The sequence below is a fragment of the Zobellia nedashkovskayae genome, assembly GCF_015330125.1.
GTDB lineage: Bacteria > Bacteroidota > Bacteroidia > Flavobacteriales > Flavobacteriaceae > Zobellia > Zobellia nedashkovskayae.
The window spans coordinates 3229607-3287277 of the sequence record NZ_JADDXR010000002.1 but is presented as its reverse complement, the minus strand read 5'-3'; the positions used below and the strand labels follow the sequence as shown (position 1 = coordinate 3287277).

The window sequence follows — 57671 nt, the reverse complement described above, 5'->3', positions numbered from 1 at the left end:
TATACCAAAAACAAATACCGAATGAGCATTCTGTTTTATACTATCATTGCCATTCTCGTGCTACAATTTATCCTCGAGACCGTTCTAGATTACCTAAACGCCAGACGCTATAACGACCCTATACCACAGGAACTCAATGATGTTTTTGATGAGGAGGAGTATAAAAAATCACAAGCATACAAAAAGACCAATTATAGTTTTGGATTATTAACATCTACCTTTTCCTTTCTCTTAACCTTGTGTTTTTTGGTTTTTGGTGGATTTGAATGGATAGACCAACTAGTACGTAGCACAACCAGTCAACCTATACCAATGGCTTTAATGTTCTTTGGTATTATTATGATCGGAAGCGATATCCTTACCCTTCCTTTATCCTACTATTCTACCTTTGTAATAGAAGAGAAATTCGGTTTCAACAAGACTACCAAAGGCACTTTCTTTTTAGATAAAATAAAGGGCTGGTTAATGACCGCAGCAGTAGGTGGACTCCTTTTAGCTGTAATCATTTGGTTCTTCCAATGGGCAGGCACTAATTTTTGGTTGTATGCTTGGGCTCTTGTATCTATTTTTACGGTGTTCATGAACTTATTTTACAGTAAACTCATTGTGCCTCTTTTCAATAAGCAAACACCTCTAGAAGATGGAAGCTTAAAAACCAAAATAGAAACCTTTGCCAAGAACGTTGGTTTTGAGCTCAATAATATATTTGTAATAGACGGTTCAAAACGCTCCACAAAAGCCAATGCCTATTTCTCTGGCTTTGGCAAAGAAAAAAGGGTTACCCTATATGACACCTTAATAAACGACCTAGATGAAGAAGAGATTGTTGCTGTTTTAGCCCATGAAGTAGGACACTACAAGAAAAAACACATTATTTTCAACCTCATAGCATCTTTATTATTAACAGGTATCACACTATTTGTATTGTCATTGTTTGTCAACAACCCTGCAGTATCTATGGCTATTGGCGTATCTCAGCCTAGTTTTCATGCAGCCCTAATAGGTTTTGGTATTCTTTACAGTCCTATCTCAGAAATAACGGGATTGATTATGAATCATTTCTCTAGGAAATTTGAATATCAAGCAGATGATTATGCCAAAAAAACTTATGCTGCACAACCGTTGATTACCTCATTAAAAAAATTATCTAAAAACAGTTTAAGCAACCTTACTCCTCATCCTGCCTTCGTTTTTATGCACTATTCTCACCCTACTCTTCTGGACCGGATTCAGAATTTAAAAAAGTAGCACAACCATCAATATTCAAAATTAAAGACACTTTGACATAGCCAAAAAAGAGGGTCAATTTTTGTTGTACGACTGCTAAGATTGTTCTATTTTTATTTGAATATGACCGAGGAAGCTATAGAGAAGGAAAACAAGGAGATTGCCAAGCAATATAAAGAATTGCTGCGCATTAGTTATCAACATCTCTCAGACGATGATAAGGTACTCATACGCTCTGCATTTGAGATTGCAGTAGACGCACATAAAACGCAACGTAGAAAATCTGGAGAAGCTTATATTTTTCATCCTATTGCAGTGGCGAAAATAGTGGCTTCAGAGATTGGTCTAGATGCTACTTCTATTGCTTCCGCCCTACTTCACGACGTTGTAGAAGACTCCGAATATACGTTAGATGATATTGAACGAATGTTTGGTGAAACCATTGCGCGTATCGTTGATGGCCTTACCAAAATAGCACATCTTAAAAAAGACACCAGCACCTCGCAACAGGCCGAAAATTTCCGGAAGATGCTACTCACTCTACATGATGATGTGAGAGTTATCATAATTAAGATTGCAGACCGTTACCACAATATGCTTACCATGGATGCCATGCCCGAGCATAAACAGGTACAAATGGCTTCCGAGACCTTATACATCTATGCTCCGTTAGCACACCGTATAGGGCTTTATAACATAAAAACAGAATTAGAAGACCTTAGTTTAAAATATACTGAACCTAGTGTATACAAAAGCATAAAAGATAAAATTGAAGAATCAAAAGAAGATCAACAAGCTTATATTGATGCTTTTTCGGGTGTAATAGATAAATCCTTAAAAGAAGAAGGCCTAAACTATTATATAAAAGGGCGAATGAAGTCCATTTTCTCTATTCGTAAAAAGATGAAGGTACAGCATGTAGCTTTTGATGAAATTTATGACAAGTTTGCCATTCGTATTATTTATAAGTCAGATCGGCAGAATGAAAAATTCCTGGCTTGGAAAATTTATTCCATCGTAACCGATCACTTTACTCCAAACCCCGTACGCCTCCGCGATTGGATATCATCACCAAAATCTACAGGATACGAAGCGCTGCACATTACTGTTATGGGACCCAAAGGAAGATGGGTAGAAGTACAGATTCGTAGCGAACGCATGCACGAAATTGCAGAAAAAGGTTATGCAGCTCATTTTAAGTACAAACATGGAGATCAAAAAGAAAAAGGTATTGACGTATGGCTCAATCGTTTACAGGAAGCACTTGAAAACGCCAATACAAATGCAGTAGATTTTGTTGAAGAATTTAAACTAAATCTCTACGCTAAAGAAATATTTGTCTTTACCCCAAAAGGTGAACTTAGATCCTTACCAAAAGGAGCCACCCCGTTAGACTTTGCTTTTAATATACATACAGAAGTTGGTATGCGCACTAGAGGTTCTAAGGTTAATGGAAAATTAGTTCCTTTGAACACTACTCTTAGCAGTGGAGATCAGGTAGAAATTATAACTTCTGCCCAGGCAAAACCAAATCAGAACTGGTTGGATTACGCCACAACGGCAAGAGCTAGAGCAAAAATAAAATCTTCTTTAAGAGAAGAGAAAAAATCCGTTGCGGAAGATGGTAAAGAAATTCTACGCAGAAAGTTAAAATCCCAGAAAGTTGCCCTTAATGAAGATTCCATTAATAAAATGGTAAGCTTCTTTAAACTAAAGACCAGCCTAGATCTTTTTTATAGAGTAGGCATTGGATCTATAGACAACCAAATGTTAAAAGACTTTTCTTCGTCTTATTCTAATGCGTTCATAAGTTTCTTCAAAAATAAAATGCGAAGAAACCCTAATCCGCTAGAAATCCAAAAGGAGGAGATTACCGCCAAATATGATGTGTTGGTTTTTGGTAAGGAAGAGGAAAAATTAGAATACAAACTCTCTCCATGCTGCAACCCCATTCCTGGCGACGAGGTTTTTGGTTTTGTTAGCATAAACGAAGGAATCAAAGTTCATAAGAAAAACTGTCCCAACGCCATACAACTTCAATCTAATTATGCGTATCGTATTATTAGTGCCAAATGGATAGATTCCAGTCAAGAAGAATTTCTATCCGAAATACGGTTAACGGGAATAGACAATCTTGGCTTAGTAAGTGAGATTACCGAAATTATATCCGATGACATGCACGTGAACATCCGTAATCTTAATTTTAGTACCGATGGCGGAACTTTCAAAGGTACTATTACGGTAGTAGTTAAAAACAACGGCATTCTGAAAAAAGTGATGGCAAATCTGAAGAAAATAAACGGAATAGATAAAGTCACAAGAATTTAGAATTCTAATTAAAATATAACCGTACCTTTGCGGATTGACGAATGTAACCCTAGTTATGGCAGCCAACAAAAATCAGGAAATCGTAAAAAACGTTTTTACCACTTTTTTAGGAGAGAACGGGCATAGAAAAACACCCGAACGCTATGCTATACTTCAAGAAATTTATGACAGCGAAGAGCATTTCGATATCGAATCGCTGTACATAAATATGAAGAATAAAAACTACAGGGTAAGTCGTGCTACACTCTACAATACTATTGAACTTTTATTAGAGTGTAAACTGGTTAGAAAGCATCAATTTGGCAAAAACCAGGCACAATACGAGAAATCATATTTTGATCGCCAACATGATCATGTTATCTTGACCGATACCGGTGAAGTTATGGAGTTTTGCGACCCTCGTATTCAATCTATAAAGAAAACCATTGAGGAAGTTTTTGATATTACAATCAATACACACTCCCTCTATTTCTATGGTACTCGAAATAAAAAAGAAAACACGAACAGCTAACCAAAATTTTAAATGGCAGTAGATTTATTGTTAGGATTACAGTGGGGAGACGAAGGAAAAGGTAAAATTGTTGATGTACTTACAACAGATTACGACATCATCGCAAGATTTCAAGGAGGTCCAAATGCAGGACATACGTTGGAGTTTGATGGAATTAAACACGTTTTACATACCATACCTTCAGGAATTTTTCACAAAAGCGCTTTAAACATTGTTGGTAATGGAGTAGTTATAGATCCAGTAATCTTCAAAAAAGAATTAGACGCTTTAAAAAAGTTCAATTTAGATATTAAAGCTAAATTGTTCATTTCAAGAAAAGCACATCTTATATTGCCTACCCACCGTTTATTGGATGCGGCTTCAGAAGCATCAAAAGGGAAAGCTAAAATTGGTTCTACCCTAAAGGGAATAGGCCCGACATATATGGACAAAACAGGCCGTAACGGTATGCGTATCGGTGATCTTGAGATGTCTGATTGGAAAGAAAAATATCGTAGCTTAGCTAACAAGCATGAAGCTATGATTGCTTTTCACGATGTAGACATTCAGTATGATTTGGCAGAATTGGAGAAAGACTTTTTTGATTCTATTAACGAATTAAAAGAACTGACTTTTATTGACAGTGAAGAATATCTTTACCAAGCTCAAAAAAGCGGTAAGAAAATATTGGCTGAAGGCGCACAAGGTTCATTATTAGATATTGATTTTGGAACATATCCTTTTGTAACATCTAGTAATACTACAGCTGCAGGTGCCTGTACAGGTCTTGGAGTTGCTCCAAACCAAATAGGTGATGTAAAAGGTATTTTTAAAGCATATACTACAAGAGTTGGTAGTGGTCCTTTTCCAACAGAACTTTTTGATGAAGATGGTGAGACTATGGCTCGTGTAGGTAACGAGTTTGGTGCAACTACTGGCCGTCCTAGAAGATGTGGTTGGTTAGATCTTGTTGCTTTAAAATATGCTGTAATCATTAACGGCGTTACCGAATTGATGATGATGAAAGCTGATGTTTTAAGCGGATTTGATACTTTAAAAATCTGTACTGCTTATAACTATAAAGGCAAAAAAATAGAACACCTTCCGTTTAATATTGAAGCAGAAAATGTAACGCCCATTTATTCAGAAATGAAAGGCTGGAAAGAAGATCTTACTAAAATGAGCAGTGCTGATCAGTTACCAGCGACCTTAATGGCCTACATAGAGTTCTTAGAAAAAGAACTAGAAGTGCCTATTAAAATAGTTTCTGTAGGGCCCGACCGTACACAGACTATACACAGGTAAGCAAAGGTTATAAAAGAACATCGAAATATACATTTCGATATGTAGTTTAGGATAGTTTGGATACTTATAGATTTTATCTTAATCTGTAATCCTCCTAAATCTATCCTAAACTATATTGCTTCCTTTAAAAAAAACCTACTTTTAGGCAAAATTTAGATAGCATTGAATCTACTTCGCATTTTATTGTTTTTACTTGGCACGTCTATAATTGGCTACGCTCAAGAAGAAAAGACTTCCACTCAAGACACCACACAAAGCAAACAGATTAATATTGTTTATGGTGCCAACTTCACCAAAAACGAATCTCAATTTCCTGGAGCTTCAATTTTTAGTAAAGATGATAAGCAGGTGCAGTTTGAACACCAAGGCGCTGACCTTTGGTGTGACATTGCCATATTTTATCAGAAGGAAAACCGCTTACGGGCAGTAGGTAACGTACGCTTACAGCAAGGTGACTCCATTGAAATGACCAGTGGAAAAATTAATTACGATGGCGAGACAAAACTAGCCAAAGCCTTTGAGAGTGTTCTTTTGGAAACCGATCAGCAGAGTGGTAAAATGACCCTAAGAACGGATACGCTCTATTTTGATCGTGAAAATCAAGAGTCGTATTACAATAGTTCGGGTACCATAATAGATTCTTCGAATACTTTGACCAGTGAAATAGGTCGCTATTTTATGGAGTTGGACAAATACCAGTTTTTAGATAGCGTTCATATAGACAACCCGCAGTACATTCTAGATTCCGAGCAACTAGATTACTACACAACCTCCAAGAATGCATATATGTATGGCCCCTCTACTATAACCGGAGAAGCCTATAAAATATATTGCGAACGTGGTTTTTATGACACAAAAATAGAAAGCGGCTATGGGATAAAAAATACTCGTATTGATTATAACAACCGTATTATTGAAGGAGATAGCGTGTATTTTGATAAAGCTTCGGAGTTTGCATCCGCTACCAATAACATTACGGTTACCGATACCGTAAACAATGGTATTATACGCGCTCATTATGCAGAAGTATTTAAAGCAAAAGATTCTGTGTTTGCTACTAAGCGCGCTGTTTCTATAAGTCTAGTAGAACAAGATTCGCTTTATATGCATGGTGATACGTTAATGATCACAGGAAAGCCTGAAAACAGAATACTACGTGCTTTTAGAAATGCTAAATTTTACAAAACCGACTTAAGTGGTAAGTGTGATTCTGTGCATTCATCCGAAAAAACAGGAATCACTCAATTGATTCGTAATCCCGTGATATGGAATGGTGATAATCAAATGACGGGTGATAGCATACATCTCATTTCCAACCTTGAAACGGAAAAACTAGATTCGCTCAAAGTATTAGAAAACGCTTTTATTATCTCTTTGGATAGTATTAGTATGACTGGTTACAACCAAGCTAAGGGTAAGGACCTTTTCGGAAAATTTGTAGAAAACGAACTGAAATACATAGACTTAGTCAAAAATACCGAGGTTATATATTATATGTATAATGACGATGAAGAGCTTATAGGAATTGACAAAACCATTTGCAGTAAAATTAATATTGTAATGGCCAATAATGATGTTGAAGACCTTTCTTTCTTTATTGATCCCGACGGCGATATTTTTCCTGAAACAGAACTTCCCGTTGAAAGTCGGAAACTAAAAGGTTTTATCTGGCGTGGCGATGAGCGAATAGTTACCAAAGATGATATTTTTGATGAAGATGATAATAATATAGAACTCCCTATCATAAGAGGTATAGAAAACCCTATTGATATTGATGCAGAGGAAGCAGAACGTTCCGGAAACTCCAGTGACCCGGTCAACAAAATTCCTCCTCCAAATAATAAGGCCCCTACGCCTATCTTAAGACCTAAGCTCAAAAAAGTGACTTCTAGTCCTTTAAAATGAAACAAGATTTTCTAAAATATCAAGCGCAAACTTCGCCACATCCTTTGGCCCTAGAGGTTTCGCATGCCAAAGGTAGTTATATTTATGACACCAATGGTAATGCACATTTAGATTTTGTTGCAGGTGTTTCTGCCTGTAGTCTGGGTCATTGTCATCCTAAAGTTATAGCTGCTGTTCAAAAACAAACAGAAACCTATATGCATGTCATGGTGTATGGGGAGTATGTTCAAGAACCAGCCGTGGCATACACCAAATTGCTTGCTTCGCTCCTACCCACTTCTTTAGAAACCACTTACATGGTCAATAGCGGAACCGAAGCTGTTGAAGGCGCGCTTAAATTAGCGCGAAGAGCTACTGGCAGAAGTCAATTGATAGCCGCACGCCATGCTTATCACGGCAATACCATGGGTAGTTTAAGCGTAATGGGTTATGAAGAACGAAAAAGCGCTTTTAGACCACTTATACCAGATGTTAGTTTTATTGAGTTTAACAACGAAGAAGATTTAAAGAAAATAACAGAAAAGACTGCCGGTGTCATTTTAGAGACCATACAAGGTGGTGCAGGTTTTATAGAACCAAAAAACGGATATCTAAAGAAAGTACGTGAGCGTTGTAACGAAACGGGAACTTTATTGATTTTAGATGAAATTCAGCCTGGTTTTGGCCGTACCGGTAAACTATTCGCTTTTGAGCATTATGACTGTGTGCCAGACATTTTAGTAACCGGAAAAGGAATGGCCTCAGGCCTACCTGTTGGGGCATTCACAGCGTCTAATCAACTTATGTCCACATTGCAGGACAGTCCAAAATTAGGTCATATTACTACTTTTGGTGGTAATCCCGTCATTGCGGCCGCCTGCTTGGCCACGTTGAAAGAAATTACCGAAACTCAATTTATTTCTGACACCCTTATAAAAGAAACTCTTGTTAGAAAACTACTCGAGCACCGACTAATAAAGGAAATTAGAGGAAAAGGCCTAATGTTGGCCTTAATTCTAGAAAATGCCGAAATAGCCAATTACTTAGTGCTAACCTGTGCCAAGAAAGGTTTAATCTTATTTTGGTTACTTTTTGAACCCACTGCAGTACGAATTTCACCGCCATTAACCATTTCTAAAGATGAAATTGAAACCGGTTGTGGCATAATCCTTGAAGTTTTAGAAGATTACAAGCAATAACTTGTTAACTAATTTGTTAATAATATAGGTGAATCAGGTTCGAAAGAGCACTTCAAAAGGCTACTTTTAATAACAGAGTTTAACCAAAACGTTCCTATGGCGTTAGAATCCAACGAAAGGCCGAACAGGCCAATTGCCAAGTTTGAATCGATGCTCAAAACCGATGACGTCTATTTTTTTGACTCAGAGGATTTTGAGGACATCATACATCATTATTTAAACAACGGCAAAATAGCGCTAGCGAAGAAAGCAATTAAAATTGGTCTTCAACAACATCCAGATGCGATTGAACTGAAGTTGTTGAATATTGAGGTATTAGTTTTTGAAAACCAATTGGATATTGCCGAGCAGTATCTAGACGAGCTTCAGATACTAGACCCTACCAATGAAGAAATCTTTATACAGCGGGCGAACATCTATTCAAAAAAAGACAACCATGAAGCAGCGGTAGCCCTGTTGAATAAGGCTCTTGACTTAGCGGAAAACAGCTTTGATATTCATTCTTTATTAGGGATGGAGTACCTTTTTATGGACGATTTTAAATCGGCTAAAGAGAGTTTTATGCGTTGCGTTTCCTTTGACGAGCAAGATTATTCGTCATTATACAATGTCATATACTGTTTTGAGTTTTTAGAAGATCACGATGGTGCTATTGTCTACTTGAACGATTATTTAGAGCGAAATCCCTACTGTGAAGTAGCATGGCATCAGTTGGGTAAGCAGTATACATATAAGAAAATGCATACTGAAGCCCTAGCCGCATTCGATTTTGCCATTATTTCAGATGATACTTTTATTGGAGCTTACTTCGAGAAAGGTAAAGTCCTTGAAAAATTGGGCAAATACAATGAAGCGATAGAAAATTATGAGACTACCATTAAAATGGAAGACCCAACTTCTCACGCTTATTTAAGGATAGGAAAGTGTCATGAGCAATTACAAAATGACGATATGGCCAAGTACTATTACTACCATACCGTTCACGAAGACCCTTTGTTAGACAAGGGATGGTTAGCCATTACCGATTTCTATTTCAGAAGAAAAAACTACGACAAAGCCCTTCACTACGTAAACAAAGCTTTGAACATAGATGGAGAAAACCCATCGTATTGGAAAAAGTGTGCCTATATAAATGCTGCATTAAAGAAGTATGATCAAGCAGATTTTGCGTTTAAACAGGCTGTAGATTTAGGCAACTATGAATTAAAGACCTGGCTTAATTGGGCAGATGTTCTCTTAAGTAATGAAGATACAGCAAGTGCGTTACAAATTTTGGCACAAGGCCAACAATTCTATCCTGAAAGCGCAGAACTTAAATACAAAACTGCAGGATTTCATTTAGCCAATAGAGATATGATAAATGGCCGTATCAGTTTTATGGATGCATTAAAGCTAGATCTTCAAAAACTTTCGCTTTTCTTTGAAGAGTTCCCACAATACACCAAATCTGACTGGGTATTGGAAGCTGTAGAAAAGGCCGAAAAAGCTTCAAAATAAAGAACTAATTACCAAGCTCTTATATTTTTAATCTATAAAAATTATAAGGGCTTGTTCCATTTTTTCCTACGTTCAAATTTTAAAAGCTATTTTTGCTTTTCAACGAACAAACCACATGGAAAACAGAAATTTTTTAGACTATACTTTCATTACTTTAAAAGGTATGGCCATGGGCGCTGCCGATGTTGTACCAGGAGTATCTGGCGGAACAATCGCTTTTATTTCCGGCATTTATGAAGAACTTATTTCTTCTATCAACAACGTAGATATTTCTCTTTTTAAAGAATTCAAAGAAAATGGACTAAAAGCAGCCTGGACCAAACTAAACGGTAATTTTCTTTTAGCTCTTTTTGTAGGTATTGGTATTAGTGTACTCTCTTTGGCCAAACTAGTAAGCTGGTTGTTAGAAAACAAACCTATTCTTATATGGTCTTTCTTTTTTGGTCTAGTTATAGCAAGTATTCTGTTAGTAGGTAAAGAAGTTCAAAAATGGGAAGCTAAAACCTTGATAGCACTAGTTCTAGGGGCTGCCATTGCATATTACATTACAACTCTGCCTCCATCAGAAAGTGCAGATAGTTTACCTTATTTGTTTTTATCTGGCGCGCTTGCCATTTGTGCCATGATTCTACCTGGCATTTCAGGTGCATTTATCCTTGTTCTATTGGGTTCCTATAAAACCATAATTGATGCGGTGCATAATCTTGACTTTAAAATTATAGGAGTTGTAGGTGTTGGTGCAATTTTTGGTTTATTGAGTTTCGCTAAATTATTGAAGTGGATGTTCAACCACCAAAAGAACCTTACCCTTGCCCTATTAACCGGTTTCATTGTTGGTTCTTTAAATAAAATATGGCCTTGGAAAAGAATTTTAGATACGAAGATGATTGGCGAAAAAATCATTACGATAGATGAAAACGTGAGTCCGTTTAATTTTGATGGAGATAATAAAATTATGATAGCCATTATTGCTGCATTGGTCGGTTTCTTGGTTATTTTCGTTCTTGAAAGAACAGCTTCAAAAAAATAAGTCCCCATTCATGTACAACACCAGAACATTTATTGACAAATTCTTTTTGGTCATAAAGGGTCTGTGCATGGGTGCCGCTAACAAAGTCCCTGGTGTATCAGGTGGTATAGTTGCGTTTGTTGCCGGGTTTTACGAGGAATTCATTTACTCACTTCAAAAAGTAAACGGTAAAGCATTCAAACTTCTTTTAAGTGGAAGATTCAGGAGTTTCTACCGGTATATTAACGGTACGTTTCTTTCCTTACTTATTTTTGGAATGTTGATTAGCTATTTCAGCATATCCAGATTATTGGATTATTTCTTGGCGCAAAAAGAACTTTTTGTCTGGTCTGCTTTTTTTGGTATGATTTTAGGCTCTATCTATTACATTTCAAAAGACTTTGAACACTGGAGCAAAAGAACCATAACAGCCGGTTTGATTGGGCTTATTGTGGGTATATCCATAAGTTTTCTTAATCCTGCAAAAGAGAATGACAATCTTTTTTTCATTTTTATCTGTGGTATTATTAGTGTTTCCGGTATGACATTACCAGGGCTTTCCGGATCTTTCATTCTTATATTATTAGGCAATTACGTGTTGTTATTAGTAGACTCCGTAAACGCTCTCTATGACACTTTTGCAGAAATAATAATTGGTGATTATAGCTTTACAAGTAATCCTGAACGTTTAAGAACTTTGACCATTTTAGCTGTGTTTACAGCAGGTTCTGCCACAGGGTTAGTTAGTCTTTCTCATCTACTGACCTATGTTTTAAAACATTTTAAACATATTACCACAGCGGTTATCATTGGTTTTATAACCGGTTCCTTGGGTGTGGTTTGGCCTTGGAAACGTACTATTTTTAAAACAGATACTTTTGGGGAGTTGATCCTGGACAGCAACGGAAAAGAAATTATCCTTAATTATGAACGGTTCTTTCCAGATTTGGGAAGTTCCGAAACTTGGTGGGCCATATTTTTTGTGATCGTCGGAATTGCCATTCTACTATTATTAGATTGGTACGGAAAGGTTCGAAAAGAAAATGAGCTCTCAATGTAACGAGTTTCAGCTTTATCAAAAAAAATAAAACATGAAAAGAATTAGGTTTGGATTAGTAGGAAAAGATATCTCGTACTCATTTTCACGAGGGTATTTCACCAAAAAATTCTCTGATTTAGGTCTAGATACCTATTCGTATGAAAATTTTGACTTTCAAGCTATTGAAGAAATTACCGATGTTCTTAAAAACAATACTGATATTAAAGGTATGAACGTTACCATACCCTATAAACAAGAAGTAATGCCTTTTTTATCTGAATTAGACCCAGAGGCTGAAAAGATTGGTGCTGTCAATACTATTCAATTTACAGAAAACGGACTAAAAGGCTTCAATACAGATGCATATGGTTTTAAGAATGCTATGGCTCCTTTTCTAAAACCTCACCATAAAAAAGCGTTAATCCTAGGAACTGGGGGTGCGTCAAAAGCCGTGGCTTATGTGTTGGGCGAAATGGGTATTTCATATATTTTTGTTTCAAGAAGCCCCGGAGATAACAAAATAAGTTATGATCAGGTTACTGAGAATGTTCTAAAAGAACATACCATTTTGGTAAACTGTACTCCCTTAGGTACACATCCTAATATTGAGGAGCGTCCTACCCTACCTTACGAATTTCTTAATGACAAACATTTTCTTTTCGACCTTATTTATAACCCCGAAAAATCGGCTTTTTTGACTGCCGGTGAGGCCAAAGGTGCCCAAATTTCTAATGGTCTAAGGATGTTGGAACTTCAGGCAGACCGTTCATGGCAAATTTGGCAAGAAAGCTAATTCACAATAAACGTCATTTTAAAATACTAACTCCCTAAGCCAAAGCGTCTTTAGCCTTGTCTGCCATTTACAGGGGCTTCAGTAATACTTCGGTTTTAATCAAAAGCTAAAATACTCCTATACCCTTTGTCATTAGAGCGGTTGTTAGTATCTTACCCTAGCAATTTGCAAAATCAATATCTTATATACGATGGAAGATAAGGAACGGGAACTACAACATAACGTAGGGGAAGAGAATACAGAAAAAATCACTGAAAATACTGAGGCTACGCCAAGTACGGAAGCTTCGGAAACGGTGGAAATTCCTGAAAAAGAACCATCCGGAACACTAGAGGAAAAGGACGCTCAAAATGAGGTCGAAACAAAAGAGACTACCGAACCTGAAGAAAGTATTCCGTCTAAATCGGAAGAAGAGAAAGAGCCTGTAGCTAACGATTCTAAAAAAGAAGAGACCACGGCAAATGAAGAAGATGCTGTTCTTGAAGAAATAGATGAAAGTAACGCCGAGGATGCCGAGGACACTGGTAACAACGAGCGTCATACCATTCCTGTTTTAGACTATCACTCCATGTCTATGGAAAATTTAGTTGGAGAATTACAGAAATTAGTTCGTAACGAGAAAGTGCAGGCCATAAAGAAACAAGTAGATGGCATTAAATCTGAATTTGACCTGAAATTTCAAGAATTTTTAGAAGGTAAAAAAGAGGATTTTATAAATGGAGGCGGTAACGAAATTGACTTTAGATACAATTCTGTAACTAAAAGACAATTCAATGAAGTATATGATGATTACCGTGAAAAACGAAATACATACTATAAGTCTCTTGAAAAAAATCTAAAAGAAAATCTAAGCAGACGTCTTGAAATCATTGAAGAACTAAAAAGTTTGGTGAATGTTGATGAAGACATGAACACAACTTATAAGGCGTTCAAAGAACTTCAGGAAAACTGGCGTAATGCTGGCCCTATACCAAGAACGGATTACAATAACGTGTGGCGCACATATCAGCACCATATTGAGATTTTCTATGATTTTCTACATCTAAACCGTGAGTTACGCGATTTAGATTTCAAACATAACTTAGAGGAAAAAGAAAAGTTGGTTGTACAGGCGGAAATCTTGACCAAAGAACCCGACTTAACCATAGCATTTAGAGATTTACAGACATTACATAAAATCTGGAAAGAAGATATTGGCCCTGTTGGCCAAGAACACCGTGAGGAAATCTGGGAACGTTTTAGTAATGCCACAAAGGTTCTTCATCAAAGAAGGCAAGATCACTACAAAGAACTTGATGCCGAGTATGAAAAGAACCTTGTTGCAAAGAATGAGATTATAGCCGCAATTGAAGCTATGTCCGGAAACGTTGCTACCAGTCACAAAGCGTTGCAACAACAGATTAAAAAGTTAGAGGAACTCAGAAATGCCTTTTTTGGAGCTGGCAAAGTACCCAGAAACCAAAATGAAAAAACCTGGGATGCCTTTAAGAGTGCCGTACGTAACTTTAACAAAAGTAAAAATGCGTATTATAAGAACCTTAAAAAAGAGCAACAAGATAACCTCGATAAAAAACGTGCTTTACTAGACCGTGCAGTTTCTTTAAAAGAAAGTGAAGAATGGGATCGAGCTACTCCTGAAATGAAACGCATCCAAAATGATTGGAAGCAAATAGGGCATGTTCCCAGAAAATACTCGGATAAGATATGGAAGGAGTTTAAAACTGCCTGTAACCATTATTTTGACCGAATGCATGCAGTAAAAAATGAAGGTCTTAAGGAAGAGCAGGAAAATTTTGAAAAGAAAAGCGCATGTTTAGATAAATTGTCGGCCTTTGAACTATCTGGTAAAAGAGAAGACGACCTTACAGCTATAAAAGCATTTATTGCTGAATGGAAAACTTATGGTAGAGTTCCATTTAAGAAGAAGAATATAGACCAGAAGTTCAATAAAATTCTTGACGGGATTTTTAAGAAATTAGATATTGACCGTCAGGAGTCTGAATTACTTAAATACGGTAATAAAATTCAGGAATTGGCTAATGCCGATAACGAACGTGCTATACAAAACGAACGTAGTTTTATTCGTAAGAAAATAGAGGAAAGCAAAGGAGAGATTCGCCAGTTGGAAACCAATCTTGAATTTTTCTCAAATGCTTCTGAGGACAATCCGTTAGTACGTGATGTTATTAAACGAGTTGAAAGTCACAAGGAAACTCTTGAAACCTGGAAAGCTAAGTTGAAAAAACTTAACATTCTAAAGAATGATATTATTAGAGCGCACGACGCCGAGGAAGAAGCTGCCAATGGAGAAACTGAAGCAGGAGAAGAAGAATAAGCGCTATTTAAGAAAGAATCACTTACCACCAAATCAAAACAAATGAAAGTTATAGGTATCGGAAAAAATTATGTCAACGATAAATCCGAAATAAGCGGATTAAAAAATGACACTCAATTAATATTTACCAAACCAGATTCATCTTTAGTTACAGATAATAAAAATGTTGTATTCCCTTTAATAACGAACCAATTAGCTTATGAAGTAGAATTGGTAGTGAAAATTGGCAAAAAAGGGAAAGATATTGCTCTAGATGATGCAAACTCATATATCTCTGAAATAGGAATAGGTATTGACTACACGGCAAAAGATGTTCTTAGCGCAAGTAGAGAGAAAAAACAACCTTGGGCATTAGCAAAAGGTTTTGATGGCGCTTCGCCAATTTCTAGTTTTAAACCTGTATCAGAATTTCCTGATTTAGACAATATTAATTTTGATTTGGTTATAAACGGTGAGCAAAAGCAAGTAGGAAACACCGATTTTATTATTTATACTTTTGCAGAAATCATAAGTTTTGTATCCACTTTTATGACTTTAAATCCTGGAGATTTAATATTTACCGGCACACCAGCATCTGGGACCGGACAAACCTTTAAAGGTGATCACTTACAAGCTTCAATAGAAGGAGAATTGTTACTGGATTTTAAGATGATTTAATAAAAGGTATTCTCAAAATATGGATTTGTAGTATCTGGCAAAAACCTGTGGTAAAAAACAAGTGAAATTGACTTAATCGTACTGAAAAGTAGGTTTCCGCAATTTTAGACTTAGTGAGAGCGTTATCTAAATTATGGTAACTAAACATAATTTAAGTGCGTTAATTGTCTGTATTTCCTTGAATTTAATCTCTTGCTCATCAGAGAGTGACTCTTTGGAAGATAACGAGACAAATTTAGTTGAAGAAAATTCTACTGACAGCACCTCTGACAGAGAGCCTGAATCAGAAACAACAAATCCTGAAAATGTTTTAAGTTGCCTAAAAACATTTGGGACAAACTATGTCGTTTTTGATGCGGAAGCAACAGAATCACCTTTAGACCAATGGAAATTAATTACCAAAGGTGACTCTGATTATTTAGACAAAGAAAATCTTGGCCCCATAAATGAAACACATTTAGAGTTTACAGGTAATAATCAAGCTAGTGGTACTGCAACTTCTCCTTTAGATTACGTATTTAAGGCCCCATCTACTGGAGAATATAAATTACTAATGCGTTTATACCAGCGTTTAGAAGGGGCCGAAGAAGATAAATCTAATGATGTTTACATAAAAATGGCTGGCAACTTCACTTCTGCTACCGATAAATATACCACCGAAGATCTACAAACTGATTTGAAATTTTTTGGAAGAGGTGTTGATCAATGGGGAGCTGTTTATTCTGGAGATGGTGGAGAAGCACATAACAAAGCAGCTATTTTGTATAATTTAATAGAAGGCGAAGAATATACTTTCACCATGTCTGGTCGTTCTCAAAGAGCCAATATAGATTATATCTTACTTTATGACACCAAAGACATATCAATCACAACTGGAGCTAATAAAGATCTTGCTGAATTAAACGATGCTGAATATAGACCTGATTGGGATTGTAATCAATAGGCATACTCCTATATAAAAACCCAAAATTTTTCTTTAAAACTTACTTCTTTATTTAAAGACAAGCTATACTTTTTTAGTATCCTGAAAAAGACAGCTAAATTCAATTACAGTTTTTCAAGATTACAATAGTAATCTTATTTGAGATACTAAAACAAACCTTCAGATTCTCTAAACGATTTATCTGCATACAAATTTGTTGTTCGATAAACTTTCCTGCTCCCCTTTCGAATGTTAATTCTCAATATAACTTTAGTACAGAAGAAACCCTGAGTACTCATATCTTCAATTCTATTTCCATTTTAGTAATATCCTGTTTCCTTCATTCTAAAAGGGACTAAATTCATTACTTGCAATTTTTTTAAACAAAAATTATACATAAAAATGCTATCTTTAGATTGTGCTGTATTGTTTTATTTCGCAAATTACAGGCATCAAACTTCCCTCTACACTTAGTATTCATAAAAATTTTCATATGAGAAAAATGTATATTTCAGGTATTCTGTTTATAATACTTGGTTTCAATCTTAATGCTCAAATATTTGAGGTTAGCTACGGTTCAGGTTTAGTGGATAAAGACTTTTCAGGCAATGTTATACTCTATCTTTCGAAGGAAAAAAAATCACCCAAAGATATATTTGTTGGCCTTGAATTAACTCCTGTTTATAGAGTGATTGTTAAAAAATTAAAAGCTAATGAAAATGTAGTTTTTAATGATGATGCTATATCATACCCTGTAGAATTATCAAATATTGAGAGAGGAGAATACTATGTGCAAGCGGTCTTTGATATGAATCTTGGGGATGCTAATATTGGTTCAAGTTCTGGTAATTTTTATTCTGAATCAACAAAAATTAACCTAACAAAAGATTTTGACAAGGTTTTTAAGATTGAAGCAAATAACATTATCGAACCTATAAAATTCAATGAAACTGAATTTCTGAAAGAATTGAGAGTAAAATCAGACCTCCTAAGCAATTTTCATAAAAAGGATATTTTTGTAAATGCTGCGGTGAGTTTACCAGAAGAATACTACGATCAACCTGATAAAAACTATCCAGTGGTATTTTCTATTTTCGGTTTTGGAGCCAATTACAAATTACATTCTGGACATAATAAATTTCTGAGACAACTGGGTGAGCAACCCACTATTGTAATTTATTTAGATGGCAATTGTCCCGAAGGTCATTCTACTTACGCGAATAGCGATGTTAATGGACCTTGGGGAGATGCACTTGTAAAAGAATTTATTCCTGCCCTAAATCAAAAATATAGAACTAATGGTGCCTTTTTATTACATGGGCATAGTAGCGGAGGGTGGACTACTCTTTGGTTACAAGTAAACTATCCAACAACATTTGCTGGAGCCTGGTCAAGTTCACCCGATCAAGTAGATTTCAGAAATTATCAAAACATCAATATTTATGAAACAGACAATATCTTTTACAACAAAAAAGGTACTCCGTTACCTCTATTTACCATTGCTGGACGAATTCCTGTAATTAGTGCAAAAGACTTCTATAGAACTGAGCATGTTCTTTACAGAGGTTCACAGATTCATTCTTTTGACGCTGTTTTTGGAGGATACGATGAAACTGGCAATAGAATTAGACTAGTTAGTTCACCTACTGGTGAAATAAATAAAAATGCGCTCCCGCTCTGGAAAAGATACGACCTCTCCGTTATACTAAGAGATAATTGGGGGAATCTTAAGGAAGATGTGGATGGTAAGATTAGAATATCAGTAGGCACCAGTGATAATATCTTTTTGAATCGCTCTGTTGAACTATTAGAGAAAGAAATGAATGCTCTGAATGCCAATATTGAATTTGACTATTTTCCCGGAGACCATTTTACTTTATTTACAGAAAAATATAAAAAAGATGGAATTGATTTTTTGGAAAAAAATTATAAAAACTGGTTAAACAAACAAAAATAGCGCATGCCGATCAGTGTCAATCTATTTAAAATATCAATTATGAAAAATTATTTAATGCTTTTGTTAGTTGTCTTAGTTTTAAGTTGCAAGAGCAACAACAAAACTAGCGAAGAGCTGGCTGCAGTTGACCAAACCACTATTGCCAAACATATTGAGCATCTAGCATCAGATGAATTTCTTGGAAGAAAACCTTTTACGGAAGGTGAGGTAAAAACGGTAAACTATTTAAAAGATGAGTTCGAGAAATTAGGCGCTCTTCCAGGTAATGAAGATAGCTTTTTCCAAGAGGTTCCTATGGTAGAAATTACAGGAACGCCTTCAGAAAAGATGGTTATTTCCGGAAAAGACGGAAGTTTTAATTTAGATGTTTTAAAAGATTTTGTTGCCACAACAAGTAAAGTAAAAACAGATGTAAGTCTGGACAACTCAGAACTTGTTTTTGCAGGTTATGGCATTGTTGCTCCAGAATATAACTGGAACGACTATGAAGGTATCGATTGGAAGGGTAAAACTGCTGTTGTTCTAATAAATGACCCTGGCTTTCAATCTGGAGATTCCACCTTGTTTAAAGGTAATGAAATGACTTACTATGGTCGTTGGACCTACAAATATGAAGAAGCCGCTAGGCAAGGTGCTGAGGGTTTAATAATAATTCATGATACCGAGCCTACTTCTTATGGTTGGAACGTAATAGAGTCCGGATGGAGCGGAGCTAAATTAATTATTGAAAGCAATCTGCCCCATCTATCGGTTGAGTCTTGGATAAGTAATGAAAGCGCCCAAAAAATGTTTGATGCCTCTATTATGAAAGGTGAGGATTACAAAACCCTTGCAAGAATTAAAGGATTTAAACCTACCTCATTAGATTTAAACGTTTCCGTTGCCATTCAGAACAAAATCAAAAAAGACGTTTCTAAAAATGTGGTTGCGCTGATCCCGGGAACAGAAAGGAAGGATGAAGTAATTATCTATTCCGCTCATTGGGATCACTTTGGTATTGGTAAAGCTATAGATGGGGACTCTATATACAATGGCGCTATTGATAATGCATCTGGTACTGCAGGTCTGTTGGCCATTGCCGAAGCGTTCAAGAAAAGTACGCCCACAAAACGTTCCATTGCTTTTATAGCGGTTACCGGAGAGGAGCAAGGTTTGCTGGGTTCTGCCTTTTATGCTGAGAACCCCATTTTTGACCCTAAAAAAACAGTTGCAAATATCAATATTGATGCCCTAGGTAGTCCCGGAAAAATGAAAGACCTGACCATTACCGGTTACGGCCAATCTGAAATGGATGAATACGCCGAAGCAGCTGCACTAAAACAAGACCGTTATATTATTCCAGACCCTGACGCCGAAAAAGGATATTTCTTTAGATCTGATCATTTTAATTTTGCGAAAATTGGGATTCCCGCTCTCTATGCAAGTGGTTCTTATGAAGGATTTAACACTAGTATTGAGGAGATAAAGAAATACAAAGAAAACTACCTTATGCACAAATATCATCAACCTTCTGATGAATACCATGCTGAAACAAGTGAGTTAAGTGGTGTACAGCTTGATTTACAACTCTTTTTTAATGTAGGTTTAAAACTGGCCAATGAAGATACTTTTCCAAAATATTACGCTAGTAGTGAGTTTAGAGCGGCAAGAGAATAAAGGCAATTATGATCTGCCCTAAGCAAAGACTTCAATATTTATAGTTACAAAGACTTCAACAACGCCATGTTTCATACATAATTTACATCATGAGATATGGTTATAGATAAATCTAAGTGGCCTAAGTTCGGATAAAGAAGTCTGCTACTGGGTTTACAAGCATATCTATTTCTTGTTATTTCAATTTTATTGAATGCCAAAGTTTGCTTAGTATATAATTACCTAACCGCCTTATAACTAGATTATTTAACCAAAAAAGGAGATGCAAACCGAAACGAAGGAGTTTCAATTTATTGAATATATAAAAGCTAACATCAATTTAAATAAAGCTCATTTACCAAGGAGGGTAAATGGAATATTAGAGTCTTTTATATTTGATCTCTTAATAACATTTGAAATAACCACTAGAATTGAGTTCAAGAGCTCTGAAACCAATTTGGTCCACTTTGTAATTCCCTTAAATTGGAAATTTTTACTACACTTTACCTCGTCTCAATAAAAAATACGCATTCCTGTGTATAGCTTAAAAAAAATGTGACCTTTGTATTATGCAATAAGGTAAATGAAGAGTGAATGTTCAGACATCAAGGTAAAAGCAGAACATTAAAACATAATCTGCAGATTGCTATAGTCTTGTCTTTTGTAGCAGGAATCGTTAATGTAACAGGGTTTTTATCAATTGAACAATTGACCACCAATGTCACAGGCCATTTTGCGCTGTTCATTTATGATGTAGCAAATTTTAAGTTCTGGAAAGGAACCATATATTTTCTTTATATTTTCTCATTTCTTTTTGGTTCCTTTTTATCTAGTTTCCTAATAGAAAAGTTTAGAGCGAATAAAAGATTAAACGTTTTTGTGCTACCCACAATAATTGAATGTCTAATTTTAGTTTCTATAGCCCTATTGAGCAATATTATGGAAATTCAATATAAGGACGCTATTGCCTGTATGTTACTTTTTGCCATGGGCCTTCAGAACTCTTATGTAACAAAAATTTCTAATGCCGTAGTTAGAACTACCCACCTAACAGGCCTTTTTACCGATTTAGGCATAGAAATTTCCCAGTTGTTCTTTCCAAAATTACACCCAAACAGAAAAAAACTAAAGTCGACTATTCAGTTACGCATCTCTATTATTCTTTTCTTTTTTGGAGGAGGATTAGTGGGCGGATTCCTCTATTCTAGAGCTAATTTAAAGCTGAACACTCTTATAATAGCTGCTATTATTCTTATTATTAGTTTGTTTTATGATGATATTAGATATCGTCTCATAAAAATCAAAAGAAAGTTTAATCAAAAAAAAAGTGATAAACACAATCGTGCGTTTCGGAGGTGATTTAACAGGCTAAAATAATACACTGTTTTTTTATAATCACTTTAATAGGTTAGATTTTAATAAAACTGATCCGTAACTAGGTCAATCTTATTTGCCCATGTGTTCGCCATAGCTCTTTTGTATGCATGTTCTGCTGCCTTTTTTCTAAAATCTGGGTTTGAATACATATGTTCAATAGCACCGGCTATATCTTCAGCTGTGCCATCTGTAGTAGTAGGTGTTATTTTTATACCACAATCTTCGGTCACAATAGTTCTCATTCCACTTATATTCATTGTTATAATGGGTAAGCCAAAACCCATTGCCTCCGTAGCTTGAAGACCCGCCGTATCCCTCAAAGGACAAAAAAGCATTATATCTGCATTTTCATATTCTTCATGAACTTGGGAATAAGGAATCCAACCCATGTGTTGTATTTTAGAAGCGTCTAATTCGTACTTATTAATCCAACTAGGGATTTTACCTGCCTGATCTCCATCCCCAACAATAATAAGTTTGTACTTCACATATTCTGGTAAAAATGAGAGGGCTTTTAAGGATAATTCCAAACCTCTCCGTGGAATTAATCTACCTACCCACAATATTCTAAACTCTTCGGTAGATTCCTTGGCCTTAAATTGATTCTTCTCAAATTGTTTTGGTAATGCTGAATCACTGACACTAAAGTCGTGTCCTGCTTTATAATATTTTGAAGTTTTTAGTAACGTTTCTGTTTCTTCATTGACCGTTAAAACAACATCTGCTCTTTTTAAAGTTTCGCTCAAAGAAGTATTGTACTTCATAAGAAATTCAGACATATATTTTCTCATTATCTCGGTTCCCCATGAAGACCCAAAATAAGGTTTAAAAATGGGTAATGACATCTGTCCTCCACCCACCGGGCCAAATATAATTTTGCAATTATTTAGTTTATATAAGCTGCTACCTTGTTGAAAACTACCATAACTTACGTGATGGGCAATATCAAAATTATATTTTTCATGTAAAGCTACAGCTACATTTGAAGCCTTCTTTTTCCACAAATAGTAATGCGCGTAAATTACTTTTCTTGAATTATTAAGCCAGTATTTATCTGCTACAACAGGAAGTTTTACTGGTATAAAATGAAGGTTATCCAACTTTAGTTCTTGCTTCTCTTTTTCACAATCTTTATAATCTTCAGTATTGGTCATACACCATACTTCAAAACCTTTTTTAGAAAGGCCTACAGCCCATGACCAGCCAACACAATATTCTGAGCCTTTATATGGCGAGCAGGCATATGCACTTAATAACACTCTTCTCATTTGAGTTAATTAGAAAATAGATCTTCGTCTAGTTTTGTAATTCCAAACATAACTTTCAACGTTGTCTCCTAACTGGTAAAGAAAGGTATACACATCATTATAATTGGACTATAGCTGAATCTCTACTCCTACTTTACTAAAATAGTTTATTGAACAACTATGACTAAAGACTATTAATGGTTTGGTATTAAACGATTTTGTAATGCTACAATGTACTACGATTATCCTACAAAAATAAGGTTTTACAAAACAATAAAACCATTACCTCAAAGACACTTTAAACCGCATGATTTCGAAAAATTAAAATTACTTATACTAATAAACGTGGTTTACACCTCCGTATTATAGTTTAAAAACTATCACAGTACATTATTCGGTCGATAAAATTAGATTTTAGTCGATAATTTTAAAATGAGCCTTTAATTTTTTACCAAAGGCTTTATCTTCGCCACAAATCTCAAGAGATCGCAACTCATTAAAAAAATGCATTATAATTTAAAGTGAAAAGGATTTGCTTTAAATGATTAAAAAGTCATTTTGCATGAATACCAAAACGGTGCACGTTAAAAATTGTTTATTAGGATATGGTTATGCTTCTTTAATTGCCTATCACAAATTACTTAAAACAAACAATCACGAAGATATTCTGATACTGAGGAATGAGAATTCTAGACCAATCTTTTCAATAGAACACGAAGGCACCCGTTTTAGCCCCCTACCCATTTTTCCTGTTGAAGAATCTGAGCTTTACAATTCAGATTTATTCGATGATGTACCAAAGCAAAAGCCTATTTCGGTTAGTTTCTCTGAACTGACTAATTTTAATTATAAAGACCATACTATAGAACAGGGCTCACTAGCATCTTTCATGCTCTCTAATCAAGGTATTGACCAGAGATTATGCCTTGGACTGAAACAATGGGGCGATTCTATGCTTTCGAAACCTTTCAGTCAAGTTCAAGATAAAATTAAAAGACACTACATATCCAAAAGCGGTAATACCAGAATAGGATATGTAAACGGAAAATCAATTTTTAAATATGCTATTAACAAGTTAAATCCTGAAGTATTGAATTTTGCTAATCTTCAGAAAATAGATATTGAAAAAAAAGAGGTGCATACCAATGACAGTATTATTAAATATGAAAAATTGGTTTCTACTATACCATTTCATTATTTGCTAGACCTTTGTGGATTAAAGCATAACCACAATACTGACTACGCTAGCGCATACTTTTATTTTTTTAAGTATAAAGACGGTTTTGACGAAAACCAAGTAGTCTACGATTGCGATTTCAATTCTGATATTCTTCGTATTTTCTCTATTAAAGATGACTTTTTACTTGCCCAATTAAGAAGCGATAAACAGGGTCAAATACCCATTGAAAAAATAAGGAAAAGAGTGCAAGAATTGGTCCCTAGCATAAAGGAATTAGAATTTGCTCAAGAACTTTTTGTACCCATGAGTTATCCTTTAGAACTTGTAACAGAACCTAGCACCCTTGAAAGTATTGATACACTTAAAGAAAATGGAGTTGTTCCCTTTGGACGATTTGGTGAGTGGGGTTATTCCGATTTACACGAGCTTGATTGGTCAACCATATTTTAGACAGGAGTAGATTTATTTCCTTAAAGAAAGAATGCTTACTAAAATTAAGTAGCTTTACATTTCACTTATCCTGTTAAAAATGGCTATCAAAAGCCATATCGTTCCGCCACTTTCATCTCCAATCCGACTTCAAGAGTATGGTGTTGGAATTTTTATGTCCGTTCCCACCAAATCGGCATTAAAGAAAGTTATCAAAAAAAAATATGTAGAAGTAGACGATGTAATTGCTACGACAGCTACCTATATACGCGGCGGTGAAACCATTACATTAGCTATTCCGAATGAAATAAGTTCCAGTAAAAAGTTAGTTTTTCCATTGCAGGTTCTGTATGAGGACGAACATCTTGCTATACTCCACAAACCTGCCGGGATCCTAGTAAGTGGTAATGGTTTTAAAACCATAGCTCATGCTTTACCTCAAAACTTACAACCAAGTGCTTTAACCGACGTAACCAAACCACAACCTGTACACAGGTTGGACTATACCACAACAGGAGTATTGTTAACGGGAAAAACAGGGAGTGCCATTCGTAAACTCAATCAACTTTTTCAGGACAAAAAAGTTCAAAAGGTATACTATGCGGTAACTATTGGAGAAATGCCCCCGCACGGAAAAATCGATACTCTAATTGATGGGAAACCTTCAGAAAGTCCTTTTGAAGTTATTCAATCAGTGCCTTCGGAAAAGTATGGTTTTTTAAACTTGGTAAAACTTGACCCAAAAACGGGACGGCGTCATCAGTTAAGAAAACATTTGGCTTCTATTGGCAACCCTATTCTAGGAGACCAGATGTATGGTAAAGAAGGTCTTATCTTAACGGGAAAAGGACTCTACTTACACGCCTATTCACTGGATTTTACACACCCTTTTACAGAAGAGCAGATATACATAATGGATAATTTACCGGAACGATTTACCAAAATATTTGGTACTCTTTAAGTCGATAGTACTCAAAATCAAGCAAAAATTTCCCAATCTTTAAAAACAGGTTCATACCCTTGTTTCTTTATCATTTCTTTAATTTCCGCTGTAGAGCGTTCATCAGAAATCTCAAACTGTTCTAAAGATTCTGGTTCCGCTGTATAACCACCCGGATTGGTTTTAGATTCCGCACTGATAGATGTAATTCCCAGTTTTATAATATTGTTCCGGAACGTTTCACTCTCCCTCGTAGACATGGAGAGTTCTACATCTTCATCTAAAAGTCGATATGCACAAATCAACTGAACTAAATCAGAATCTGTCATTTCTACTTTGGGCTGTACATCACCTTGATGCGGTCTCAATCGCGGAAATGAAATACTGTATTTCGTTTTCCAGTAGGTCTTCTCCATATATTTTAAGTGCAAGGCCGTATAAAAACTATCAACCCGCCAGTCCTCCAAACCGAACAAAGCACCTAATCCTATTTTATGAATTCCAGCTTTTCCTAATCGGTCTGGGGTATCTAGTCGGTAATGAAAATTCGACTTTTTACCTTTGGGATGGTGAACTTTGTAAGTAGCTTCATGATACGTTTCTTGATATACCAAAACAGCATACAGCCCAGCCTCCATCAACTCTTCATATTCTTCTTGGTCCATGGGCTGCACCTCCATACTGATATTAGAAAAATGCGTTTTTATCAACTCAATAGCATGCTTAATATAAGCTACACCTACTTTTCTATTAGCTTCACCTGTAACCAATAAAATATGGTCATAACCCAATTCCTTTATATGCGCTACCTCTTTTAAAATCTCCGTATCGCTCAAGGTTTTCCGAGGAATTTTGTTGGTCATACTAAACCCACAATAGGTGCAAATATTCTGGCATTCGTTGGACAAATACATGGGCAGATACATCTGCATGGTGTTCCCAAAACGCTTCTTGGTCAACTCATGACTCCGTTGCGCCATTTCTTCCAAAAATGGTTTGGCAGCGGGAGAAATCAGTGTTTTAAAATCATCTAGCGAAATTTTATCTTTCTTTAGAACTGCTGCCACTTCTGCCTCGGTAACCGCATAAATTTCTTGTTCAAGGGTATTCCAATCATGCGCATCAAACGTATCTCTAAAGGACATAAGGTCTATTTTAATTCAAAAATGAGGTAAGTGGACTACTGGCTTCAGCAATTTCTTTCATCGGAGCCAATTTTGCTCGGTATGCCATTCGGCCAGCTTCGACCGCCATTTTAAAAGCAATTGCCATTTCAACTGGACTTTGGGAGACTGCTATGGCCGTATTCACCAAAACAGCATCTGCACCAAGCTCCATGGCATAAGCCGCATGAGACGGCGCACCAATACCGGCATCTACAATAACTGGCACATTACTTTGTTCAATAATTATCTTAAGAAAATCATCTGTTTTTAAACCTTTATTACTCCCTATAGGCGCACCCAAAGGCATTACACATTGTACACCCACATCTTCCAAACGTTTGCACAATACCGGGTCTGCATGAATATAAGGCATCACTACAAAACCTAGTTTCACCAATTCTTCGGCCGCTTTTAAAGTTTCTATAGGGTCTGGTAAAAGATACCTTGGATCTGGGTGAATCTCCAATTTCATCCAATTGGTTTCCAAAGCCTCACGTGCCAATTGTGCCGCAAAAACGGCTTCTTTGGCCGTCCTTACCCCAGAAGTATTTGGTAATAGGTTAATATGTTCTGCATTGAGGCTCTTGAGCATATCATCAGACTTATTATCTACCTCTACCCTTTTAAGCGCAACGGTAACCAATTCACTTTCCGAAGCCAGAATAGCTTCTCTCATTTTTTGGGAACTCGAAAACTTCCCCGTACCTGTAAATAACCTTGAGGTAAAGGTTTTATCTTCTATTTGAAGTGCATCTGTCATATCTAAAAATTTGTTTCCCTGTCCCAAGGTTGTTCGTTGGTAGAAGACGCTTTCAAAAGTTTATGAAAAGCATTTATTTTATTAAAATCCTTAGTTATTTCACCTGATGCGGCAACTCCGTAAACACCTGTTTTTAAAATTTCCGGCACATCATCTATGGTAATTCCGCCAATGGCGATAATGGGCATATCTGATTTTAACTCCTCCACAATGCCTTGGTAGCCTATAAGTGGAATAATTGGACTCAAATTTTCTTTTGTAGTAGTAAACCGAAAAGGGCCTAAACCAATATAGTTTACTCCTTTTTTGACTAAAGCCAAGGAATCGTCCAAAGTATTTGCGGTACCTCCAATGATATAATAATCGCCCAAAAATTTGCGGGCAACTGCTGGGTCGGCATCAGTTTTACCCAAGTGCACACCATCTGCCTTTACTTCTTTAGCAATTTGATAGTGGTCATTAATAATTAATCGTGTTTGAAAATGAGCCGTTATTTCACGTGCTTTTTCTGCAGTTTTAAGTACCACACTTTTCTTTACGTTTTTTAAGCGCAATTGTACCAATTCAGCTCCCGATGTACAGGCTTTCTGAATGTTTTCTAAATGCTCTTCCGGTGTCTTTCCTTGAGAAATGTAATGTAGTTTCGGTATATTCATCTTCTCTTATTTCTATAAAATTCTTGCATCGCCTTAAAATCTTCAATAGGCGTCTTACTGTTCCAGATTCCTCCTAAAACTCCTACACCTTGAAATCCTAATTTTTCAATTTCAGACAAGTTGTTTTTGGTTACACCACCCATACCAATAATTCTTTTATCAATATGGTTTACATTAAATCCCCTACCCTCATATCCTTTCTTTGAAATAGATGAAAACACCGGACTCAATAAATGATAATCGAATTCAAAACCGCAAGCTTCTAACTCTTCTGGTTCATGAAAAGAAGAGCTAATGGTTTTTCCATACATACTAAGGTTTAAAAAATATTGACCTGGATTATCAATATTATCGCGCCTTTTCTGTTCCTGAAAATGAATACCTTTTAAATTAAAGGTATTTACCAGCTCATGATAATAATGAACTACTATCTTATTATGGTATTTCTCTTCTATTAAATGCAAATAGTCACAATGTTGTTGATAATCTTTGTTTGGTTTTCTTAAATGATAATATTCCAACCCTTCCTCAAACAAGCGATTAAGTATGTCTATTTCATTTGATATATCTTCTTCTGGTGCAATCAATATAATCATACTATAAAACTATGAACTACAAATATACTTCTGATCCTTTATCCTTGAATTCTTGCGATTTTTCATCCATCCCTTTTTGAATGACTTCGTTATCTACAATATCATTAGCAGCGGCAAAATCTCGAACTTCCTGAGATATTTTCATAGAACAGAATTTAGGTCCGCACATAGAACAGAAGTGGGCTATTTTAGCTCCATCCGCTGGCAAGGTCTCATCATGATACTCAAGAGCTAACTCTGGATCTAAACCAAGATTAAATTGGTCTTCCCAACGGAATTCAAAACGGGCTTTGCTCAAAGCATTATCACGATGCTGCGCTCCTGGATGTCCTTTTGCCAAATCCGCGGCATGGGCAGCTAATTTATAGGTAACCACACCTGTACGCACATCATCCTTATTTGGCAAACCTAAATGCTCTTTTGGAGTTACATAACACAACATGGCACAACCGAACCAACCGATCATAGCCGCTCCGATACCTGAAGTAATGTGATCATAACCTGGTGCAATATCGGTAGTTAAAGGGCCTAAAGTGTAAAATGGAGCTTCGTCACAAACCTCAATTTGTCTTTCCATATTCTCTTTAATCATGTGCATGGGCACGTGACCTGGACCTTCTATAAAACATTGTACTTCATGCTTCCTAGCAATCTTTGTCAATTCACCTAGAGTTTCCAATTCAGCAAACTGAGCTTCGTCATTGGCATCTGCAACCGACCCTGGTCGTAGACCATCTCCTAATGAAAAAGCAACATCGTACTGCTTTAGAATCTCGCAAATATCTTCAAAATGAGTATACAAAAAGCTTTCCTTATGATGGGCCAAACACCACTTTGCCATGATAGACCCGCCGCGGGAAACAATACCCGTAACGCGTTTTGCCGTCATGGGCACGTAACGTAACAAAACGCCTGCATGAATTGTAAAATAATCAACTCCCTGCTCGGCTTGTTCAATTAAGGTATCCCTGAAAATTTCCCACGTAAGGTCTTCGGCAACTCCGTTTACTTTTTCTAAAGCCTGATAAATTGGCACCGTTCCTACTGGAACCGGAGAATTACGAATAATCCATTCTCGTGTTTCGTGAATATTTTGACCAGTTGAAAGGTCCATTATATTATCTGCTCCCCAACGACAAGCCCAAACTGCCTTTTCTACTTCCTCCTCTATTGAGGACGTAGTAGCCGAGTTGCCAATATTGGCATTAATTTTTACTAAGAAATTACGACCCAAAATCATGGGTTCCGCTTCTGGATGATTTATGTTAGATGGAATTACTGCACGTCCACGAGCCACTTCTTCCCTCACAAATTCCGGTGTAATTTTATCTGGAATTGCTGCACCAAAATGCTCGCCTTTATGCTGCTTGGTAATCTCCGTCATTTCATCTATTCGCTGATTTTCACGAATGGCAATGTATTCCATTTCAGGGGTAATTATACCCTGTTTGGCATAATGTAGTTGTGTTACATTCTTCCCCTTCTTAGCACGCAACGGCTTTTTTAAGAGTGAAAAACGCATATGATCTAGACTGTTATCGTTTAAACGCTCGTTACAATACTCCGAAGAAAAACTGTCTAGCTGCTCAACATCTCCTCGCCCTATAATCCACTGCTCCTTTATTCTTTCGATTCCGCTATGTACGTCAATCTTCTTTTCTGGATCGGTATATGGTCCTGAAGTATCGTAAACCGTGACAGATTGGTTTGGTTTCAACTTTCCTGTTAAAGAATCCTTGGTATCGCTCAATGCTATTTCTCGCATAGCGACATTAATCTCCGGATAAATCTTACCGCTTACATAGATTTTTTTTGAATTCGGAAAGGGCTGTCTGGTAATGTGGTTTTGTTTTGGGGCAGTGTCTTTACTTTTCATTTTTTTGTGGCTAGGAGCTTCAAGCTAATTGCTTTGACTCGTTTATATATAGTTTTCTAAATTCAATTGATTTTTCGCTTTGCGCTAAAACTGTATTCCAATTACCCGCCTTGGACGGCCTGGATGACCAATACCTGATCTTGATCTTCCAGTTTTTGGGTTTGCCAATTATTTTTGGAGACAATTTGTTCGTTTATAGCTACCGCAACACCATTTACAGAAGAATCAATTTGTTGTAAAAATTGATAAATGGTGGTATTAGAATTGACTTCTAACCGCTTTTGGTTCATGTGAATAGTTATCATACAGTATAGATTTTATGCTGTAAGAATAGAAGTCTAGAAAAGGTCTTTGAAAAGAAAACACTCCTATAGAAAAAATAGAGTATTCTAATGAAAAGGCTGTAAACACCCATTTCGAGGTGTTATTCAACTTTTCCCTTCGGCGGTACTAACCGCATCAGGTTCAAAGGGTATGTCTCAGTTCCTAATTTATTGGAACACCCCTAAAGCTTACTTTGCAAATGTATAGAACGAAACTGTTATAGAGCTAAAAAAACTCAAGAAGTTTGTTTTTTGGTAAACACCAGTACCTTCTGGATACTGATACGGGCATCCTCCCAAATAAAGTACTTGTAAAAATAAATAGATTCATTGTTCAGATAATTAGCGAGGTCTATGCCGATAGGGGAGCATTTGTGCCTTTTAGCCTATGAGACCATGTTCATTTCGGCCAGCCACAGAAAATATATCTTATTTTTTATGTCTTGACTGCTTGTCTATTAAAAGAATCTTGGGGTGATTACGCGTTTGTACCTGTTTAGGAACTCGTACCTGAGGAAAATCTCGAAAGACCCGTCGTTGAACCTCGTCGCTCCCAGGTCCGTGGTCTCCCTATCGTAGGCAAGGCCTACCATGAACTGGTCCGTTATCTGGAAACCGAACAGTGCGCTCACCGCGGCGTCCCATCTGTAGGCCGCTCCCAAGGAGAACTTGTCGTTCAAAAGGAAGTTCGCGCTCAGGTCTATCTGCAAAGGTGCTCCCTTGACCACCTTTACAAGCCCAGCAGGCTTGAACTTCAAACGGTCGTTCACATCGAAGACATATCCTGTGATGAAGTAGAAGTTCATGCGCTCCTCGGCAAGGAACGAACTCGCGTTCGTGTTCGAATCGTCAAAATGCTCCGTCTGGAGGAAGTTGGGTACCGATAGCCCCGCATAGAAATGGTCCGTGTGGTAGTACACCCCCGCCCCGATATTGGGCGAGAACTTGTTGTCTATGTTCGGCAAATTGCTCTCCGCACCGTAGTTCCTCAACTTAGAGAAATCAACGTTGAGCAAATGGCCGCCCGCTTTTAGCCCGAAGGAAAGCTTGCCTTCGTCCGACGTCTTTACCGTATACGAAAAGGCAGCGTCCACGTACGTATCCTGGTTCGTACCGTTCCCGATCTCATCGTTCACTACGGACAGGCCAAGACCGATACGCTTGGAGACCGGCGTATGGAAATTGAGCGTCTGCGTCGTAGGGGCGCCGTCTAGGCCCACCCACTGCGAACGGTGCAGCGCCGCTATACTGAACACCCCACGGGAACCTGCATAAGCAGGGTTCACCGATATCGTGTTGTACATGTACTGCGTGTACTGCGCGTCCTGCTGGGCAAGCAAAGAAGTACTACCAGCAAAGACGAACAAGAATAGTGCAAAAAGGTTTTTCATGGTTATTTGTTTTGGACAAATATTTTATCTATTGATATATAGGTAGCCTGCCTTGCTTAGGTTTATCCCGTTGTTCTCATACTTGATCACGTAGAAGTATACACCTACCGGTAGTTTGGAATCCGTATTAATGGTTGTTCTACCACTAGAAGTACCGGTGAATACATTTGTACTATTATCGTAACCCGACATTTCATAAACAATCACTCCCCAACGATTATAAATTTGTACGGTGTTATTAGGATAGGATTCTATATTTTCTATAATGAACCCATCGTTAGTACCGTCGTTATCTGGTGTAATAATCTCGTTACTCACTGCAATACCAGAGTTAACTACTTCAGGGTTACAACCAGCATCAAGCGTTGGTACTCCGTTTAACGAGTCACAAGGATTAAGTGGATCTGTTCCATCCTCTATTTCTTGACCATCAGGTATTGTATCACCATCCGTATCGGCTTCATATGAATCCGTACCTATTGCATCTTCTTGTGCCGTGGTAAGTCCGTCACCGTCACAATCACTATTCGGAAGTGCCGTACCATCAATATGGTCACAATCATCTAAAGGGTTTGTTCCGTCTAAAACTTCTTGACCATCCAAGATACCATCATCATCGGAATCGGAATCATTTGGATCAGTATCTAGAGTAACTTCTTCCCCATCAAGAAGTCCGTCATTATCGCTATCCGGATTGTCAATGTCTGTTCCTAAAGCGACTTCCTCATCTGTTGTTAGTCCGTCATCATCACAATCACTATCTCCTAACGGATATCCGTTGACAGAACTACAATCATCTAATGGATCTGTATTATCTACATTGACTTCTTGGCCGTCATTAATTCCATCACCATCGGTATCAGGATTATTAGGGTCTGTACCTAATCGCGTTTCCGCATTATCATCGATTCCATCATTATCTGTATCTACAGAAACCGTTACCTCTCCTATTCCTGTATTTCCTGAAGGATCAGTAGCTGTAATAGCAATGACATCTTCATCTAATAGATTGGGAAAGCTACCGGAATCTGGTGTTGTAGTTTCTGTATCTAAACTCCAATCTCCATTTGTATCGGTAATTACCGTATACGTAACATCAGGAATATTATCTCCGTCAGTATCCAATTCAATTAACAATGTTTCATTTGCATCACCTTGACCTGTTAGAACAGGAGTAATATCTATAGTTGAAAAACTATCGACCGTAGGATCTGTAAGATCAAGTACCGCCATATCGGAAGTACTATCAGGACCAACGTTACCAGCAATATCTGTTATATTAGCAGTCACTAAAATAGTTCCCGTATCACCAGGGTTGGCGATAACTACGTCAATACTACCATTGGTAATATCGATTGCCGTCAACACAACATCTTGTGCGTTTCCGTTTCCGTCAGTAATCGTGACCGTATCTCCGACTACCGCATCCATTGGAAGCGTTACTACGGCATCGATATCGCCAACCAATTCATCTTCACTTATTAATCCGTCATTATTGGTGTCTTCAGTGATTTCAACTATTGGTGCAGTTGGGTCGGTAAGATCAAGTGTTGCGGTATCCGTAACACTGTCAGGACCTACATTACCTGCAACATCTGTAATGTTAGCGGCAACTATTATAGTTCCCGTATCACCAGGGTTGGCGATAACAACATCAATACTGCCATTGGTAATATCGGTTGCCGTCAACACCACATCTTGTGAGTTTCCGTTTCCGTCAGTAATCGTTACCGTATCTCCAACTACTGCATCCGTTGGAAGCGTTACTACGGCATCTATATCACCAACCAATTCATCTTCACTTATTAATCCGTCATTATTGGTGTCTTCAGTGATTTCAACTATTGGTGCTGTTGGATCAGTGAGATCTAATACTGCTGAATCCGTTGCACTATCAGGACCAACGTTACCAGCAACATCTGTAATGTTAGCGGTTACTACTATAGTTGGCGTATTACCAGGATTGGCAATAATTACATCTATAAATCCATTTATAATATCTGTTGCCGTCAACACCACATCTTGTGAGTTTCCATTTCCATCTGTAATAGTAACCGAATCTCCCGCTTCCGCATCAGTAGGGAGCGTAACGCGAGCATCGATATCACCTACCAATTCATCTTCACTTATTAATCCGTCATTATTGGTATCTTCCGTAATTTCAGCTGTTGGTGCAGTTGGATCTGTAAGATCAAGTGTTGCGGTATCCGTAACACTGTCCGGACCTACATTACCTGCAACATCCGTAATGTTAGCGGCAACTACTATAGTTCCCGTATCACCAGGGTTCGCGATAACAACATCAATACTACCATTTGTAATATCGGTTGCTGTCAACACCACATCTTGTGAGTTTCCATTTCCGTCAGTAATCGTTACCGTATCTCCGACTACCGCATCCATTGGAAGCGTTACTACAGCATCTATATCGCCTACCAATTCATCTTCACTTATTAATCCGTCATTATTAGTATCCTCAGTAATTTCAACAGTTGGAGCTGTAGGATCTGTAAGATCAAGTGTTGCGGTATCCGTAGCACTATCAGGACCAACGTTACCAGCAACATCGGTAATATTTGCGGTTACAACTATAGTTCCCGTATCACCAGGGTTGGCGATAACTACGTCAATACTGCCATTGGCAATATCTGTTGCCGTCAACACCACATCTTGAGAATTGCCATGTCCGTCCGTAATAGTCACTGTATCTCCCGCTTCCGCATCAGTAGGGAGCGTAATGCGAGCATCGATATCACCTACCAATTCATCTTCTGAAATTAATCCGTCATTATTGGTGTCTTCCGTAATTTCAACTGTTGGTGCAGTTGGGTCTGTAAGATCAAGTGTTGCGGTATCCGTAGCACTATCAGGACCTACATTACCTGCAACATCCGTAAGATTTGCGGTTACTACTATAGTCCCTCCATCTCCCGGGTTATCAATTACAACTAATATAAAACCATTTGTAGCGTCAGAAACTGTTAATACAACATCTTGAGAATTTCCATTCCCATCAGTAATGGTTACTGTATCACCGGCGACCGCATTACCAGGTAGTGATACTACAGCGTTAATATCGCCCGTCAGCTCATCTTCGTTTATAAGCTCGTCATCATTACTGTCATCTATAATTATAACAGTTGGAGCACCAGGGTCTGTAAGGTCAAGTACTGCGGTATCCGTTGCACTGTCCGGTCCTACATTGCCTGCAATATCCGTAAGGTTTGCGGTTACGACAATTGTACCGTTATTTCCAGGGTTTGCGATAACTACATCAATATATCCATTACTGATATCAGTTGTTGTTAATATAATATCTTGAGAGTTTCCGTTTCCGTCGGTAACAGTTACTGTATCTCCTGCTACAGCATCCACTGGAAGCGTAACACGAGCATCGATATCCCCTACTAGTTCATCTTCATTTATTAATTCATCATCGTTAATATCTTCCGTTATTTCTATTGTTGGAGCGGTCGGGTCGGTAAGGTCAAGTACCGCTGTATCCGTAGCACTATCAGGACCTACATTACCTGCAACATCCGTAAGATTTGCGGTTACTACTATAGTCCCTCCATCTCCCGGGTTATCAATTACAACTAATATAAAACCATTTGTAGCGTCAGAAACTGTTAATACAACATCTTGAGAATTTCCATTTCCATCCGTGATGGTTACCGTATCACCCGCAACGGCATCAGTAGGAAGTGTAACTACAGCGTCAATATCCCCAGTTAACTCATCTTCACTAATTAAACCGTCATTATTGGTGTCTTCTACAATTTCCACAGTAGGAGCCGTTGGGTCGGTTATATCAAGTACCGCTGTATCCGTAGCGCTATTAGGCCCTACATTGCCTGCAACATCCGTAAGATTGGCGGTTACTACAATAGTTCCCGTATCTCCAGGGTTGGCGATAACTACATCAATATATCCATTGCTGATATCAGTTGTTGTTAATATAATATCTTGAGAGTTTCCGTTTCCGTCGGTAACAGTTACTGTATCTCCTGCTACAGCATCCACTGGAAGCGTAACACGAGCATCGATATCTCCTACTAGTTCATCTTCATTTATTAATTCATCATCGTTAATATCTTCCGTTATTTCTATTGTTGGAGCGGTCGGGTCGGTAAGGTCAAGTACCGCTGTATCCGTAGCACTATCAGGACCTACATTACCAGCAACATCCGTAATGTTCGCGGTCAACACAATAGTACCTGAATCACCAGGATTAGCGATAACAACAGCAATAGTACCATTAGTAATATCCATTGCGGTAAGCACTACATCTTGAGAATTTCCATTTCCATCCGTGATGGTTACCGTATCACCCGCAACGGCATCAGTAGGAAGTGTAACTACAGCGTCAATATCCCCTGTTAACTCATCTTCACTAATTAAACCGTCATTATTGGTGTCTTCTACAATTTCCACAGTAGGAGCCGTTGGGTCCGTCGTATCAATTGTCAACTCTAAAGTTGTTATATCCACCGCACTGTTACCAGCAGCATCCGTACTTGTTACTGCCACTTCATTAGTACCATTTATATTTGGTGCAAATGTTCCACTAATTGGAGCGATTACTTCAGTATCAATTGACCAGTCTCCTAAGCTATCGGCAACCGTTTCATATGTTGCTCCGCCAACTACTACTGTAACTGTAGAATTAACTTCTGCAGTTCCTGTAATAACAGGTGTGGTATCATTTGTAATTTGACTTTCTACTGTTGGAATTTCTGGTTCTGTAGTATCTATCGTTAACTCTAAAGTTGTAACATCTACAGCGCTATTACCCGCTGCATCAGTACTTGTTATGACTACTTCATTAGTACCATTTACATTTGGCGCGAATGTTCCGCTTTCTGGTGTAACTGTTTCGGTATCTATTGTCCAGTTGCCCGAGCTATCGGCAATTACTGTATAAAATGCTCCTCCTACTTCTACTTCTACTGTAGAATTAGCCTCTGCAGTTCCGGTAATAACAGGTGTTGTATCATTTGTAATTTGACTTTCTACCGTAGGTGGAACTGGTGGAGTTACATCTACAGTTAGAAGTGCATTCGCTGAAATTAACGGAGAACATACAAAAGACGTTTCCGTAATTACTACTCTATACTCATATCCGTTTTCCGTAATTGTAATGCCGGTTAACGTTAGTGTTGCAGTTGTACTTCCCGTATAAATATCAGTTGCATTGGTATCATCTATATCAACAAAACCACCACCTAATTGATTATCAACTTGCCATTGGTATACTACTTCTGTACCTGCGGCGGTTACTATAAAGGTCTCTGGAGAACTTCCATTAGTTAGCAAATCTTGAGGTTGTTCTGCTGCAGTTGCAATTATTGGAACAGCACCTGGTTGTTGAAAATCAAATGCTGTATCTGTAGCACTATCCGCATTATTTGGTGTGGTGTATCCGTCAGAAACATTGGTTCCTGTTACAATTCCATTTGAATCTACAACTGTTATTCCATCACCTAATATTCCGTCCTCATCTGTATCTGTATATCCTGCTTCAATAACATCATTACATCCATCTCCATCAGCATCTAATTCAAGGAAATCTGCTATTCCATCAGGGGCAGTTTCAGAATCTAGTGCCGTATAATCTATAGTACCGCTATTTTGCTGACCACTTGCTTGTACTGTATTTGGAATACCATCAGTACCCACAACACCATCTAGAATACCAGCAGTAAAAGCTTGATTACTTCCTGATTCTACCGCATCATAAATACCATCATTATCCGCATCTAAATCAAAATGATTGGGAACACCATCATTATCGGTATCAAAAATATCTACAATACCATCTCCATTTGCATCAGTACCTAAATCTGTGTCTTGATAATTTAAAAGTCCGTCAGAATCGTCATCAGCACTTGGATCAGTACCTGAAGTTTCAAGCGTATCCAAAATACCGTCATTATCATCATCTAAATCGATTGAATCAGCTATGCCATCCAAATCATTATCATCAATACCAACTTCACGGTAATCTACTTCGGGAGTTGTTGTCTTGGATATATTGGGTAAATCTGAAGCTCCATTGTCTTGATCATCATTTGAATCAAACACACCACCAGTGGTATCTACATCATCATATCCATTTAATAAACCATCAGCATCTGCATCTAAATTATTTGAAGCCAAGGTAAAGCCTGCCTCAGTCGTATCATTGATACCATCATTATCAGAATCTAAATCTATATAATCTGGAATGCCATCTAAATCCGTATCAATAGTTGTTAAGCCTTCATTACCTGAACCTTCATATGCATCACCTAAACCGTCCGTGTCACTATCATCTACTCCTCTAGGGATATATGACGCTGTAAGTTGTGCTTCTACGTTATCTGGAATTCCATCATTATCAGAATCAATATCCAGATTATCGGCAATACCGTCATTGTCACTATCAATACCATCGTTCACCGTAAAGACCGGAGCAGTTCCTGGACCAGATTGGTTACCGCCTGACCCCGTATTTGTTGTTGTATTGTTAGGGCTGAATAATCCGTTGATACTGCATTCATCTAAGTTAACAGAACCTAAATGCGTGTTTGGACTTACATTTAGTGCTTCCGATATAAATGATAAGGTGATATCATCTGTTTTGTAGTAGTTAAAATACATGGCTAATCGAGCACCATCATCCACACCTGTCCAAGTTTCACTAGGACCAATAAATGTAGTCTTACCTGTTGCTAAATTATCAACTTCAATTAATAAGCTATTACTATCAATAGCATATAAGCCGGGCCTTATTAATGCGACACTTTCTTTAAAATTAGCTCCATCAATATCTGCTATGGTACCTCCAATTCTGTCTACATTAAATTGCGTGAGGGTTCCGGTAAGAACAAACTGGATATTGAATTCCATTTCAAACTCTTCATTGGCAAAGGATGGCGAACCACCGTATTCCATATTCCATATATTATCACCAGGTGTTTTTTCAATATCAAAAGTGGTGATATTACTAGTTTTGTCTGTTATGGTAATAATGGCATCCAATACATTACCATCTATAGTATTAACATTAGAAAATCTATACTGATCTCCAATCGCACCTGTATTACTTCCTCCCACATCCGTTGGAGTACCTGTAAAAATGAATGGTGTAACAGGACAAGGATCACCTAAATTATCAGTAGGGTCGAAACCTAAAGATTCTACATAATCTAAAATACCATCGTTATCATTGTCGATATCTATGAGATTATCAATGCCATCACCATCGGTATCAGTAGGTTCTAAATGCACATGTTCATCTCTAAAATCTACTTCGCTGGTAAAGGGATCTTGAGTATTTAAGAACCCAGTTACATCTTGATTGTTATTTGTTGCTCCATTAGGGTCTTCTAAACCATTAGGCGCCGCGATACTTAAATCAAAAGCATCATCAATTCCATCATTATCAGCATCTGTGCCCGAAGGTGTAACATCTGCTGCTAAATCATCATTATAATCATACACCTCTATAGTGTCGCTTAAACCATCATTATCAGAATCTGTATCCCTAAAATCTGGCATATCCTGACCATCTGAGTTTTCAGGTTCATTTATGGATTGACCAGAACCGGCAGGTGCTACTTCGTAATTATCTGCCAAACCATTACCATCAGAATCTGTAGATGGACTAAGATAACCCGATGTAGATTGCCATTCTATGTTATCTACAATGCCGTCCGCATCACTATCTAAATCTAAATAATCTGGGAAACTGTCACCATCTGTATTTTCAGGCGCATTACTAAAGCTTCCTCCATTGTCTACATCAAACGAATCATCAACACCATCTAAATCCGTATCATTACCCGATGCTTGCATTAATCCAGCATCTGATTGTGCTTCAACCAAATCTTTAATACCATCATTATCAGAATCGATATCTAAATAATCTGCACCAGCAGCATTATCACTGTTTACAGGGACCACAGAAACTCCAGCCCCATCAACTCCGCCATCTTCTGCTGCATCTGGAACACCATTTGTACCAACATTACTTTCTGAACTATCTATAGATCCGTTCCCATCAGTATCTAGACTACCATTCCCTGTTTCAACAACATCTGGAATACCATCATTATCACTATCAAGATCTAAGCTGTTTGGAACACCATCGCCATCAAAATCAGTAGCTCCTTCAACGGTATCTGGAATACCATCGTTATCATCATCTTCATCACAGGCATCTGGCCATGCATCACCATCTGCATTTATGGCATCATCAAAACCTTCACAAGCATCTAAAGAATTTTGCACGCCATCACTATCACAGTCACTTGTTGATAGCGGAGTACCTCCTATAGATTCGCAATCATTTAAAGGGTCCGTACCATCTAAATCTTCTTGACCATCATCAATGCCATCACCATCTGAATCTGCATTATACGGATCTGTACCATTGACAACTTCTGTGCTATTTATAACTCCATCGCCATCACAATCTGCCGCTGCCCAAATAGGGTTAGTGGCATCATAACCTGTATAACCTGCAGCTTGTACAGGAGTACAAGGATCTAAAGCATCTGTATCTACATCATCTGCAACCCCATCTCCATCTGTATCTGTGCTATATGGATCAGTACTGTTAGTAACTTCTGTACCATTTGTAACTCCGTCGCCATCACAATCCGCCGCTGCCCAAATGGCATTAGTAGAAACATATCCTGTATACCCTGCAGCTTGTACTGGATCACAAGGATCTAATGCATCTGTATCTACATCATCTTGAACTCCATCACCATCTGTATCTGTATTGTAAGGGTCTGTACCATTAGTATCTTCGGTACCATTAGTAACATTATCGCCATCACAATCTGCCGCTGCCCAAATAGCATTGCTCGCATCATACAAAGCATATCCTGCCATTTGTGAAGGGTCACAAGGTTCTAATGGATCTGCATCTGTATCATCCGGCACACCATCGCCATCGGTATCTGTACTATATGGATCCGTACCGTTGGTAACTTCTGTACTATTGATTACTCCGTCGCCATCACAATCCGCTGCCGCCCAAATTGCATTGCTAGCATCATAACCAGTATAGCCTGCTGCTTGTACTGGATCACAAGGATTTAGTGCATCGCTATCAACATCATCTTGAACTCCGTCACCATCGGTGTCGGTGTTGTATGGATCAGAACCATTAGTAGCTTCCGTGCCATTAAGAACATTATCGCCATCACAATCTGCCGCTGCCCAAATGGCATTTGTAGCATCGTAACCGGTATACCCTGCAGGTTGGACTGGATTACAAGGGTTTAGTGCATCCGTATCTGTGCTGTCCGGTACACCGTCACCATCAGTATCTGAACTGTAAGGATCTGTACCATTGGTTACTTCTGTGCTATTTATAACTCCGTCACCATCACAATCTGCCCCTGCCCAAATAACATTGGTGGCATCATAACCTGTATATCCTGCAGCTTGCACGGGGTCGCAAGGATCTAATGCATCTGTATCTATATCATCCTGAACTCCGTCGCCATCGGTATCGGTGTTGTATGGATCAGAACCATTGGTAGCTTCCGCACCATTGGTAACATTATCACCATCACAATCTGCCGCTGCCCAAATAGCATTGGTAGCAACATAACCCGCATAACCCGCTGGCTGAACTGGATCACAAGGGTCTAATGGAGCTGCATCTATATTGTCGGGTATACCATCACCGTCAGTATCTGTACTATAAGGGTCGGTTCCATTTGTATCTTCGGTTCCATTGGTAACTCCGTCACCATCACAATCTGCCGCAGCCCAAATAGCATTGGTTGCGTCATAACCTAAATAACCTGCAGCTTGTACTGGATCACATGGATCTAGTGCATCGCTGTCAACGTCATCTTGAACGCCATCACCATCCGTATCAGTATTGAAAGGATCGGTACCATTAGTAGCTTCTGTTCCATTATCAAGATTATCTCCATCACAGTCTTCGGCTGCCCAAATAACATAGTTCTCATCTGTTGAAGTACGTACCGTTGGAACCGTAACTTCACAAGGGTCTGATGGATCTGTACCGTTGGCTATTTCGAATCCGTTTGTTTCGCCATCACCATCACAATCCAATGCATTCCAACTTGCCTCTGCATTTGCTGCAACTTGATTTGTGCTAAATACACAAGGATCTAAAGGATCAGTATCTGTAATATCTGGATCGCCATCACCATCATCATCTAAATCACAAATACCTACTAATCCATCGCCATCCAAATCTAAATCTTCGGTAGTTACCGCACTTACATTGCTAGTTGAATAAGCAGCTGACGCTACCAATCCATTCGCTAATATTGTTCCTGAACCATCGCTGACGGTTGCTGAATCCGAATCATTATATTCTAATCCATCACCATTATCTGCAGTACTGTCCTCATATGCTTCATTGGCATCAGAACAACCATCTGCATCACTATCTAAATTTAAGTAATCTGGTGTTTCTATTGTTGTTTCAATAGGAGTTGTCCCAGCCCCTGCCGTACTAGGAATACCTGTTGCGCTAATGCTACCATCTGCAATACCATTGGCATCCGCATCTGTACCACCTGATTCTACTACATCATAAATTCCGTCATTATCACTATCCAGATCAAATATATTTGGAACACCATCATTGTCTACATCACATGATACAACAGACCTAAAAGCAAAGCCTTCGTTTACATGATTTGCACTACTATTTATTGTGCCATCTGCATCATAAACGATATCCATAGGGAAGGTTATTCCGGTACTTGTATCTATTAATAAAGACCATTGAGAATCTGGTGCTAATCTGGAAAGTCCAGCTGCATCAGGAGCAACTTGAAAAGGTGTACCTGAAGTTATTACCGCGCCATTTCCTAAATCTGTTTCTCCCAGTGGGTCAGACAAAACTGCCGTACCGCCTCCTGGCCAAGTAATGGTTATGGTTTTATCTGCATTTTGTATGCCACCTACTTCACTATTAGGCTCATAATAAGAAACACGAATTCCTTGTTGAACCGCATTTACCGGCTCTTGTAAAGTAAGGGTTATTTGAACAGTAGGATCGGTACCCTGATTCCACCTTAGTTGTAAACCGTCATAAGCTGGGCCCGTTTTATCTGAAATATTATATTCTGTAGATGTAATTGTAAACTGTTGACTAACTCCATCGCCATTATTATATTCTCCGGTAAGTAATAGTGAATCATCTCCAGTTAAAATTGAGCCTTTTGCAGGTGTGCATTCTAAAGCATCCGTTATACCATCATTATCATCATCTTCATCACAGGCATCACCTATAGAATCTCCATCTTCGTCATTATATAAGGGATGGTTTGGATTACATTCTGAACATTCGATAGCTTGTTGTAAATTATCCTTAGAAGTTCCTATACCTTGAGAAACCCCTCCAGGGATTCCTGCAGCATCAATAGTTGCCGTTAGTCTAAAACTTCCATCTAAATCACCATAATCATAACTTGCGTTACCTTCTAAAGCATCAGGACAACCATCGTTATCACTATCAGAATCAAGGTGATCATAAATACCATCATTATCAGTATCCGTATACAGTGTACACAATGTATTAACCCTCCAGCCAATATTATCGGCATTAGCGGTTGTAGATTGTGTTATAACTATTCTATTAATTCCTTTGTCTATATTAAATCTGAAGTTCGCTTCTTGGGCAGAACCACCAATTATGGCTGCTACCGCTTCTCCCGAAACTTGATCATAAGAAGCTCCTGTACCTACGGTTCCGCTAGTAGAATAAATATCTGCAGGAAACTCTACTTGAACGCTATTATTATAAAATTTGATATTCTGACTTTCATCGTAACTGCCTGAAGCATTTCTTGCTAAACTTCTTACATTAAATTCTGTGGATAGTATAAGTTCAGAAAATACAATTTCTGTTGTTGTACCGGTAACTGCAGAATTTGAGTTACGGGTTTGCATATCTACTTGTATCGTACCATCTGTGTAATTTGGATTTCCAGCTGGGAATGTACCTGTTCCTATCGTAGTAGTGGCAACCGCTGTAATATCATTATCAAAATCTTTTATGTATGCTACTAAATCGCCATCATTACTATTTGCCGGAATTAAATTATATGAAGAATCCGTAAAATGAATATCATTTGTAGCAACTAAACCACAATCCTTATTAAATTCATCTACATCTAGAATACCATCATTGTCATCATCACTATCACAGCCATTTGGAATTCCATCTAAATCAGTATCTACGGTATCATCAAATCCTTCACAGATATCTAAAGTATCCGGTACTCCATCATTATCATCATCTAAATTTTCTATGGTAATTACTTCTGTCGTATCATCAACAGAAGAATTGGAGTCTATTTGATCTTGCGTGTTAGAGATAGTGTTCGTAACGCTTATGGAAGGAACCGCTGCATCTATATCATCTGCCGAAGCTACAATAACCAATGTTTGCTTTTCACCCTTTACCATAGTACCCACATTCCAATTTGGAGCGGACCAAGTACCTGTGTTGGGAGTTGCACTAACTAACGTTAAACCAGCAGGCAAAACATCATTAATAACCAGGTTTGTAACATCATCTAAACCTAAACTTTCTACAGTAATTGTAAATGTTATATTTTCTCCTTCGGAGTAAATTGTGTTATCCGCTGTTTTGGTTAAAACAATGTCTGGATCACAGAAGAACATAGGTATTACATTAGAATCGTAAGAACAACCGCCCTTAGAAACTCTAACAAAAATATCCCCAATGGATGGAGGTGTAAAATCAATAGCATTTGCACCAGCTACAGCAACGCCATCTTGGTACCATTGGTAGGTATCAAAAGGTTCGTCTAGCGATATAGTTTCGCCTAAACACCCTAATCCAGAGATAGAGTAATCTACAGTAGGTAATGTATCAAAACCAGAAAAATACCCTCCAATACCTAGTGCACCACTTAAACCAACAACTCCCACTGCTATGGGTCCAGAAGATTCTACAGAGATACTTCCTGTTAAACTAGGTAAATAAAAACTTTTCCACGGCAGCCCAGAGGCCATATTTGGTGTTGGTAATGTAACGACACCTGATCCATCTGTTACTACGATATTCGCATCTGGTGTTGTAGTAGATGCAATAATAGTTAAACCTCCATCAATATCTAAACCTACTAAATCTTCTATTTGAGCAATATTATTTAACGAACTCGGTAATAAACAATTTACCGGTGCAATAAAATTTAATCCATTTGTAGCCGGACTAGTACTACCCGCTAAACATTGGTATGCGTATACATTTTTAGAAGTAACTACAGTTACATTACTACCTGCCGTTGAACCTAAATAATTAGATCCTGGAATTAGAAAATAATCACCGTCGTTTATGGTTGCAATAGGAGTTGTAGCTCCGTTAACAAAAATCTCAGTACCATTTACGGTTCCAATTATTATAGGAAATTCAAGGGCATCAGACCCTCCTCCTCTAACAAAAACATATTCTCTTCCAAGTGTTTCAATAGGTACCGGTTGATCTATACCTGCATCTTGTGCACCGGACGAAGCGACTACTCCAACCAAAATATTTCCGTTACTAATGACAATATCTTTATCTGAAAGTACATCGGCACCTAACCAACCATCCTTGTTTGCATCTCCTAAAGCGCCTCTGTTCTCTACTACGTAACTTTGACCTTTATTCAGCGTTACCGTAATTGTATCAGCTGTTAGTCCATCAACATCTGTTCCGAGCCTAAATACACAATCCGGATTATAATCTGATATAGTAACCGTGGTATTATCTTCTGTAGCCATAATACCTAAGGTGGCATTATGTATACTTTTATTTCTAATTAATGGAGCGCCACCCCATTTAAAATGCTTCCCTATTGCAGCCCTACCTTTAGAAGTTAAAGAGGCACCCTGAACAGTATTTCTACCTCTATAATTCACATAAAACTTTTCCCCACCTGGAGCCTCAAAACGCAGTCCGCTAGAACTTAATACAACACCAACGTTTACATCATTAACCATGGTTATATCGTTCTGACCATTTGGTAATGTATAAACATAAGGTGCTAAGTTAGAAACGCTTACTACAGCCACTGGAGTAGTTAAAGTTCCTTGATAAATATTAACGGTAAAAGGTGTGATCTCTGGTGTAGATAAATAAACCGCTTGCTCGTTTAGATCGGCTGCTCTTTGTCGTAACGGTGGTAAGTAATGTAAATCGCTAAGCTGTGCATAAGAACTTGCTATGGCAAAAAGCAAAAATACCAGCGATAGTAATTTGTTCTTAAATTTAGAAGATTCTATTTTCATAATGCAATATTGAAAGCGTGGGGGGCTGTTTTGAAAATTGACATGATAGACTTGGTATTGATTCAAGAAACTATTAGACAGTAGTACTCTTGGATATCAAGAAACCTAAATCACCAAGTCAAAGAAAATCATTACGGATTTATCGAAACAATTTTTAAAGCTATACACCATAGGTCTATAGTTGAACGGATAAAAAGTGTCTTCCAATGGTTATATATGCACATGAAAGAAAAAATTAGCTGAAACACACAACAATAATTCCTTCATTTTATGTTTAACATGACCTATATTGACACCGCCACGGGTAGTAAAACGCTAAAGACTAAATAGTAAAGTTTAACTTTTTTCAAAACCGTAGTATTTTAAGTTTATGGTATGGAGTAATTCATAGTCAAATGGTTAGTGTTAGAATATAATTTTGTAAGTTAAATACTACTTAAATATAGTTAATGTTCTTAAATATACTATCAGATAAAAAATTACTCTAGTTATTGTTGTGAAGTGTATATAAGTTGTATGGGAAAACCTATAATTTGTATATGACAAAAAAAATAATTACGCATTTCGTCGATAATCATAATAATAGCAAGCGTTTTCAGACAACTTATTTTTGACCTCATTTTTGAATACAAAAATTATTATTTTGGAATTTTTAGAAAAATACAAACCATTATTTTTGTAAGATTTTTTAAAATTGACAGGTGATTTTATCGCACAAAAAAAGGGAAGAAGCAATGCTCCTCCCCTTTTCTATTTATATTATTTATTAAGTTCCTATTTCACGACAATGAACTCCGAACGTCTGTTCATCTGATGTTGCTCCTTGGTACATGGCACCCCATTGCTACAATCGTTCGTTAGCTGTGTCTCACCAAAACCTTCATAAGAGATACGGCCTTCATCTATGCCTTGTTCTACCAAGTAAGCCGCCGTGGACTTTGCCCTGTTGGCAGACAGTTGTAGGTTGTAGCTGTCGTTCGCTCTAGAATCCGTGTGAGAACCTACCTGTATCTTCACATTAGGATATTCGTTAAGATACGCCAACACTTTGTTCAGACTGATACGCGCATCCTCTCTAATGAAGTACTTATCGAAATCAAAGTATATCGGTTCGATGTTCAAATACTTCGCTAGGTCCGTCCCGATAGGTGCCGATTTGTCCTTCTGTGCCAGTACCACTTCTATACCCGTGGCGTCCTTGGCGTTTACCGTGGCGAATATCTTGTCGCCCTCGTCGTAGTCCGCTTTCGTGGCCACCACTTTGTAGTTGCCGTCCGTACAGTCGCCTTCCATAGCGAACGCGCCGTTGGCGTCCGTTTCCGAACTCGCTATTAAGTTTTTCTTCGTATCGTACACCTTGATGCTTGCGTTAGCTAGTAAGGCTCCTGTCTTCTTGTCCTTCACTACCCCTGTAATGTTCGTATGGCAGGTAAAGTCCAAAGGTTCCTTTTCCAAAAAACTATAGATATCGTCGTTCCCTTGCCCCCCATCTCGGTTCGAGGCAAAAAAGCCCTTTCTAGTCCCTTCGTTTACGATATACGAGAAGTCGTCCTCCTCACCGTTCAAGGGTCTTCCCACGTTAAGTACCTTGCCGCTATCGTCGTTCAGGTCCGTTCCGAACACGTCAAGACCGCCAAGGCCGGGATGCCCGTCCGAGGAGAAATATAAAATGTCCGATTCCGTTACAAAAGGAAAGGTCTCCCTGGCCTCCGTATTGATCTGTGGACCCAGGTTCTGTGGTGCTCCGAAAGTACCGTCCTCGTTTATCTCTACAGAAAAAATATCCGACTCCCCTGCCGTTCCCGGCATATCAGAGGCGAAATACAGTTTTGTCTCGTCGTTGTTCAAGGTTGGGTGTGCTACCGAATAACTGTCTCCGTTAAAGGGTAGTTCCACAATATTGCCCCACTCTTCCTCTATCAGGTCGGCCCTGAATATCTTCAGTCTGCTTATCCCTTCCTCGTCCCTTGAGAATTTACCGTTCACGGAATTGTTCCGTGTAAAATACATTGTCTGCCCGTCCTTAGTAAAGGCCGTAGAGGATTCATGGGTTTTCTTGTTCAGTTTCCTGTCCAGTTTGTCCAACGCCGTAAAGTTCCCCTGGTCGTCGCCAGTGGCCTTGTAAAGGTTCAAAAAAGCACCGTTGTTCCATCTGTGGATGTTCTTCGATATCAGCCCGCTGTCACGTGCCGTTGAAAAGACCAAATCCTTTCCATAGAAAGAAGGCGCGAAATCCGATACCTTGGAGTTCAGCCCCAGGTTCTTCAGTTCGTACCTGCCCGAACGCTCTTCTATCTTCTCCAGGTAATCCTCATTGTTTCCAAATGCTAACGCACGTTGATCGTTGGACATCGCAGACTTAAACTTGTTCATCCAAACATCCGATGCATCGTACTTTTCCAAGGACTTCAACGTTTGTGCATAACGGTACATGTATTCCGGGTCTATATCTGTTACCCCCAATTGGAACAATTGGCCGTACCAATTGGAAGCCTCCCCGTAGTTCGCGTTAAGGTAGTTAGCGTTGCCCAAATTCTTGAAAATTTCCTCTTCCGTATAGCCGTCCTCTACAAGGTCCTCATAGGACTGTATTGCGGAGGCATAGGAATAGTTCGTGAACTTCGTATCCGCCTTTTTTATCTTTTTTTCCTGTGCTTGTGATACCATGGCCATCAATGCCAGACCACAGAATATATATCTTGTTTTTTTCATGTCTTGTCTGCTTGTCTATTAGAAGAATCTTGGGGTTATCACGCGTTTGTACCTGTTCAGGAACTCGTACCTGAGGAAAATCTCGAAAGACCCGTCGTTGAACCTCGTCGCTCCCAGGTCCGTGGTCTCCCTATCGTAGGCAAGGCCTACCATGAACTGGTCCGTTATCTGGAAACCGAACAGTGCGCTCACCGCGGCGTCCCATCTGTAGGCCGCTCCCAAGGAGAACTTGTCGTTCAAAAGGAAGTTCGCGCTCAGGTCTATCTGCAAAGGTGCTCCCTTGACCACCTTTACAAGCCCAGCAGGCTTGAACTTCAAACGGTCGTTCACATCGAAGACATATCCTGTGATGAAGTAGAAGTTCATGCGCTCCTCGGCAAGGAACGAACTCGCGTTCGTGTTCGAATCGTCAAAATGCTCCGTCTGGAGGAAGTTGGGTACCGATAGCCCCGCATAGAAATGGTCCGTGTGGTAGTACACCCCCGCCCCGATATTGGGCGAGAACTTGTTGTCTATGTTCGGCAAATTGCTCTCCGCACCGTAGTTCCTCAACTTCGTGAAATCAACGTTGAGCAAATGGCCGCCCGCTTTTAGCCCGAAGGAAAGCTTGCCTTCGTCCGACGTCTTTACCGTATACGAAAAGGCAGCGTCCACGTACGTGTCCTGGTTCGTGCCGTTACCGATCTCATCGTTGACCACCGACAGCCCCAGGCCTACACGCTTGGAGACCGGCGTATGGAAATTGAGCGTCTGCGTCGTGGGCGCGCCGTCAAGGCCCACCCACTGCGAACGGTGCAGCGCAGCGATACTGAACACCCCACGGGAACCTGCATAAGCAGGGTTCACCGATATCGTGTTGTACATGTACTGCGTGTACTGCGCGTCCTGCTGGGCACTTACCGAGACAAGGCCGGCAAACAGGGACAGAAATGTTATTATTACTTTTTTCATGGTTATTTGGTTTTTTGGGAAACGTTTTTTTATCTGTTGATGTATAAGTAGCCTGCCTTGTTTAGGTTATCTCCTTTGTTCTCATATTTGATCACATAGAAGTATACACCAACCGGTAGTTTCGAATCTGTTTGAATAGTAACTCTTCCGTTAGAAACTCCTTTAAAGGTGTTCGTAACATTATCGTAACCGTTCATTTCATAAACTATGATACCCCATCGGTTATAAATCTGAACCGTGTTATTAGGGTAAGACTCAATATTATCTATTAAGAACTCATCGTTTGTACCGTCTCCATCTGGAGTAATGACTTCGTTGATAACAGAAATACCTGTCTCTACTAATTCTGGATCACAACCAGCCTCTAACGTAGGTACACCGTTCAATGAATCACAAGGATTAAGAGGATCTGTTCCGTCTTCTATTTCCTGTCCGTCTAGAATTGTATCCCCATCCGTATCTGCAACATCCGGATCAGTACCTATAGCCTCTTCTTGAGAAGTGGTCAGACCATCTTCATCACAATCAGAAATTAAGTAATCTCCACCTTGTTCTAAGGTTATGCTACGCTCAATGTAATCACAAGGATCTTCTGGGTTGGTATCATCGTCGATTTCCTGACCATTAATTACACCATCACCATCACAATCAGCAACTAAGTAGTCACCTGAGAAAGCCAAAGTAACATTCTCGATTACGTAATCACATGGGTCATTCTTATCTGTCCCGTCTGCTTCTTCTTGCGTATCTAATACACCGTCTCCATCACTATCACCTATTTCTCTAAAGTTTACTTCTGGTGTAGTATCATCGTCGTCATTATCCGTACCATCGGCACCTGTATCCAAATCATTATTAACATCTAGACCTGGTGTATCGTCAAAGCCGTCATCCAATCCATCAGCATCAGAATCAACACCCGTAAAGGTACCTTGGCCCGCTTCATCAATATCTAGAACACCGTCATCTTCAGAATCAAGGTCTAAGTAATCTGGAGTTCCGTCTCCGTCGGTATCTTCTGGAATTAATCCACCTGGGTAGTTGGTATCCAACCCTTGTTCATCAAAAGCGTCGGCAGGAACAACATACGCTAAGGTAGGCTGTGCTTCTACGTTATCTGGAATACCATCATCATCCGCATCAATATCCAAGTAGTTAGCTTCACCTGTACCATCTGTATTTGGAGGAACCGTTCCTTCTGAACTATCTGCTTGACCATCGGTATTCGCATCTGCAAAACCAGTATCGTTATCATCGATAACACCGTCATTGTTTGTGTCAAGTGCACCATTACCTGATTCCACTACATCTGTAATACCATCATTATCGGCATCAATATCAAAGTGGTTAGGAATTCCGTCACCATCAAAATCAAACGCTGGTTCTGTTGTTCCGTTTACATCGCCTACTAATGGATTGTTAAGATCATCATCGGAATGGTTAGGAACACCATCATTATCATCATCTGCACTTGGGTCGATTCCGTTGGTCTCCACTAAATCAGCTATACCATCATTATCGTCATCAAGATCTATTGTATCAGGAATACCATCTTTATCAAAATCTAGGATATCTCTAAAATCTACCTGAGTTAAATCGGCATCATCTTCGTTATCCGTTGCAATGGCACCTGTATCCAAATCATTGTTTACATCTAAACCAGGAGTATCATCATAGGCATCGTTAAGACCATCTCCGTCAGCATCTGCTAATGGATCAGTCATTGTACCTTGACCAGCTTCAAGAGCATCAGAAACACCATCGGCATCTGAGTCGTCATCCAAATAATCTGGAATACCATCCATATCTGTATCTGCTGGGTCTATACCACCCGGATAATTCGTATCCAATCCGGTTGCGTCAAAAGCATCTGCTGGTACGATATACGCATCAGTAGGTTGCCCTTCCACGTTATCTGGAATACCATCATCATCAGCATCTATATCCAAGAAGTTAGCTTCACCTGAACCATCTGTATTTGGTGGTACTGTTCCTTCTGAACTATCTGCTTGACCGTTTCCGGTTGTATCGGCAAATCCGTCATCATTACTATCAATAACACCGTCATTGTTCGTATCAAGATCTCCGTTACCAGCTTCCACTACATCTACGATACCATCATTATCAGCATCAATATCAAAGTGGTTCGGAATACCATCACCGTCAAAATCAAACGCTGGTTCAGTTGTTCCGTTTACATCGCCAACCAATGGATCGTTAGGATCGTCATCAGAATGGTTTGGAACACCATCATTATCATCATCTGCACTTGGGTCGATTCCGTTAGCCTCATCTAAATCTGAGATACCATCATTATCGTCATCAAGATCTACCGTATCTGGAATACCATCTTGGTCAAAATCTAACATTGATCTGAAATCTACCTCAGCTACATCTGCATCATCTTCGTTATCCGTAGCGATTGCCCCTGTAACCAAGTCGTTGTTTACGATAATACCAGGGGTATCATCAAAAGCATCATTAAGACCATCTGCATCAGCATCGGCTAAAGGATCTACAAGAGTACCTTGACCAGCTTCCAACATATCAGATATACCATCTGCATCTGAGTCAGTATCGATATAATCAGGAATACCATCCATATCTGTATCTTCTGGCTCTAATCCGCCTGGATAATTGGTATCTAATCCTGTTAAATCAAACACATCTGCAGGAACTATATAAACTGCCGTTGGTTGTGCTTCTACATTATCTGGAATACCATCATCATCGGCATCAATATCCAAGAAGTTAGCTTCACCAGAACCATCTGTATTTGGTGGCGTTGTTCCTTCTGAACTATCTGCTTGACCGTTACCGGTTGCATCGGTAAATCCGTCATCATTACTATCAATAACACCGTCATTGTTCGTATCAAGATCTCCGTTACCTGCTTCCACTACATCTACGATACCATCATTATCGGCATCAATATCAAAGTGGTTAGGGATTCCGTCACCGTCAAAATCGAATGCTGGTTCCGTTGTTCCGTTTACATCACCAACCAATGGATCAAGAGGATCATCATCGGAATGGTTTGGAACACCATCATTGTCATCATCCGCACTTGGATCGATTCCGTTGGCCTCATCTAAATCTGAGATACCATCGTTATCGTCATCCAAATCTACCGTATCTGGAATACCATCTTGGTCATGATCAAGTACAGATCTGAAATCTACTTCAGCCATATCTGTATCATCAACATTATCTGTATCAGTAGCACCTGCATCTAAATCATTGTTTACATCATTACCCGGTGTATCATCATAAGCATCGTTCAATCCGTCTCCATCAGCATCCGCTAAAGGATCTACTAAAGTACCTTGACCAGCTTCTAACATATCCGATATACCATCATCCTCGGAATCCAAGTCTAAATAATCCGGAGTTAAATCACCATCTGTATCTTCAGGAACTAAGCCTGTTGGATAGTTGGTATCTACACCGTCTCTGTTGAAAGCATCCGCAGGAACTATATAACCTGTTGTAGGTTGTGCTTCTACATTATCTGGAATACCATCATCATCTGCATCAATATCCAAGAAGTTTGGATTACCTGCAGTGTCTGTATTTGGTAACGGTAATGGGTCTGCTGCTGTATCGTCATCTAGACCATCATCATTACCATCTGTAAAGCCATCAACACGACCGTCATTATCCGTATCGGTTCCACCTGCTTCTACAATATCAAGAATACCATCATTGTCAGAATCAAGATCGAATGGATTTGGTATGCCGTCACCATCAAAATCGCATGATTGCGTTAAAGAAATACCGTCAATTCCAAAATCGTTTCCGATACCACCGCCAGTATTATTATCAATAGCGAAAGTCATACTTGTATCCGTAGCCGTGAAGATTAAAGAAACTTCTTTCCATTCTCCATCGTTAGGAATATCTCCTGAATCAAACTGATCCATAACAGTACCTCCACTATTTAGCACTATCATTGAAACATTTGGTGCTATAGGCGTGTTACCTAAGAATTGTTCCGTACCGTTATCTGCATATCCAGGATTGAACAAGTTGATAATTGCCGTTTTAAACTCATACGTTTCTCCTACAGTTAAACCTGTTATGGTTTGTTCATAGAAACGACCTGCCGTACCATCTGCGTTGAAAAGAGCAAAGTACCCTATTTCACCAGGAGCATCTGTTGTGTAATCTTCTATATCCAACCAGAAGTTAGGAATAGGCTCACCTGCTACATACGAAAGACCTACTGAGTTCGTAACTATTGCATAATTGCCATCGGAAGGTCTAGGGGCATCATTACCATACGTAGTAGTTATACTTGCTGGCATTGGCTTAGTGTACGTGTTATAGTTATCTGGGTTACCAGCACCGTCACCAGCACCATTAAAGTAGGTGTCACTAGCGATATCCGCTACTCCAAAATCACCGTCAGGAATTAATGATACGCTTCCCATACCGCTACACTCTTCTACATCTGGAATACCATCATTATCATCATCAAGGTCAACAATATCCATAATACCATCTTGATCGCGATCTAGTATAGATCTGAAATCAACCTCAGCAGTATCAACATCATCTTCGTTATCCGTTGTGATCGCACCTGTGTCCAAATCATTGTTGACATCATTACCCGGAGTATCATCAAAGGCATCGTTCAACCCATCTCCGTCTGCATCTGCCAAAGGATTTGTAATTGCACCTTGACCAGCTTCCACTACATCTGTAGTACCATCACCGTCAGAATCTAAATCTATATAATCAGGAACTAAATCACCATCCGTATCTTCCGGTCTTAGACCATTAGGGTAATTTGTATCTACGCCATCTCTGCTGAAAGCATCTGCTGGTACGATATACCCATCTGTTGGTTGTGCTTCTACATTATCTGGAATACCGTCATCATCTGCATCAATATCCAAGAAATCTGCATTGCCCGTAGTATCTGTAGTTAAAGGAATAGTACCTTCTGAACTATCTGCTTGACCATCATTATTGGCATCTAGAAAACCAGCATCAACACTATCGATAACACCATCGTTATTAATATCCAAAGCATCGTTTCCGGCTTCGTATACATCAAAGATTCCGTCATTATCCGCATCAATATCAAAATGGTTAGGAACACCGTCACCATCAAAATCAAAGGCTGGCTCTACAATTCCGTTCACGTCACCAACTAGTGGATCAGCAGGATTGTCATCTAAGTAGTTTACAACACCATCATTGTCATCATCGGCACTTGGATCGACACCATTAGATTCATCTAAATCTGATATACCATCATTGTCATCATCCAAATCAACGATATCCATAATGCCATCTTGGTCACGGTCTAATATAGATCTGAAATCAACCTCAGCAGTATCTATATCATCTTCGTTATCCGTAGTGATTGCACCTGTATCTAAATCATTGTTTACATCTGTACCCGGTGTATCATCAAAGGCATCGTTCAATCCGTCATTATCAGCATCGGCTAAAGGATCAGTCATAGTTCCTTGTCCGGCTTCAATAATATCTGGCGTACCATCATCGTCAGAATCCGGGTCCAAATAATCAGGAATTAAATCACCGTCTGTATCTTCTGGTGTAATACCATTTGGATATTGGGTATCTAAACCTTCAGCGTCAAAAGCATCATCTGGCTCAACATAAGCTGCAGTTGTTTGTGCTTCTACATTATCCGGAATACCATCATCATCTGCATCTATATCAATATAGTTTGCACCACCTGTAGTATCTGTATTTAATGGGGCCGTACCTTCTGTAGCATCGGCTTGACCATTATCATTTGCATCTAAGAATACATCATCAGTACTGTCAATAGCACCATCATTATTGGTATCTAAAGCACCCGTACCATTTTCAACTACATCTAGAATACCATCATTATCGGCATCTATATCTAAGTGGTTAGGATTAGCATCACCATCAAAATTATCTATTGGTAAAGCTGTACCAGGACCATCTGTAGCCGTAGGCGTTGTATTATCATCTGTATCTACGATATCTGAAAGTCCGTCACCATCTGCATCAGCAATAGTTCCTGTTCCGATAACACCATCGTTATCCGGGTCAGAACCACCTGCTTCTGTTACATCTGGAATACCATCATTATCAGAATCTGTATCAATTCTATCATCAAATCCGTCACCATCGGTATCAGGACTTTCTAAAGGGGTACCTGGAGTAGTTGCATCTTCAGGATCAACACTATCTGCCAAGCCGTCACGGTCTGTATCCGTAGCGAAAGTATCTATAACACCGTCATTGTCCGCATCTGGACCACCAGCTTCTGTTACATCCGGAATACCATCGTTATCAGAATCTAAATCTATTCTATCTTCGATACCGTCACCATCAGAATCTTCATCTGGTAAAGGAGTCGCTGCAATTTCATCTGCAAGTCCGTCATTATTCGTATCTGTCATAGACGTTGGGTCACCAGGGGTTGGGTAGTCTATATGACCGTCACCATCATCATCGGTTCCACCAGCTTCTATTGAATCTGGAATACCATCATTATCAGAATCTAAGTCAATACTATCTGGAATACCATCACCATCTGTATCTCCTGTTTCATCGGTATCTAAGATTCCGTCATTATCATCATCAATATCAACCGTATCCATGATACCATCATTATCAGAATCTAATATGGATCTAAAGTCAACCTCTGCTGTATCTAAATCATCTACATTATCTGTAGCAATTGCACCTGTATCTAGGTCATTGTTTACATCATAACCAGCAGTAGTATCATCAAAAGCATCGTTCAAGCCATCTGCATCTGCATCGGCTAAAGGATCTGTGATTGTTCCTTGACCAGCTTCCTCAACATCACTAACACCATCGGCATCAGAATCTGCATCCAAGTAATCTGGAATTAAATCACCATCTGTATCTTCTGGAGTTAATCCAACAGGATAACTTGTATCTAATCCGTTAGCAGCTTCAGCATCTGCAGGCGGAATATACCCAGCAGTTGTTTGTGCTTCTACATTATCTGGAATTCCATCATCATCTGCATCTATATCTAAGTAATCTGGACCACCTGTGGTATCTGAGTTAGGAATTGGAAGCGGAGAAGCAGCTGTAGCATCATCCCAACCATCTGTTGTAGCAGTGTCATCAAAACCATCTACTATACCATCTCCATTAACATCAAGACCACCAGCTTCTGTAGTATCTGTAATACCATCATTATCTGAATCTATGTCTAAGTGATTAGGCACGCTATCTCCGTCAAAATTATCAATAGGTAAGGCTGTACCTGGACCATCCCCTAAGGCAGGGTCTGTATTGTCATCTGGATCTACTAAATCTGAAAGTCCATCGCCATCTGTATCCGTAATTGGACCTGTACCAATTCTTCCATCATTATCAGGATCGGTACCACCAGCTTCAATAACATCTGGAATACCATCGTTTTCTGAATCTAAATCCAATCTATCATCTAAGCCATCGTTATCCGTATCTGGATTTGGAATTGGTGTACCAGGACTAGCAGGACCAACTGGAT

General features: G+C 38.7%; 30 protein-coding genes and 1 riboswitch (1 of these 31 cut by a window edge). Of the genes, 18 read left to right on the top strand and 12 right to left on the bottom strand.

The window, feature by feature from the left end; all coding sequences use genetic code 11:
• Positions 1-21 precede the first annotated feature (21 nt).
• The 16 genes from IWB64_RS13520 to IWB64_RS13445 all read left to right on the top strand — a co-directional run bounded on the left by IWB64_RS13520 (position 22) and on the right by IWB64_RS13445 (position 21636).
• Positions 22-1248: a M48 family metallopeptidase gene (locus IWB64_RS13520; protein ID WP_194534497.1), complete on the top strand. Its 1227-nt coding sequence runs from the start codon at positions 22-24 to the stop codon at positions 1246-1248.
• 102 nt (positions 1249-1350) lie between these two features.
• Positions 1351-3555 carry a RelA/SpoT family protein gene (locus tag IWB64_RS13515; protein WP_194534496.1) on the top strand — a complete coding sequence of 735 codons (2205 nt, stop codon included), beginning with the start codon at positions 1351-1353 and terminating at the stop codon, positions 3553-3555.
• A gap of 55 nt (positions 3556-3610) precedes the next feature.
• Positions 3611-4066 (top strand): Fur family transcriptional regulator, encoded by a 456-nt coding sequence (locus IWB64_RS13510; protein WP_155596927.1) that lies wholly within the window; start codon positions 3611-3613, stop codon positions 4064-4066.
• A gap of 12 nt (positions 4067-4078) precedes the next feature.
• Positions 4079-5350 (top strand): adenylosuccinate synthase, encoded by a 1272-nt coding sequence (locus tag IWB64_RS13505; protein WP_194534495.1) that lies wholly within the window; start codon positions 4079-4081, stop codon positions 5348-5350.
• Positions 5351-5512: 162 nt separating this feature from the next.
• Positions 5513-7255 carry an OstA-like protein gene (locus tag IWB64_RS13500; protein WP_226975890.1) on the top strand — a complete coding sequence of 581 codons (1743 nt, stop codon included), beginning with the start codon at positions 5513-5515 and terminating at the stop codon, positions 7253-7255.
• On the top strand, positions 7252-8433 hold the full coding sequence (locus tag IWB64_RS13495; RefSeq protein ID WP_194534494.1) for an aspartate aminotransferase family protein: 1182 nt from the start codon (positions 7252-7254) through the stop codon (positions 8431-8433). The genes IWB64_RS13500 and IWB64_RS13495 overlap by 4 nt, the downstream gene beginning before the upstream one ends.
• A gap of 96 nt (positions 8434-8529) precedes the next feature.
• Positions 8530-9930, top strand: coding sequence for a tetratricopeptide repeat protein (locus IWB64_RS13490; protein WP_194534493.1), 1401 nt, complete (start codon positions 8530-8532; stop codon positions 9928-9930).
• Between the two features lie 115 nt (positions 9931-10045).
• Positions 10046-10960 (top strand): DUF368 domain-containing protein, encoded by a 915-nt coding sequence (locus IWB64_RS13485; RefSeq protein WP_194534492.1) that lies wholly within the window; start codon positions 10046-10048, stop codon positions 10958-10960.
• Between the two features lie 10 nt (positions 10961-10970).
• Complete coding sequence (locus IWB64_RS13480) at positions 10971-11999, top strand: DUF368 domain-containing protein (protein WP_194534491.1); 1029 nt, start codon at positions 10971-10973, stop codon at positions 11997-11999.
• Positions 12000-12030: 31 nt separating this feature from the next.
• Entirely contained in the window at positions 12031-12771 is a 741-nt protein-coding gene (locus IWB64_RS13475; RefSeq protein ID WP_194534490.1) for a shikimate dehydrogenase family protein, read from the top strand.
• Positions 12772-12961: 190 nt separating this feature from the next.
• Positions 12962-15106: a DUF349 domain-containing protein gene (locus IWB64_RS13470; protein WP_194534489.1), complete on the top strand. Its 2145-nt coding sequence runs from the start codon at positions 12962-12964 to the stop codon at positions 15104-15106.
• Positions 15107-15148: 42 nt separating this feature from the next.
• Positions 15149-15763, top strand: coding sequence for a fumarylacetoacetate hydrolase family protein (locus IWB64_RS13465; RefSeq protein ID WP_194534488.1), 615 nt, complete (start codon positions 15149-15151; stop codon positions 15761-15763).
• A gap of 178 nt (positions 15764-15941) precedes the next feature.
• Complete coding sequence (locus IWB64_RS13460; protein WP_226975889.1) at positions 15942-16706, top strand: hypothetical protein; 765 nt, start codon at positions 15942-15944, stop codon at positions 16704-16706.
• 472 nt (positions 16707-17178) lie between these two features.
• Entirely contained in the window at positions 17179-18642 is a 1464-nt protein-coding gene (locus IWB64_RS13455; RefSeq protein WP_194534486.1) for an alpha/beta hydrolase-fold protein, read from the top strand.
• Between the two features lie 39 nt (positions 18643-18681).
• The gene (locus IWB64_RS13450; RefSeq protein WP_226975888.1) at positions 18682-20298 is read left to right on the top strand and encodes a M28 family metallopeptidase; all 1617 of its coding nucleotides are present in this window, start codon (positions 18682-18684) and stop codon (positions 20296-20298) included.
• Between the two features lie 573 nt (positions 20299-20871).
• Positions 20872-21636 (top strand): YoaK family protein, encoded by a 765-nt coding sequence (locus IWB64_RS13445; protein WP_194534485.1) that lies wholly within the window; start codon positions 20872-20874, stop codon positions 21634-21636.
• Positions 21637-21692: 56 nt separating this feature from the next.
• Here the strand turns inward: IWB64_RS13445 and IWB64_RS13440 are convergent, their stop codons facing one another.
• Entirely contained in the window at positions 21693-22922 is a 1230-nt protein-coding gene (locus tag IWB64_RS13440; RefSeq protein ID WP_194534484.1) for a glycosyltransferase, read from the bottom strand.
• Between the two features lie 541 nt (positions 22923-23463).
• Here IWB64_RS13440 and IWB64_RS13435 point away from each other — a divergent pair.
• Both IWB64_RS13435 and IWB64_RS13430 read left to right on the top strand, forming a co-directional pair.
• Positions 23464-24531: a hypothetical protein gene (locus IWB64_RS13435; protein ID WP_194534483.1), complete on the top strand. Its 1068-nt coding sequence runs from the start codon at positions 23464-23466 to the stop codon at positions 24529-24531.
• Positions 24532-24610: 79 nt separating this feature from the next.
• On the top strand, positions 24611-25471 hold the full coding sequence (locus IWB64_RS13430) for an RluA family pseudouridine synthase (RefSeq protein WP_194534482.1): 861 nt from the start codon (positions 24611-24613) through the stop codon (positions 25469-25471).
• 17 nt (positions 25472-25488) lie between these two features.
• Here IWB64_RS13430 and thiH read toward each other — a convergent pair whose 3' ends face one another.
• From thiH to IWB64_RS13375, 11 genes are all read right to left on the bottom strand, one after another.
• On the bottom strand, positions 25489-26595 hold the full coding sequence (gene thiH, locus IWB64_RS13425) for a 2-iminoacetate synthase ThiH (protein WP_194534481.1): 1107 nt from the start codon (positions 26593-26595) through the stop codon (positions 25489-25491).
• A gap of 10 nt (positions 26596-26605) precedes the next feature.
• Entirely contained in the window at positions 26606-27376 is a 771-nt protein-coding gene (locus IWB64_RS13420; RefSeq protein ID WP_194534480.1) for a thiazole synthase, read from the bottom strand.
• A gap of 2 nt (positions 27377-27378) precedes the next feature.
• Positions 27379-28032 carry a thiamine phosphate synthase gene (gene thiE / locus IWB64_RS13415; protein WP_194534479.1) on the bottom strand — a complete coding sequence of 218 codons (654 nt, stop codon included), beginning with the start codon at positions 28030-28032 and terminating at the stop codon, positions 27379-27381.
• Positions 28029-28628: a thiamine phosphate synthase gene (locus IWB64_RS13410; RefSeq protein WP_194534478.1), complete on the bottom strand. Its 600-nt coding sequence runs from the start codon at positions 28626-28628 to the stop codon at positions 28029-28031. The genes thiE and IWB64_RS13410 overlap by 4 nt, the downstream gene beginning before the upstream one ends.
• A 16-nt stretch (positions 28629-28644) precedes the next feature.
• Positions 28645-30504 carry a phosphomethylpyrimidine synthase ThiC gene (gene thiC, locus IWB64_RS13405; RefSeq protein ID WP_194534477.1) on the bottom strand — a complete coding sequence of 620 codons (1860 nt, stop codon included), beginning with the start codon at positions 30502-30504 and terminating at the stop codon, positions 28645-28647.
• Positions 30505-30605: 101 nt separating this feature from the next.
• Positions 30606-30809, bottom strand: a complete 204-nt coding sequence (gene thiS / locus IWB64_RS13400; RefSeq protein WP_194534476.1) for a sulfur carrier protein ThiS — start codon at positions 30807-30809, stop codon at positions 30606-30608.
• A gap of 114 nt (positions 30810-30923) precedes the next feature.
• Positions 30924-31021, bottom strand: a riboswitch (TPP riboswitch).
• A 264-nt stretch (positions 31022-31285) separates the two neighbouring features.
• The gene (locus IWB64_RS13395) at positions 31286-32218 is read right to left on the bottom strand and encodes a PorP/SprF family type IX secretion system membrane protein (RefSeq protein WP_194534475.1); all 933 of its coding nucleotides are present in this window, start codon (positions 32216-32218) and stop codon (positions 31286-31288) included.
• A gap of 24 nt (positions 32219-32242) precedes the next feature.
• On the bottom strand, positions 32243-46504 hold the full coding sequence (locus IWB64_RS13390) for an Ig-like domain-containing protein (RefSeq protein WP_226975887.1): 14262 nt from the start codon (positions 46502-46504) through the stop codon (positions 32243-32245).
• Positions 46505-47278: 774 nt separating this feature from the next.
• Positions 47279-49216: an OmpA family protein gene (locus IWB64_RS13385; protein WP_194534473.1), complete on the bottom strand. Its 1938-nt coding sequence runs from the start codon at positions 49214-49216 to the stop codon at positions 47279-47281.
• A gap of 18 nt (positions 49217-49234) precedes the next feature.
• Entirely contained in the window at positions 49235-50167 is a 933-nt protein-coding gene (locus IWB64_RS13380) for a PorP/SprF family type IX secretion system membrane protein (RefSeq protein ID WP_194534472.1), read from the bottom strand.
• Between the two features lie 29 nt (positions 50168-50196).
• Positions 50197-57671: the 3' portion of a T9SS type B sorting domain-containing protein gene (locus IWB64_RS13375; protein WP_194534471.1), read on the bottom strand. 5818 nt of this gene lie beyond the right edge of the window; only the last 7475 of its 13293 coding nucleotides appear in the window; its start codon lies off the right edge, out of view; the stop codon is at positions 50197-50199.

Coding starts and splice junctions, on each gene's coding strand:
- IWB64_RS13520 (WP_194534497.1), top strand. CDS start 22: ATGAGCATTCTGTTTTATACTATCATTGCCATTCTCGTGCTACAATTT.
- IWB64_RS13515 (WP_194534496.1), top strand. CDS start 1,351: ATGACCGAGGAAGCTATAGAGAAGGAAAACAAGGAGATTGCCAAGCAA.
- IWB64_RS13510 (WP_155596927.1), top strand. CDS start 3,611: ATGGCAGCCAACAAAAATCAGGAAATCGTAAAAAACGTTTTTACCACT.
- IWB64_RS13505 (WP_194534495.1), top strand. CDS start 4,079: ATGGCAGTAGATTTATTGTTAGGATTACAGTGGGGAGACGAAGGAAAA.
- IWB64_RS13495 (WP_194534494.1), top strand. CDS start 7,252: ATGAAACAAGATTTTCTAAAATATCAAGCGCAAACTTCGCCACATCCT.
- IWB64_RS13490 (WP_194534493.1), top strand. CDS start 8,530: ATGGCGTTAGAATCCAACGAAAGGCCGAACAGGCCAATTGCCAAGTTT.
- IWB64_RS13485 (WP_194534492.1), top strand. CDS start 10,046: ATGGAAAACAGAAATTTTTTAGACTATACTTTCATTACTTTAAAAGGT.
- IWB64_RS13480 (WP_194534491.1), top strand. CDS start 10,971: ATGTACAACACCAGAACATTTATTGACAAATTCTTTTTGGTCATAAAG.
- IWB64_RS13475 (WP_194534490.1), top strand. CDS start 12,031: ATGAAAAGAATTAGGTTTGGATTAGTAGGAAAAGATATCTCGTACTCA.
- IWB64_RS13470 (WP_194534489.1), top strand. CDS start 12,962: ATGGAAGATAAGGAACGGGAACTACAACATAACGTAGGGGAAGAGAAT.
- IWB64_RS13465 (WP_194534488.1), top strand. CDS start 15,149: ATGAAAGTTATAGGTATCGGAAAAAATTATGTCAACGATAAATCCGAA.
- IWB64_RS13455 (WP_194534486.1), top strand. CDS start 17,179: ATGAGAAAAATGTATATTTCAGGTATTCTGTTTATAATACTTGGTTTC.
- IWB64_RS13450 (WP_226975888.1), top strand. CDS start 18,682: ATGAAAAATTATTTAATGCTTTTGTTAGTTGTCTTAGTTTTAAGTTGC.
- IWB64_RS13445 (WP_194534485.1), top strand. CDS start 20,872: ATGTTCAGACATCAAGGTAAAAGCAGAACATTAAAACATAATCTGCAG.
- IWB64_RS13440 (WP_194534484.1), bottom strand. CDS start 22,922: ATGAGAAGAGTGTTATTAAGTGCATATGCCTGCTCGCCATATAAAGGC.
- IWB64_RS13435 (WP_194534483.1), top strand. CDS start 23,464: ATGAATACCAAAACGGTGCACGTTAAAAATTGTTTATTAGGATATGGT.
- IWB64_RS13430 (WP_194534482.1), top strand. CDS start 24,611: ATGGCTATCAAAAGCCATATCGTTCCGCCACTTTCATCTCCAATCCGA.
- thiH (WP_194534481.1), bottom strand. CDS start 26,595: ATGTCCTTTAGAGATACGTTTGATGCGCATGATTGGAATACCCTTGAA.
- IWB64_RS13420 (WP_194534480.1), bottom strand. CDS start 27,376: ATGACAGATGCACTTCAAATAGAAGATAAAACCTTTACCTCAAGGTTA.
- thiE (WP_194534479.1), bottom strand. CDS start 28,032: ATGAATATACCGAAACTACATTACATTTCTCAAGGAAAGACACCGGAA.
- IWB64_RS13410 (WP_194534478.1), bottom strand. CDS start 28,628: ATGATTATATTGATTGCACCAGAAGAAGATATATCAAATGAAATAGAC.
- thiC (WP_194534477.1), bottom strand. CDS start 30,504: ATGAAAAGTAAAGACACTGCCCCAAAACAAAACCACATTACCAGACAG.
- thiS (WP_194534476.1), bottom strand. CDS start 30,809: ATGATAACTATTCACATGAACCAAAAGCGGTTAGAAGTCAATTCTAAT.
- IWB64_RS13395 (WP_194534475.1), bottom strand. CDS start 32,218: ATGAAAAACCTTTTTGCACTATTCTTGTTCGTCTTTGCTGGTAGTACT.
- IWB64_RS13390 (WP_226975887.1), bottom strand. CDS start 46,504: ATGAAAATAGAATCTTCTAAATTTAAGAACAAATTACTATCGCTGGTA.
- IWB64_RS13385 (WP_194534473.1), bottom strand. CDS start 49,216: ATGAAAAAAACAAGATATATATTCTGTGGTCTGGCATTGATGGCCATG.
- IWB64_RS13380 (WP_194534472.1), bottom strand. CDS start 50,167: ATGAAAAAAGTAATAATAACATTTCTGTCCCTGTTTGCCGGCCTTGTC.